The sequence below is a fragment of the Rhodococcus sp. OAS809 genome, assembly GCF_040546695.1.
Lineage (GTDB): Bacteria > Actinomycetota > Actinomycetes > Mycobacteriales > Mycobacteriaceae > Rhodococcus_F > Rhodococcus_F qingshengii.
The window spans coordinates 4684994-4741149 of sequence record NZ_JBEPOI010000002.1; the positions used below are offsets into that span (position 1 = coordinate 4684994).

Consider the following 56156-nt stretch of genomic DNA (forward strand, 5'->3'; position numbering starts at 1 on the left):
AGACCGCGAATGGATTTCAAGACCTCATCACGCTGTTCGATGCTGGCGAGAGCTCCCATAGTGACGCCATCAGCATCGGGGTGTCCCACGACAACTTTGTTCAGTCGCTCGGATGCGGCATCGACAACGGCGTCGACCAGCGAGAGCGGGACCAGGGCGCGCCGGATCGCCGTGCACTTCTGGCCCGCCTTGACCGTCATCTCGGTGACGAGTTGTTTGACGTACAAATCGAATTCGGGCGTTCCTGGTATGGCGTCCTCGCCGAGGATCGACGCGTTGAGTGAATCGGCTTCGGCATTGAAATGGACACCCTTGCCGACGACGTTCGGGTGAGCACGCAGCGTTGCTGCGGTGTCGGCGGATCCGGTGAATGCCACTGAGTCCTGCCCGCCGAGGTGATCGAGGAGGCCGCGTGCACTACCGGAGAGCAGTTGGACGGAACCCTCTGGGAGCAAGCCTGACTCGATGATGCGCCGGAAGACGAGTTCGGTGAGATATGCCGTGGAACTGGCAGGTTTGACGATGGACGGCACCCCCGCGATGAATGCCGGTGCCAGCTTCTCCAGGAACCCCCACACCGGGAAATTGAAGGCGTTGATCTGCACGGCGACGCCGCGACGTGATGTATAGATGTGTTGCCCGAGGAAGGTTCCGCCCTTGCCGAGAGGCTCGACGTTTCCGTCCAGAAAGACTGTGCTGTCGGGCAATTCGCGCCGAGCCTTGCTCGCGTAGCTCAGCAGGGTCCCGAATCCGCCGTCGATGTCCACCCCGGAATCTCGCGTCGTCGCGCCGGTGGCAGTAGAGAGTGTGTAGAACTCGGCTTTTCCTGCCATCAACGTGAGGGCGAGAGCCTTGAGCGCGCCGGCACGTTCGTGGAAGGTCATCGCGGACAGTGCAGGCCCGCCGACCTCGCGTGCGTACGTAACCATCTCGGCGAGGTCGATGCCGGTTGCGGAGATCCGGGCCACCTCCGATCTGTCCACTGCGCTCGGCAACGGGGTACCTGCGTCCGGTGCGGCGTACCACTGACCGGCCACATAGCTTTCCAACAGTCTGCTCACGACAACTCCATCTCACCGTACGTTCGGTCGGTAATTACGATCGCCCGGTAATGCCGCGTTGTCAAGGATTCGGCAGAACTGCCTGGAGTCAGGCCTTGCGAAGTCCGTCGAAAGTGACGGCGACGACCGCGTCGGCGATGTCGGAGACGGACTCACCCGCTCGGGGTTTGTACCACTCGATCAGTGAGTTGACGGTGCCGAACATCAGCTTGCTGGCGAGGGCTGGTTCGATGTCCGGGCGCAAGTCTCCCTCCGCTGCGGCGGACGCGACGAGACCTCCGACGAAGTTGTCGAATTCGCGCCGACGAGCTAGCGCGGCGCGCTCGACCGTCGTGTTGCCGCGGACGCGCAGGAGCAGGGTGACGTATGGAAGCTCTGCGACCAGCACCTCTACGCTGCGCCGGACCAGGTATTCGAGCCGGTCGATGTACGGACCGGTGGTGGCGCCCTCTTCGGTCGTGACCGCGAACAGGGCGTTGAGTGCACGCGAAAGGGCGAGTTCGAGAAGTTCTGACTTGCCGGACACATGGTGGTAGATCGAGGACTTCGTGATGCCGAGTTTCTTGGCGAGCACCTCCATGCTGGCGCCGTCGTAGCCCTTGTCGTTGAACACCTTCACGGCCACGGCCAGGAGCGAATCGAGGTCGTAGCCGGGACGTCCGGGGAGGCCGGTGCGTCGAGTGGGGCGTGCCGTAGTCATGTCCCCATCTTCTCAGTTCGGGCAAAGCTGTGCACCATCCTCGTTCTCACCCTTGCCAAACGACCGAATGTTCGGTTACTAATGGAGAAGAGTGAGAAGGAGCGAATGTGAACACCCTGCACGTGGACGAGCGCGAGGATCGCGTCGTGGTCACCCTCGACAGGCCCGCGCAACGCAATGCGATCAACGCGGAAATGATCGACGAACTGCATCAGGTTTGTGGACGCCTCGAACGGGATCCGAAGCTGCTCCTGCTTGCGGGGCGCGGCGACCACTTCGCAGGCGGCGCTGACATCGCGGAGCTCCGAGAGCGCGGACGAGAGGAAGCGTTCGCGGGTATCAACCGCACGCTGTTCGACCGAATCGGAAAGCTCCCGCTTCCCACCGTGGCCGCCGTGAGCGGCTACGCGCTCGGCGGTGGGGCAGAGTTGACCTACGCCTGCGACATTCGCATCGCGACAACGACGGCGGTCTTCGGGAATCCGGAGCCCAATCTCGGCATAATGGCAGCCGCCGGCGCCAGCTATCGATTGCCGAAGCTCGTCGGCGTCTCGATCGCGAAGCAGGTGCTCCTCGGTGCCAGAAACCTCGACGCCGAGCAGGCGCTACGAGCGGGCCTGGTTGTCGAGGTAACCGAACCGAACTGCCACGTCGACGCAGCGCATCGGCTGCTCGACCGCATTTCCCGACTGTCCCCGCTGGCACTGCGATTGACCAAGATCATCGTCGATGCGCCGGGATCGCATCCGTTTGCCGACGACATCGCCCAGGCCGTCCTGTTCGAGAGTTCGGACAAGCGCGATCGCATGACGGCCTTCCTGGAGAAGAAATCATGACTGAAGCAGTTGCACCGAAGACCGTCGGAGTCATCGGCGGTGGACGCATGGGTGCGGGTATCGCCCAGGTGTTCGCCAGTCTCGGCGGGGCGGTCACCATCGCGGAGAGTGGCGACACCGCGGCCGCGTTGCAGCGTGTTTCCGCCGGCCTCGACAGAGCTCACGAGCGAGGGAAACTCGACGACCAGGACCCCGCGACGGTGCTGGCGCGCGTGAGCACCGTGGACGCAGTGACCTCGTTGCCGCCGTCGCTCGACCTGATCGTCGAGGCGGTCCCGGAAATTGCGGCCCTCAAGGTCGAGGTGCTCGCCGCTGCGGAAACCGTTGCCGGAGAAAGCACCGTGATCGCCAGCAATACCAGTTCCATGTCGATCGCCGAACTCGGCGCAGCGCTGACGGATCCGGGCCGGTTCATCGGTATGCACTTCTTCAATCCAGTCCCGGCGTCGCTGTTGGTCGAGATCGTCCGGGCGCCTCAGACCCGCCCCGAGGTTGTCGACTCGGTACGAGCATGGGTGTCGATGCTCGGCAAAGCCGAGGTGCTCGTCAACGACTCACCTGGTTTTGCAACCAGCCGGCTTGGTGTCGGTCTCGGGCTCGAAGCCATCCGCATGCTCGAAGAGGGTGTGGCGGACGCGGAATCGATCGACCGAGCAATGGAATTGGGGTATCGGCATCCGATGGGCCCGCTGCGTTCGACAGATCTGGTCGGGTTGGATGTGCGCCTGGCGATCGCCGAACACCTCGCGAGCACGCTCGGTGATCGATTTGCACCTCCAGCACTGCTGCGAGAGAAGGTGGCTCGCGGCGAGTTGGGGCGCAAGACGGGACAGGGTTTTCACACATGGAGCTGAACCGAACTGCCTGCGAAAGGAACATCGATGACTGACGTGATTCGCTTGGAGATCGAGCGAGGTTTGGCGACAATCACTCTCGACCGACCCAAGGCCGCCAATGCCGTCAACGGCGAAATGAAGTCTCAGCTGCTCGAAGCGTTGCTGCAGGTCCACGCGGACGCAGAGGTTCGAGCGGTGTTGATTCTCGCCGAAGGCAAGAACTTCTGCGTCGGTCAGGATCTGGGCGAGCACGCCGCAGCGTTGGATGCTGATCCGGCGCACGCGATGGATACCGTCGAGGCGCACTACAACCCCATCGTCACGGCACTGTCGACGCTCTCTGTCCCGGTGGTGGTGGGTATCGGCGGAGCCTGCGTCGGGGCCGGGTTGGGAATCGCGTTGGCCGGAGACATCCGTGTCGTGGGGGCTCGCGCGAGCTTTGCGACGGCATTCACCGGCATCGGTCTGGCCAGTGACTCCGGGCTCAGTCATGCGCTCGTGCACGCGCTCGGACCTAGCCGCGCCAGTGGCCTGATGTTGCTCGGCGACAAGTTCGACGCGCAGAGCGCGCTGGAGTGGGGCTTGGTTCATCGCGTGGTGGCCGACGAGGACGTCGCAGCTGAGGCTCGGGTACTCGCGCGTCGGCTTGCCGACGGACCCACCGCGGCCTTCGCCCACGTGAAATCGCTGATCCGTGCCGTTGCTCCTGGGCTTTCCCAGACGCTGGCGGCCGAGGCGAACGCACAGGTGGAGCTGGGTTCCACGGCAGATCATCGAGGCGCAGTCACGGCTTTCCTGTCGAAGCAGAAGCCGGTTTTCGAGGGCCGCTGATTTCTGGTGCGGCGAAAGATTCTCTTGTGTGCTGGGACACCTCGGTGCATACTAGTTACCAACCGATCATTCGGTAATAAAAGGTAGGTACGATGACCAACGTGGAAGCTCCACAAGACCTGCAGAACCTGTTCGACGAGACGATCGCGGCAGACCAGCGCATCGAGCCTCGCGACTGGATGCCGGACGGCTACCGCAAGACTCTGATCCGTCAGGTTGCCCAGCATGCGCACTCCGAAATCATCGGAATGCAGCCCGAGGGAAACTGGCTCACCCGTGCGCCTTCGTTGCGACGCAAGGCGATCTTGATGGCGAAGGTCCAGGACGAAGCCGGGCACGGTCTGTATCTCTACTCCGCGGCCGAGACGCTCGGTGCCGATCGTGGCGATCTGACCACCAAACTGATCGAGGGAAAGCAGAAGTACTCCTCGATCTTCAACTATCCGACGCTGACATACGCCGACGTGGGTGTGATCGGCTGGCTGGTCGACGGAGCTGCTATCTGCAATCAGGTTCCGCTGTGCCGCAGCTCCTTCGGGCCGTATGCGCGCGCGATGATCCGTGTGTGCAAGGAGGAATCGTTCCATCAGCGGCAAGGCTTCGAGCTGTTGGCGACGATGATGCGCGGCACGGAAGCTCAACGGGCAATGGTGCAGGAAGCCGTCGACCGATGGTGGTGGCCCGCTCTGATGATGTTCGGACCGCCGGACGACGAATCGCCGAACACCGAGCAGTCGATGAAGTGGCGCATCAAGCGGCACACGAACGACGAACTGCGGCAACGATTCGTGGACATGTCGATACCGCAGGCCGAGATGCTCGGTGTGACCTTCCCTGATCCCGACCTGCGCTGGAACCCCGAGCGTGGCGCACACGATTTCGGCGAGCCGGACTGGAGCGAATTCATGGACGTGGTCCGCGGCAACGGAGCGGCGAGCGTCGAGCGGATCACCAATCGGAGAGCCGCACACGACAACGGGGCCTGGGTTCGCGACGCCGCGTACGCCTTTGCACAGCGCGAGAGACTCGCGCACGATCGCACGACTGGGGAAACATCATGAGCGAGAACGATCAGGTACAGCGCGATCAGGTGCGGGGCGAATGGCCTTTGTACGAGGTATTTCTGAGGGGAAAGCGCGGACTGAACCACGTGCACGTCGGATCCCTGCGCGCGGCAGACGATCAGATGGCCCTACGCCACGCGCGCGACGTCTACACCAGACGTAACGAAGGCGTGAGCATCTGGGTCGTGCCGTCAGCGAACATCGTGGCTTCGAGTCCGGCAGAAAAGGATCCGTTCTTCGCGCCGAGCGGCGACAAGGTCTACCGGCACCCGACTTTCTACGACATCCCGGACTCCGTTCCGCACATGTGAGAATCACTTCGACTTCGAGGACCAACAGATGAACGATCACGACAGTGCCTACGACGGCCTGGTCGACGGCGACGGCCACGGTCAGTGGGCGTTCGGAACCAGCTTCGACGACCCCCTCGCCGGCGTCGACACCACGGTGCCGGATGACGTCGATCTCGGTGCGCTGGCGCACTACTGCCTCATGCTCGGCGACGACGCGCTCGTCAGTTCGCAGCGCCTCGCCGAATGGTCGACGCGGGCACCGGAACTCGAAGAAGAGGTGGCTCTCGCGAATGTCGGTCTGGATCTGATCGGACAGGCCAGGCTGCTGCTGGCTCGCGCGGCAGCAGCCGATTCCACTGTCGTTCCGTTCATCTCGGACACGTCGCCGGTGCCGGCTGAAGATGCGCTTGCCTTCTTTCGTGATCAGTTCGGTTTCCGCAACGTGAGACTGGTGGAGCTCGCCAACGGCGACTTCGCGCACACGGTCGTTCGGCTACTCGTGTTCTCGACCTGGCGGCTGGCGCTGTTCGATCGGCTCCGCACATCGCGGGACCCGGTCCTCGCGGCCGTGGCGAACAAGGGCGTCAAAGAACTGACCTACCACCGCGACTACGCGGCAAGATGGGTCGTCACGTTGGGCGCCGGCACGGCAGAATCCAAGCGTCGGACTGCCGCGGCCCTGCTCGAGATCTTCCCGTTCGTGGACGAACTCTTTGTTCCCACCCAGGACGAACTCGTTTTGGCAGAAGTTGGCGTCGGAGTGGATCCGCGTACTGTTCGGCCGGAGTTCGACGCTGTTCTTGCCCAGGTCCTCCATGCAGCCGAAATGGAAGAGCCCCCTTCGCGTTTCTCCGGTTTCGTCGGCGGCCGCGGCGGGCGTGCCGGACTGCACACCGGGGCACTGGGGCTACTTCTCGCCGAAATGCAGAGCGTCGCTCGGGAGCATCCGGAAGGGGTGTGGTGACCGTGACTGCCGCTACCGTCTCTTCCGCTACTGTCTCTTCGGCGCAGGAGATCGTCGCCTCGGTGATGGATCCGGAGATGCCACTGTTGACCTTGGCTGATCTCGGCGTCATCCGATCGGTCGACGTCGAAGCGAACTTGGTCTGTGTGACAATCACTCCCACCTATTCCGGGTGTCCGGCGATGGCGACGATGCGAGACGACATCGAGCACAAGCTGACCGACGCGGGGTACGGCAGCGTCCAGATCAAGACTCAACTGTCGCCGCCTTGGAGTTCGGATTGGATCAGCGAAGAGGGGCTCGCGAAACTTCGGACGGCCGGGTACTCGGTGCCGGGGGCCGCGCCGCGTCGCACCTCCGGCCCGATCGCCTTGACCTTGACGGCCAAGCCGCGCGACATCCTGTGCCCCCAGTGCGGTTCGGCAAACACCAGACTGAGTTCGGAATTCGGTGCGACCCTGTGCAAAGCGCTCTATCGCTGCCTCGACTGCCTCGAGCCGTTCGATCACGTGAAGGAGATCTGAACAGATGAGTACCGCAACGACGAACCGGAACAAACCATTTCACCCGTTGACGGTCGCCGGTGTCGAATCACTGTGCGACGACGCAGTTGCCGTCACCTTCGACGTGCCTGCCGATATCGCCGATCAATTCGACTTCGGCGCCGGGCAGTCACTGACACTGCGGCGGATGATCGACGGCGTCGAACACCGTCGCTCCTACTCGATCTGTGCACCGGTAGGGGCGTCTCCACGGGTGGGGGTTCGCGAAGTGGCAGACGGACTCTTCTCCTCCTGGTTGGTGCGAGACGTCAAGGCCGGGGATCGAATCGACGTCCAGGGCCCATCTGGCAATTTTGTCGCCGATCCGGCATTGGGTGGACGGCACGTTCTGATCGCGGCGGGCTCCGGCATCACGCCCATGTTGTCCATCGCTGCAACACTGCTGGTGAACCCCGAGGCCGATGTCACCCTGCTGTACGGGAACAGGCGCACCCGTTCGGTCATGTTCGCCGAAGAAATCGCCGACCTGAAGGACCGGTACGGTGCACGCCTGGACGTTATTCATGTTCTCTCTCGCGAGCCGCGCGAGGTCGAGTTGTTCTCGGGCCGTCTCGACGCCGACCGGTTGCGCGAGATCTTCACCTCTCTCGTTCCGTGCGACCAGGTCGACAGCTTCTGGTTGTGTGGTCCGTTCGGGATGGTCGACGACGCCCAGGAAGTACTGGCCGGCTTGGGAATTGCCAAGGATCGCATCCATCACGAGCTGTTCTACGTCGACGACGTCGCTCCGCCGGTCGCAGTGCATCGTGAGCCCGGAATTGTAGGACCAGGCAGCGAGGTCACCATCACGCTCGACGGTCGATCGACCACCGCGACACTTCCGCGAGACCAGTCGATTCTCGATGCAGCGGAACAGTACCGATCGGATCTGCCCTTCGCGTGCAAGGGCGGGGTCTGTGGAACGTGTCGCGCCAAGGTCACCTGCGGTGACGTCGAGATGCGCAGGAACTACGCACTCGAAGACTACGAAGTCGACGCGGGTTTCGTACTGACCTGCCAGACCTTCCCTGTCGGTGAACAGATAACAGTCGATTTCGACGCCTGACCGCCCGCACAGCGCCCTCACTGAGCCCACCGGAGACAATCATGACCGAACTCGTCACTGCTACATCGCAAGACATCGAATTTGCCAGTCGGGAACGCATTTCGACGCTCCAACTCGAGCGGATGCGATGGTCCCTGATGCACGCGTACACCAATGTTCCGCACTACCGCAAAGCTTTCGACGACGCCGGCGTCCACCCGAGCGACTTGAAGGATCTGAGCGATCTCGCGAAGTTCCCCTTCACCACCAAAGCGGATCTACGTGAGAACTATCCGTTCAAGATGTTTGCGGTGCCCCAGGACCGGGTCTCGCGAATTCACGCGTCCTCGGGGACCACCGGTCGCCCGACGGTGGTGGGGTACACGAGCAACGACCTGAACAACTGGGCCGATCTCATCGCGCGCAGTCTCTCGGCCGGCGGCGTGCGGTCTTCGGACAAGGTTCACGTGGCTTACGGGTACGGTCTGTTCACCGGTGGGTTGGGAGCACACTACGGTGCGGAGCGCTTGGGCTGCACGGTCATTCCCATGTCCGGTGGCATGACCGAGCGGCAGATTCAACTGATCGAGGACTTCGAGCCCGACGCCATCATGGTGACTCCGTCGTACATGTTGACCATCGTGGATGCGATGATCAAGAAAGGCATCGATCCCTCGAAGACCTCACTGAGGGTGGGAGTTTTCGGAGCGGAGCCGTGGACCGAACAGATGCGTACCGAGCTGGAACAGCAACTCGACATGCATGCGGTCGACATCTACGGGCTCTCCGAGATCATGGGCCCGGGTGTGGCAATGGAATGTGTGGAAACCAAAGACGGGCTCCATATCTGGGAAGACCACTTCTACCCGGAGATCATCGATCCGGTCACGGGCGAAGTGCTGCCGGACGGTGAAGAAGGTGAGCTGGTTTTCACCTCTCTCACCAAGGAAGCGCTGCCCATCATTCGCTACCGAACCAGGGACCTGACCCGACTGTTGCCGGGTACGGCGCGCTCGATGCGTCGGATGCAGAAGGTCACCGGCCGGACCGACGACATGATCATCCTGCGTGGGGTCAATCTGTTCCCCACACAGATCGAAGAGCTGATCCTGACCGTCCCCGCCCTGGCACCCCAATTCCAGTGTGTGCTGGAGCGTCCGGGCCGGATGGATACTCTGACAGTGCGCGTCGAGGCTCGTCCTGACGCGGCAATTTCCGATCATGCGGCAGCGTCTTCGGCGTTGCAGAAGCTGGTGAAGAACAAGATCGGTGTCACGGTCGAGGTGAGCGTTCTCGAACCCGGCGGACTCGAACGCTCGATCGGCAAAGCGCGTCGTCTGATCGACCAACGTCCGAAGGACTGAAACTACTCCAGGGCCATGCGGGTGGCGAAGATTCCGAGAATGCCACCAGCTAGCCATTTCTGAGCCCGCATCCACACCGGACGCGCCATGAGGAAGGTCGACACGGCTGCCGCACAGCACACGATCAACGCGTTGACGGTGACTGCGACCAGGATCTGCACGCCGCCGAGTACGAGTGCCTGTTGCCAGACCGGACCCGCAGTGGGATCGACGAACTGGGGGATCAGGGCCGCGTACATCAGCGCAATCTTGGGATTGAGCAGATTGGTGGTCAACCCCATCCCGAACAGACGGCCGCTACCGTGGCGGTCGACCTCGCCCACCTCGAAAGCGGACTTCCCACCTGGTCGGAGTGTCGACCAGGCGAGATAGGCCAGGTACAGGGCACCACCGATTTTCACCGCGGTGAACACCGTTGGTACGGCGAAGAGAACCGCCGTCAGCCCTGCACACGTGGCGGTGAGGTAGACCAGGAAACCGGTTGCGACTCCGCCGAGCGAGATCAAACCCGCCCGGCGGCCCTGGCTGATGCTGCGGGACACCAGATAGATCATGTTGGGGCCCGGTGTCAGAACCATCGCCAGGGCGATCAGCGCGACTCCCGTCATCGACGCTGACGTGATCATGTCGGTCTCCCACTACTCGATGCGTATGTTTCGTCGAGTACACAAGGGTTTGCAGTCGCGCGCCAAGGTCCAGTTCGCAGGCAGTGGTCCGCTCAGGTGTTGGCCCAGCTGTCGGGCCCGAAGACCTCGTAGTGGATATTCTGTGCCGGGACGTCCCTTTCGAGCAACGATGCGCGCATCGCCAACATGAACGGCATCGGCCCGCAAAGGAAGGCTTGGGTATCGGGCTCCACTGCAATACCTTGCAAATCCGCCCGTCCTTCGTGAACCGATCCGAACGCAACGTGCGTGCCGAGATCCTCGTACCAACGGTGCAGGGTTGCGGCGGGAATCTGGTCGACGAGTGTGCTGAGTTCTGCGCGGTGCGCGTGATCCGCAATGGATCGATCCGCATGGATGACAGATACCGAACGGTCAGCGCCGGTGTCCACGAGATGATTGAGCATCCCGATCATCGGTGTGCAACCGATTCCGGCCGACGCGAGCAGGAGCGGCGAGTTGTCGTCCGGCATGGTGAGATCACCGAAAGGTGTGGTGACGGAGAGTTCTTGACCTTCGAATACGTTGTTGTAGAGGAAGTTCGACACTTCGCCATCGGCAGTTCCGGAGATTCGCTTGACGCTGATCCGCCAGTCTGCGCTGCTCGGTATCGAACACAGGCTGTATTGGCGGATCTGGCGGGCGCCGTCGGGCAGCGTAACCCCGACCGAAAGATACTGTCCGGGAGCGAAGGTGGGGAGTGCACTGCCGTCGAGCGACGTGAGCGTCAGTGAGACGGTGTCGGCGGACTGAAGAACTCGTTCACTGATCCTGACTGTGCGCCAGACGTCACCGGCGTCCACGCCGGCGAGTTGGTAGAGGCCACGCTCCATCGTGATGAGGGTTTCCGCCATCAGCCAGTAGACCTCGTCCCAGGCTGCTGCGACGTCGGGAGTGACTGCATCGCCGAGTATTTCGACGATCGCGGCAAAGAGGTGTTCGTGCACGATTGCGTACTGGTCGGGCGTGATTCCCAGCGACGCATGCTTGTGGGCGATACGTGAAAGTATGAGATCGACCTTGGCGCTGTCCGGCTCGAGCTGAAGCGTCGCGAATGCCGCGATGGCGCCGGCGAGAGCCTTCTGCTGTTCGCCCTGCTTCTGATTGCCGCGATTGAACAAATCGCGTTCGAGTTCAGGATGCGCGTCGAACATCCTGCGGTAGAACAGGGTTGTGATATCGCCGATGGCAGCGCCGACCACGGGAAGGGTGGCGCGAATGACCTCGGTTGACTGTGGGGAAAGCATGAGCTGCTCCGTTCGGTCGAAATTCGATTGATCAGCCTGCTTCGTCGCTCCGGGTGGTGAGGCGTAGCAGGACAGTTTTGGACGGCTGCCGGATGACGTCTTCGATCGTGACCGCGTCGAGTGAAACGAAAAACGCTTCCTGAGCGTCGCGCAACGCACTTCGAAGGAGGCAACCTCCGCGCAATGGGCACGGTTTGTCGCCTTCGCAGTCGACGACTTCACCCGGGCCTTCGAGGCGTCTGGCCAGCCAGCCGATGGTGGCGGTGCGGCCGAGTTCGGTGATGGAAAGCCCACCGCCGCGGCCGCGCCTGGTTGTCACGATGCCGAGCTCACCGAGCCGTGTAACCACCTTGGTGGCATGGGAGTACGACACGTTGAGCTGCTGCGCAACATCCCGAGTGCTGGGGGAGGCATCCGCGTCGAGTACGGCCAACCGCATGACGACGCGCAATCCCAGATCGGTGAACTGCGTCAGTTGCATGATCTGAACCTACATAATTCGCATCTGAGATGACTATTTATGTGAGGGGGATCTCGAGGTGCCCCAACCAGGGCGAACGGTACGTTCGGCACCTCCAGTGCGCTGAACGTGCCGTTCGCTCAGAGACGGGCGGCCGAACCCCCGGCAACGACGCCGAGAAAGTGTGGTGCTCGCCAACCTCGCGCCGCAAAGTCGCGGCTCACCGATGCGATGACCTCCGCTCCGCTTCCTTCCGGAACCAGCGCGATGGCTGAGCCTCCGAATCCGCCGCCGGTCATCCGCGCACCGATCGCGCCGCCGCGTCGTGCTGCGGCAACGGCGACGTCGAGTTCATCGCACGAGACCTCGAAGTCGTCGCGCAACGAGGCGTGCGAGTTGTCGAACAGCTCGCCGACGTCACTGAATCTGCTGCTGCGCAGAAGTTCTGCGGTCTTCCGCGTCCTCTCGATCTCGGTCACGACGTGCCGTGCCCGCGCCCGGAGGATCGGGTCTCGCACTGTCTCGGCCTGGTCTGCTGTAGCCTCTCGCAAGCTGCCGACGCCGAGAGCTGCTGCTGCAGCGACGCATTGAGAGCGCCGCATTCCGTACTGTCCGTCTGCGAGCGAGTGTTTGACCCGGGTGTCGATGGCGATCAGTTCGTACCCTGCACCGTGGAGTTCGAAAGGTATGGGTTCGGTGGATCCGTCCTGGCAGTCCAGCAGGAGCGCAGTCGAGGGCTGAGCAAAGAGGGCAATGGTTTGATCCATCCCTCCGGTCGGTGCGCCGACGCCGTCGTTCTCCGCCTGGATGCACACCTGTACCAGCTCATCGCGGGGGAAGGGTGAATCATGAAGTTCATTGACGGCCAACGCAACCGAACAGGTGAGGGCGGCGGAACTCGACAGTCCGGCCCCGACCGGTACCGACGAGTCGACGGCAAGATCGATTCCTCCGATCGGGAGGCCTCTGCGCGCAAGAGACCACAGAACGGCTGTGGGGTAGGCGGCCCACCCTGTGGCGATGTCGTCGACGGGCCCGGTGTACGTCTCGGCGGATTGCCGACTGTGCACGCGGACGACCCCGTCGCTGCGCAGTGCGACGGCAACCAGTGTTCGCTGCTCGAGAGCGACCGGTAGGCACAATCCACCGTTGTAGTCCGTGTGTTCACCGATCAGGTTGACTCGACCGGGTGCCGCCCACACTCCGGTTGCCGGATAGCCGTAGGTGGCGTGAAACTGTTGGAGCACAGAATTGTTCGAGACCGTATCCACTATTTCAACTCCCGTAGGCGGGCCGCGACTGCCTCGGGAACGGTGTCGTTCACCCAGGCGCCCATGGCGGACTCGGACCCGGCGAGGTATTTGAGTTTGCCCGGTGCGCGCAAGATCGAGAACAGCTGAAGATGCAGTCGGCCCAGAGGTCGGTTGATGCGGACGGGAGCTTGGTGCCAAGCCGCGATGTACGGTACTCGGTCGACGCCCGGATAGAAGCGATCGATACGGCGTAGGAGATCTTGGTAGACGACCGCAAGCTCTTCGCGCTCTTGGTCGTTCAGCGAGGGGAGGTCCGGGACGTCTCGGTGCGGTGCCAGGTGAATCTCGATGGGCCATCGTGCGGCGGTCGGGACGTAGGCGCTCCAGTGATCGCCGTCGTAGATCAACCGGGCCTTGTCCTCGCGCTCGAACGCCAGAACATCGGCGAGTAGTGAGCGACCGGTGCGCTCGAAGTGTTTGTGCGCCTGCGTCAGCATCGATCGGGTGCGTGGCGTGACATACGGGTATGCGTAGATCTGTCCGTGTGGATGGGTGAGTGTCACCCCGATTTCTTCGCCGCGGTTCTCGAAGCAGAACACTTGTTCCACAAGCGGATCCGCCGACAACTCTTCGGTCCGAGAAATCCAGGCACCCACAATCGTGCGCATGCGTTCGAGTGGAAGCTCGGCGACGGACGCCGTGTGATCGCTCGAGAAGCACATCACTTCGCAGTGACCGGCCGCTGGGCGATCGCCCGCACCGTCTCCGGGACTGTCAATGGCTTCCTCGGGCGCCGCGGCAAAGCTCGGAAACCGATTCTCGAACACCGCGACGTCGTAGTCTCCGTCGGGTATCTCTGTGGGCGTGCGTGTTTCGTCGGTCGGGCACAATGGACATTCGGCGGCGGAGGGGAGATGTGTCCGTGTCATGCGATGCGAAGCCATGGTGATCCACTCCCCGGTGAGAACGTCGAATCTCATCCGAGACGAGTGGTCGAGAGCCGGCAATTCGCGGGAATCTCGCGCAGAGTGGGTGCGGGTACTGCCGGCATCGTCGAAGTAGAAGATCTGACGCCCGTCGGCGAGGGTGCGACGGGTCGGATCCTGCTTGGGTGTCATGCGTCGACTTCCCATTCCAGAACACCCTTGCTGACAACGGGTTTCCACACTCCGATCGTTGATCCTGTTTCCAGCGCTACGGCATGGGCGGCCAGCATTACCGAGATGGACGCCCAGATCGGACCGCCGTTGTCAGTGGCGTCCGAGGCATACTCGGTCACACAATGGTGGAGTGCGCCGCTGCGGGTGTCCACGAAGTAGTGGTACTCGTCCAGTCCGGCGAAGGGAACGAACGAGGGGATGAACATGGTTGCGGCAGTGCCTGCGTCGCGTTGATCGTGTCGATCCATCTCGTCCTCGGCGTAGAGGTCTGGATTCTCGTAGATCGTCTCATCCCACGTTTCGAGCAGAGTGAGACGAACTTCTGTTGCGACGTCGATGGGGTAGAAGAATTTGTCCGGGAGCACGCTGCCGAGAAAGAGGCCGGTCCGGTCGTCGTGGGTCAGGCTGCCGTTGTGGACCCGATACAGGTTGCGAAGTTCCTGGGGCCACGTGACGCCGGTCGAGGCTTCGAATTCCTCGATAACGGCGTCACCGAGTCCTGGTTGAAACGCTGCAGCCGTCACCGGTGCGTGTGTACGGCACCACGCTTCGATTCGGCTCCATTCGTTTGCAACGCTCATGGGCTTTACGATACGTCCGAGTCAGGACCCGTGAATCAGGTACTGCAGTGTGTCCACGAGCTTTCGGTCCGAAGCCTCGGACTTTCGGCCGGTGATTCCCGATCGGAGAATTGCGGAACCCTCGAGCAGGCTCACGATGGTCTGCGCTGTCGCGCCAAGTTCAGTCGCATCCAGCTCCGGTTGTGCACACGCGACTGCGCGCTCTACGTGTGCGATGTACTGGGCGTAGAAGTCTCGAAGCACGACCGCGACTTCTTGGTCCGCCGCTGCAATGGCCCATACTTCGACGTACAGACGCACCGTGGCCTGGTCGTCCTGTTCTCCGAGCAGGACTCCGATGAAGTGTTCGGATTCCTCGCGGGAAAGGCTCTGATCCGTATCGGGGACGACGGCAAGGCGATCCAGTGAGCGGGTCAATGCACGTGACATCACTGCGCGTATCAGATCTGCACGGGTGGGGTAGTAGTGCTGCAAATGTCCTACCCGCACTCCGGCCGCGGCTGCGAAATCGCGCATTGCCGAGTTGGCATTGCCCTGAGTAGTGAGGACCTGTTCTGCTGCGTCGAGAAGTGCTGCCGCACGGGCGGCGCCCTTGGAGAGGGTCATGGTCGCAATACTGCCACCCCGAAGCTCTCCAACTCGGAGACGGTGCGGCGAGGGTTCGGAAGCGATTCGGGGAAAGTGACTCCAGGCCGGGCATCGTCGGCCAAGGCTCGTCTGACGGCCAGCGCGCCGCCCACCGCGGTGAGGTGAGCCTGGCCCTGCCGGTCGACGATTGTCGCGCTTGTCGTGCCGCTCGGGCCGGTGACATCGATGCGTACTTGCGCGCTCCCGCCCTTGCCCGGCGAGTACAGGAGTCCGCGTCGTAGCGGTGTGAAGCGGTCGCCGCGACCCCAACGGAACAGACCCACCTTCTTGGCGGCGAGCAGCGCAGTTGTGGATGCATTCGAACTGAAACCTATTCGAGTGCTGGCAGTTTCGGCGCCCAAGGTCATGGGGAACGTGAATTGTTCCGGAGTGTCGATTCTTCCGACCTTGGTGCGCGATCCGGGGAAGTCGACCCAGCGTGTATCCGTCAACGGGCTGACGGTGATCGGGTTTCCTTGCTGCATCACCTCGAAATCCTGCCCGAGCCGATCGATGAAGTCGACGGAGTCCAGCCCGGCAATGTCGTTGACGTCGTAGCGAATCGAGACGTCGATCGTGCTCGCGCCACCCAGTTCCTCGGCCAGCGCTGCGGCGACGATATTGGTGACTCCGCCCATCCATCCGGACGACAGGTACACCGGTGCGCTCGGCGACTTCTGACCCGCCAGAGTGGCGGCGCGAGCGACGCGGGTTGTCCAGCGGGTGATGTCCACGTACGGAATGCCGGCCTCGACGGCGGCGGACAGGACACGATCGTGGGGATCGTTGACCGTCGAAACGACCGCGCGTACGGACGCGTCGAAGGGTGTCGGGTCGAGGAGGTCCCAGCGGCGGACGGAAGCGCCGTGACGGCCGGCCAGTTCGTCGCCTCGCTCGGGGGTGCGTCCGGTGAGGAGTAGTGGGAAGTCGGGGGCGAGCAACGCTGTCAGGGCGCTGCCCACGGTTCCGTATCCGCCGGCCACGAGGATCGGGCCGTCGGCTGAATACTGCAATGAATCGGTCATACACCTAACTCTAGGTCAAATGACCTAAAACGTCGAATGGGGTTCTTTCCGCTGCTCAGTCCCGGTGTCGCACGATGTTGACGACGTTGCCATCGGGTGCCCGGACGAGGAATCGGCGAACACCCCACTCTTCGGTCGTTATGGGGTGCACGATTTCGTAGCCGAGCCTGCGGGCCTCTTCGTAGGCGCCGTCGACGTCGTCCGTGTGGACTGAGATGACCGAGTCCTCGGCTGCAGTGGCGTCGTGCGTGACGAGCTGTACGTTCGCGCCGGTGTCGGGAGAGGTGTAGCGAGCGACCCACCCCATGTTGAACTCTTCGGTGCTCAGGCCGAGAAAGTCGGAGTAGAAGCTCTTGGCGGTTCCGACATCGGCGACTTTGAGATTGGCGGTGATGCGTCGAGCGCGCATGTGGTTCTCCTACCCTCGGTAACAGATGCGCTCGATGATCGTCCGAAAGCGGAGCCATGTCGACTGTGCCGTCCGAAGATGCGGGCCGCCTGGTTGATTCGATCTGTCACTGCGGATCGAACGAGCTCACAGTTCCCCACCGTGAGAAGGGAAGGACGATCAATTGAACCTTGCCGATGACATTGTCGATCGGCACCGTTCCACTGTGTTCGTCATCGAGATGGAAACGTGAATCCTTCGAATGGGCGCGGTTGTCGCCCATCACCCACAGGTTCCCGTCGGGAACCGTGACCGGCCCGAAATACCTTCCTTGGCAAGAGGTACCGTTGCCCGGAATGCGCTTGTCGATGTACGGCTCGGTCAGCGGCTTGCCGTTCACTCGAAGCCCCTCTTCCTCGGACAGGCACTGTACGGTTTGGCCACCGACCGCGACTACCCGCTTCACGAGGTCGTTTTCGTCCGGCGGGACCAAGCCGACGATGGACCCGAGTCCCTGAAACGCGCGAACAATCGAATTGTCGGATCGAATGGATTTGTACTCGTCGTTCCAGGACTCGGGTCCCTTGAACACGACCACATCCCCAGGTTGCGGATCCCCGAATCGATAGCTGATTCTGTCGACGAGGATCTTGTCTCCCGTGCAGCCGGTGCATCCGTGAAGTGTCGGTTCCATGGACTCCGACGGGATCAGAAAGATGCGTCCGACGAAGTTCTGAATGACAACACTCAGGACAAGTGCGACGACAACGAGGATCAGAATCTCACGCCACAGTGGACGTTTTCTCGGGTGATCGGCCACTGCCGATTCAGTGGAGTCGGTCGAGTCCTCGTGGGCGTCGGATTCCGTCACACTCCCGACAATAGATGGCGCAACCAGTCGTCGGCCCGATACGAATCTTCTCGGTTCGTGGGTCTGTCTGTCGGCTGACATGCTTCGGAATTGGATCACATCACGCGCGAAGATCCGGTCGAGATCGGCAATCCGCGCAGTCCTGACCCAAACATCGTGCCGACGAATACCTTTCGCAGAAGCAGGTTGAACAACTCTCCGAGATTCAAGCGTGCAGCACGCCGGCGCCTCTGTTGATCGATTGGCACAATCTTTTGCGAGAGATGGGCATTCTCCCACTGAAGCGTCGGTGCGAGACAGCGCCTCGTAAGGACGACTGTACTTCCGGGCAATTTCTCTCGAACTTGGATTGACCGCACGAAAACCTGATGTTTGGGGGACAATCATCTGGGGCGATCACCTGGGGCGACAAGTCGAGGAGATGCAAATGTCCGAGGCCAAATCCGAAAGCACTGAGTCTTTTTCTGAGACGACACCGCCGGCGGAGCCGTCGAAACAATCGGTGCTCAGGCGGTACTACCCGGCTGCGGTGCCCGTCATCCTCGGCCTGATCATCTATTTCATGCCTGTTCCGGACGGTGTGGATCCCAAGGGCATGCACATGCTCGGAATCTTTGTCGGCACCATCGTGGCGTTGATCTTGCAGCCTCTGCCGACGGGTTCTGTGGCGCTGGTAGGCCTGTCGATCGCCATGATCACCCAGACCGAGACGCCGACGGAAGCGTTGTCCGGCTTCAGCAATACCACGATCTGGCTGATCGTCGCGTCGTTCTTCATTGCCGAAGGCTTCCTGGTCACCGGACTCGGGAAACGGGTTGCACTCATGTTCGTGACCAAGCTCGGCAAGTCGAGCCTCGGTTTGTCCTACGGAATGGCGTTGACGGACTTGATACTTGCTCCGGCGACACCGTCGAACACCGCCCGCGCTGGTGGCGTCGTCTATCCGATCATCGTCTCACTGAGCAAGTTGGAGGACTCCAATCCCGAGCCCGAGGACTCTCGCAAGAAGCTCGGAGCATATCTGCTGCTCACGTCGCTGCAAGTCAACGTCGTGACCTCCGCGATGTTCATCACCGCCATGGCGGGTAACCCCGTCGCCGTCGATGCGGCTGCCAAGATCGGCATCGACATCTCGTGGGGCAAATGGGCGCTGGCAGCATCGGTTCCGGGAATTGCGAGTCTCATCGCGATCCCGTGGGTGATGTCGAAGATCTTCCCGCCCACGATGTTGAAGACTCCGAAAGCACCCGAGCAAGCCAGGGAGGAACTGCGCAAGGCAGGTCCGATCAGCCGCAACGAGAGGATCATGGCCGCCACCTTCGTTCTGCTGCTGGTGCTCTGGTGCCTGGGCTCGCAGCTCAACGTCAATGCCACTACAACAGCATTCGTCGGAATCGGCATCCTGTTGGTGACCAAGGTGCTGACGTGGAACAACCTGGTCCACGACACCGGGGCGTGGCAGACGCTCGTGTTCTTTGCCGTTCTGGTCGGTATGGCAAGCCATCTCGAAGAACTCGGCGTGATCTCGTGGATCGGAACCCAGGTCTCCTCGAGCGTCGACGGTTTGCCGTGGATCTGGGCTTTTGCGATCCTGACCTTGGTGTACTTCTACGCGCACTATCTGTTTGCGTCGAACACCGCGCAGATCGTCGCGATGTACGCGGTGTTTCTCGGCGCGGCGGTGGCAACCGGTGCACCGCCGCTGTTCTCGGCCCTGGTGTTCGGCTTCATCGGCAGCCTGTACGGCGGTATCTCGCACTACGCGTCCGGTCCGGCCGGAGTGATCTACGGTTCCGGATACATCAAGACCTCGGAATGGTTCCGAATCGGTTTCGTGATGAGCGTCGTGATCATCCTGATCTGGACGATCATCGGCGGCGCGTGGATGAAGCTGATAGGCGCCTGGTGACGATCAGTTGTCCTTGCGCCGCAATCCGAATCGCATCGATTCCTTGTTGACAGCGGCAATCGCGGTCAGCGGTATCTCCGCGGGACACACCTGCGCACATTCACCGTAGGTCGAGCACGGCCCGAAATCGGCCTCCATCTGGTGCGACATCGCTCGGGCCCGCTTGCCACGTTCGTTGCGGCCCTGCGTGACGAGAGACAGGTGGGTCAGTTTGGACCCGGTGAAGAGGTGCGCGGCACCGTTCGGGCAGGCTGCTACGCAAGCGCCGCAGCCGATGCACGCGGCGAAGTCCAGTGCAGCTTCGGCACTTTGATGCGAGAGCGGCTGACTGTCTGCGTCCGGCGCGGTTCCTGCATTGACCGAAACGTATCCACCGGCTTCGAGCACCCGGTCGAGCGCAGAGCGATCGACGACGAGGTCGCGGACCACTGGAAAGGCTGCGGAGCGGAACGGCTCCAGTTTGATTCGGTCACCGTCGGAGAAGCTACGCAGGTGCTGACGGCACGTGGGAGTGTTCGCAACCGGTCCATGGGGAACATTGTCGACCGTGATGCCGCAGGACCCGCAGATCCCTTCTCGGCAGTCGGAATCGAAGGCGATGGGTTCGTTGCCGCTCTCCACGAGTTGGTCGTTGAGTCGGTCGAGGAGCTCCAGCAGCGACATCTCCACCGTCGCGTCGTCTATTTGGTAGGTGTCGAATGCGCCGGACGACTCAGGTCCGGATTGGCGCCACACGTCCACGGTGATTTTCATACGTAGTTCCTCGTCTGCAGTGGAACAGCGGTGAAGGACAACGGCTCGTCGTGTCGAACGTGTCTGCCGTCCTGGGCGGTTTCCCACGCGGAGACGAAGCACCAGTCCTGATCGTTTCGCTGCGCTTCGCCGTCGGGAGTCTGATGTTCGGCACGAAAGTGCGCTCCACAGGACTCGTCACGATCGAGAGCATCGACGCACATCAGTTCGGCGAGCTCGAGGAAATCGGCTACCCTGCCGGCCCTTTCCAACTCCTGGTTGAACTGGTTTCCGCTGCCGGCAACTCGCAGGTTCGACCAGAAATCGGTTCGCAGTGCGCGGATTTCGGCGATCGCCTTGGTCAAGCCCTCGGCCGTTCGGGTGACACCGCAACCCGCATAGAGGATCTCGCCCAGTTGTCGATGGAACCTGTCGGGGCCGTGTGTTCCGCCGACCGAGAGCAGCAGGTCCACCCGACCCCTCACGTCAGTGAGCGTCGACGTCACAGCGGGATCGGACAGTTCGAGTGGAGTGGATCCGAGCAGCGGCGCAAGATAATTCGGAATCGCGTACGGGAGGGTGAACCAGCCGTCGACGCATGCCGAGAGCAACGAATTGGCGCCGAGGCGGTTGGCCCCGTGGTATCCCCAGCCTGCCTCGCCACCGACGAACAAGCCGGGGATGGAGGTCATCTGGTCGTAGTCGTTCCACAGTCCTCCCATGGTGAAGTGGGCTCCGGGGGCGATGCGCATCGGCACCGTATAGGGGTCTTCGCTGGTGGCGTCGCGATACATCGAGAACAGATTTCCGTATCGCTCCTCGATGGTCTTGCGGCCGAGCCGTGCCAACGCATCGCGGAAATCCAGGTACACACTGTTTTTCAGAGGGCCGACGCCGTGACCGGAGTCGATTTGCTCGCGGGCGGCCCGTGAAGAGACGTCGCGGGGAGAGAGGTTCCCGAACGCCGGATATTTGCGCTCGAGGTAGTAGTCGCGTTCGTTTTCGGGAATGTCGCCGGGCTCACGATCGTCTCCGGGCTTGGCCGGTACCCAGATCCGGCCGTCGTTGCGCAGGGATTCGCTCATCAGAATGGTTTTCGACTGCCACTCGGAGTTGACGGGAAGTGCCGTCGGATGGAATTGGATGAACGAGGGTGAAGCCATCAACGCACCGCGTCGGTGCGCTCGCCAGGCGGCCGTGGCGTTGGAATTCTTCGCAAGTGTGGACTTGTGGAATACGGTTCCGTAGCCGCCGGATGCCAGTACGACGGCATGACCTGTGGTGGCGCCGATCTCACCGGTCACGAGATCGCGTGTGACTATCCCTTGTGCTCGCCCGTCCGAAACGATGAGATCGAGCATCTCGGTTCGGGTGTGTAGGTTGACCGTTCCGGCTGCGATCTGGCGTTGCAGTGCCTGCGACGACGCTATCTGCAACTGCTGGCCTGTCTGCCCGCGCGTGTAGTACGTGCGCGACACCTGAACGCCGCCGAAGGATCGGGTGGCCAGAGTGCCGCCGTACTCGCGAGCAAACGGTGCCCCGATGGCATTCATGTGATCGATGACGCGTACGGATTCTTCGGCGAGACGGAAACAGTCGGCCTCACGGCCCCGGAAATCACCGCCCTTGACGGTGTCCTTCACGAAGCGGGCGAGACTGTCGTTGTCCACTTTTCGAGCGCGAGCAGCGTTGATGCCTCCTTGCGCGGCGACACTGTGTGCACGGCGGGGTGCATCGTGGAAGGTGAAGGACTCGACGTGGTAGCCCAGTTCACCGAGGGAGGCGGCGCAGGCCGCGCCGGCGAGGCCGGTACCGACGACGATGACCGTGAACTTGCGCCGGTTGAGTGGGCTGACGAGCTTGTAGTCGAGTTTGCGAGTGGGCCAGGCCGTCGCCGGATCGCCGGCCGGGACCTTACCGTCCACCGGTGTCCCGATGCTGCGCAGATCGTCGAGTTCGAAGCTGTTCACTTATGACGCTCCTGTCTTCGAGATGGCGCCGGTCATGACCGCGATGGGGATCGACATGTTTCCGACCATCACGACGAGCGCAAAGATTCCGGAGAGTGCAACGCCAATCTGGCGCAGTCGTTGGCCGGTCACGCCGAGATCGTTGACCGCGCTCCAGAGCCCGTGCGCGAGGTGCATTGCCAGCAGAGCCATCGCGACGATGTAGAACGCTGCCACCAGCGGACGCTCGAAGCTGGCAATCAGATTGTCGTATGCGTAACTCTGTGTGCGCGTGGCCGCTTCGTACTCGCTGCTGCCGATGGGTCGGGTTCCGGTCGTGAGGTCGAGTATGTGGAAAATGACGAATAGCAGCAGCACAGCTCCGGTGACGGGCATCGTGCGCGCTGTAAAGGACTTGATTCCCAGACCTTTACGTCGAAATTTTCCTCGAGCTCGGCGTCCGCGGACGGTGAGCAGCCAGGCACACCAGACGTGTGCGACCAATGACGCGAGCAAGACGATGCGAAGAATCCACAGAAGTCCCTCGTAGGGCAGGAAGGGTTCGAACACCGTTCGTAGCCAGTGTGCGTAGTCGTCGAAGTGATCGGCACCGGTGTAGACCTTCAGGTTTCCGATCATGTGGACGAGAACGAAAGCGGCGAAGATCAGTCCTGTCACGGCCATCAGAATCTTGCACGTGATGTTGGACGGCCGCGGTCGAGCTTGGAGTGAATCGCCGGTAGCTCGCGATACACGGGTCGGAGCACTCACAGACAAACCTCCCACGCCAGACTTGCCGGACAGGTGCCGTCAGCCTAAGCCCGATCGAGGTTTTCGGCCAACGGATGGGTGCCCGACTTGTCTGTTAATGCAGGTGAATGGGAGTGTAGGGGTGCTCATTACCCGAAAGTAAGGAACTCGTGAACGATGTTTGACTCGACGTGGCGACGGTGGTCATGGCGCGCCGGAACGGCATCGGCCCTGGCAGTGGCCTTGTTTGCGGTGGGGTCGCCGGCTGGTGCGCAGGAGACCGTCGACCTGGCCGACGTGTTCAACCCGTTGGTCGTGAAGGCACTCCAAGGCGCTGACATTTCCACCGAATTGACTCCACTCGGGCTCTCGTCCGATGATCCGTGGTTCGACGAACCTGAAATCGAGCCGGGTACCGCCCCCGGCACACTTCTCAAAGCGCGTCCGGTCAGCGTGCAGGTCTACCAGGTCCGTCCCGACGTGGTCTCGGCTCACCAACTCATGTACACCACCACTGATCACTTCGGTCGGCAGGTGATCAGCACCGGAATTCTGATGATTCCCGAGGACGGAACTGCGCCAGGTGATCGCAAGATCATCGGATACGCCGAGGCGAACGACAGTCTCGGCGCGAACTGCGCACCAAGTCACCAGTGGACCGGCGGCAATCAGAGCGACCCGGCGATGTTCTCGGCGCTCGGCCCGGTGGCTCAGATGTTCGGCCACGGCTGGGCAGTGATGATGAGCGACGTCGGCAACGACGGCGACACTGCTCCCCATCCGTTCTCGATCGGACAGTTCTCAGGGAAGGCAACGCTCGACGGCGTTCGGGCAGCACTCGCGCTTCCGGAAGGCGGCCTCGAATCAGACACCCCTGTCGGCATCTACGGTGTCGCCGGAGGCGGTGTCGCAGCGGGCTTTGCCGCGGAACAAGCCCATGATTATGCGCCGGAACTGAACGTCCAGGCCAGTGCCATTCAGGCGATGATGATCGACCCCGCAACGTTCGAGGAAACAGCGGCCGGTGGGATCGGTTCCGGATTCGTCTTCTCGAGCATTCTCGGATTCGACGCGGGCTACCCCGACGTTCGGCTCGACGACCATCTGACTCCGATCGGTCACAACGTCGCCGCAGCCTTCCGCGCGTCCTGCCAGGCGCTCTACCTCGGACTCCCATTCGTTCCGTTCGACGTCCTACTCGCCAACCCTTCGCCCCGAACGATCCCTGCGCTGGCCGCGGCGTACGCGGACAACACGTTGGGAAAGCAGGCGCCGGCTTCCAAGCTTCTGATTTCTTCCTGTGAGGACGACTTTCTCGTTCCCTTCAGTGAGGCAGAGCAATTGGCGCAGACATATCGAGCAGACGGCGGCAACGTGGACCTGCTCCCGTCGCAGTGCGGGCCGCTCGATTACGTGACCAACCTGTACAAGACGGTGACCGATCAGCTGGGTATGCAGGACATCGCCTGGCTGGCAAAGACGTTCGACGAAGCCGAGGGGCGATGAGCTTGCGGAAGTCTCTGACGCGCAGGGATTTTGCGCGCACGGTTCTCGTTGCTTCGGCAGGTATCGGCGGTGCCGTCGTACTGGGAGGCAGGGCGTCCGCGGGTACTGGTGAGCTCGACAGGTACCTCGACCTGGAAGCAGTGAACGCAAACGCCGAAGCCACGGGCGGTCTGCATCCTTCTCTGCCATCGGATTCCGCGACCCTGCGGTCTTTGGTGGATACCGCCCGAGCCTCGGGAGTGGATCCGCATCGCTATCAGACACTGCTCAAGCAGTACTGGCTCGCGGTCGGGACGGAGTCGGCAGGTATCGATCTCGCTACGTGGACTCCGTTCGACGGTGTGCACGCGAATCTCGGAAACCTCACCAACACTTTCCAGTTCTACGAGCGACTCCAGCTCGAGCATCGAGAACTGCAGTGGGCAGGTATGGGAGGAATGGTCGGGCCCGCTTTCGCCGGTGGACTCCTCGACTTGGACTACGGGCGAGTTGTGCTGGAAGTCCAAGCGATCAGCGAGGCGATGGCACTGGTGTGGCGAGAGATCGACCGCATCGGGGCGCCGGTTGCATCGTCGATGGGAGCACCCGAGGACATTGCGGCACTTCTCGAGGTAGGCCACGAGATTCGCCCCGAGGACGTGATGTGGTTCCAGGGGAAAGTGATTGCGATGAGCAAACACATCTTCTCGGACCTGATTCCCATGCACATGGCGTGGGTTCACGACGGTGTCGACGGCATCGCCGAACTCGATCGCGCAGGGCTGCTCGACGAGAACGCCCGTATCGCGTGGAACAACATTGCCTCGGGGACACCGGAATCGGTCTTCGACGGCAATGTGCGTCTGCTGCGAAGGGAGCAGTACCAGTCGGTGGGTGATCAGTGGGACGAGGCGAAGGCCTACCGCGGCAGTGTTGGTCGCTCGTTGACCTACCTGACCACCTTCGCCGCATCACCGTCGATGCCTGGCGTCGTGCCGCCACGCGAGTCGAACCCGCTCTCGTTCGAGGTGGGCAATGCTGTTGTGCAAACGCCGCTTCCGGACTTCAACTGGGCGTACCGGGACGGTCGTTGGACCTACATCAACGGTCAGCTGCTCCCGGTCTACAACAACCTGATGAACAATCAACCGGAACTGTGGCGAGCGACGCTGGCCGCGCCCGTCTCCGTTCGGATAACCGAGCAGCGAATGATCGCTCGCTTGCCGGACATGTTGCGGTCCATGTTGTCGACTCTGGCGATTACGGTCAACTGAACTCGGCGGTGGCGGGGCCTCAGGGTCCCGCCACCGCCCGTGAACTTGTCGGTCAGGCCTGGCTCAGCTCCGCTTGCATGCGCGCGGAGTCCTTGCCGACAGTGCGGGTAGCCAGGTAGATGAATACCGCGGTGAGTGCCAACATGATCGGCACGAGATACATGGCCGAGTTCAACCCGTCGCCGGCGTACTGAGCCAACTTCCCGGTACCGGCATCTGCAAGTGCACGCTTGGCGAACCAGTCCGAGATCGCTCCAACGGCAACCGGTCCGGAGAATCCGCCGAGAAGGTACATGGCAGCGAAGAACAGCGCCGTCGCAGTGCCGCGGAGCCTGGGAACCACGACGTCGTGAATGGCGGGGTAGACGCTGATGTAGAAGCCGTAGGCCAGAAGCCACCCGGCCGAGAACAAGAGCGTGAACATCACGACGTTCCCGCCGTGTTGCAACAGTGCCAGCGCCGTCAAAGGTGCCGCCAATGCCGAGGTTCCGACACCGATCATCAACCGTGCGCGCGGTGAGCGTGCGCTGGCCTTGTCAGCGTAGCGAGCGCCGAGAAGCAATCCGATCAGGCCCGTGATTCCGACGATGCTGCCGGTGACCGATGCCGCAGCAGTCAGTTTCAGGTGGTACTGGCGCATCAGAAGCGGGACGACAAACGAATTCACTGCGTAGGCGGCGAAGTTGAACGTCAGTCCGGCAAGGATGAGCCAACGAAGCGTGGGAATTGCGAGCAGACGACGGATCGGACGGGTGATCGGTGCCTGTGAAACAGCGGCTGCGCGGGCCTCCGGACTTTCGGAACCACCACGAACCGGATCTGCCATGCGGTAGAGCACGACTGCCAGCAGGACACCGGGAATCGCCGCGAGGAAGAACGGTGCACGCCAGCTGTCGAATGCCTCGGTGATCTTGCCGACGGTGAAGTAGGCGAGCATGAGGCCAATCGGCAAACCGAGCATGAAGACACCAAGTGCGCGTGAGCGTCGTTCTGCCGGGTAGATATCGCCGATCATCGAGTTGGCTGCAGGTGTGAAGGTCGCTTCGCCCACACCGACGCCTAGACGCGCGAGGATGAACAGCACATAGCTGCCGGCGGCACCGGTTGCTGCCGTCAGTCCGCTCCACACCAGGAGTCCGATCCCGATGATCTTGGGACGGTTCTTCGTGTCGGCCAACCGGCCCAGAGGCAGTCCTGCGACTGCGTAGACGAGGGTGAATGCAGAGGTGATCAATCCCAATTGCAAGTCGCTGAGCGAAAACTCGTTCTTGATCGGCTCGGCAACGACCGAGGGGATCGCCCGGTCGAAGAAGTTGAGCATGTTTGCGAGAAATAGTGCGACGAGTGTGCCGCCGAGAAGTTTGTCGCGTGTTCCGACAGGGGCGCCGTCGACGGACGGCAGCGGCGGAGCGTCTCGTTGAATTGACATGATTGTTCCACCCTTTTCGCGAGTGCTGAATGAATTGTGTTGGGGGAGAAGCTCAGGACAGAGCGTCGGCGACGGTTTTGCCGATCGCCTGCATCCCGGCCGCAGTGGGATGCAGTGGAACCGCCGGCTGGCTAGGGACGATTCCCGTGTAGTAAGCAGTGGCAGAGTCCGTGCAGATGTCATGTCCGGCAGTGGTTTCGGTGATGTCGATGTACTCGACGCCGTGACGGGCCGCAGTTGCTGCCATGACCGTGTTGCCGTAGTCGATCACACTCTGGAGATAGTCGGCGTCGCGCGGCCAGAACGGCTGAGTGCCGGGGCAGCCGCCACCACGGATGTATGTTCCGTATCCGACCACGACGATGCGCGCCGACGGTGCTCGATCCTGCGCGACTTCGATCATGGAACTCCAACCTGTGGACGCATTTTCGATCATTTGTCGCTGTTGATCGACGCCACCGGAGGTGAACTTGTCACGGCAGGACGTTCCGGCGGGTTCGGGGAGTGGATTGACGCAGCTCAGAACTGTCGGGAACAACGAGATGTCGTTGGCACCGATGGTGATGGTGACGAGGTCGGTATCAGGCCCCAATGCTGTTGCCTGCGGTGATACTTGACCGGAGAACGTCGATTGTGCGGTGTCCGTGACGTTGGCGGATCGCGCCGACGAGCAGGTCATATCCGTGAGTTCAGCGCCGAGTTCTCGCGCCACCACGGACGGGTAGTTGTCGAGTGATCGTAGACAGCCCGGTGACGACGAGTCCTGCGCGGTGACCAGTGGGCCGGCCGCCGCGGAATCGCCGAGTGCGACGTACTGGATAGTGCTGACCGGTGTCTCGGCACTCGACACACCGGTCCCGAGAGCCGCGATCGAACCGGCAGCCACGACGCCTGCCAGAATGGCTGCGCTGCGCGTTTTCCACGTCACTCGAGGCTCCTCTTGGTCGAAGGTGGGACTTCCAGTTACGCCGCTGATTGTGAATTCGTGAGTGGCGTGGGTTACATAGTGATAGGAAAAAGGCAGGTCGGCCTTGTGGTGGCAATTCAATTCTGTGGAGGGTTTTGTGTCAGGAAACAAAGATCTGCCGTTCGAGCCGATCCTGGTTGGTGGCAGATCTCTGGCCGACCGACTGGCGCAACGCACCCATCCACTGGTCATTGAGACAGTCGATCTGGTCCACCGCGACGTCACCTTCTACCGGTTGCTCCCTGACGAGGCATTACGTAACGACGTCACCACCATCGTGAGGCGCAATCTGGAACTGTTCATTTCGATGCTGCGGACCGGCGCCGATCTGGCGCCCGAGTTGCTCGCCGACATCAGCGAATCGGCTCGCCAACGGGCTCAGGAATTGGTTCCGCTCGGTGAGGTGCTGCGGGCATATCACCTGGCTGCCGGGCTGTGGTGGGAGACCATCAGCGAATGGGCGGTCCCGGAAGACGGTGTCGCACTTGCCCGCACCGGACGACTCTTGAATGCATACACCGCGGCCTCCGCGTCGGCGGTTCTTGCCGGCTACGGTTCCGACCACGCCACCCAGACGGACGAGGATTCTGCGCGAAGGTCATTGTTCGTAGCACTTTCGACGGGTGTCGATGTTGATCGGGTCTCCGACGATGTGGGCATCAGGTTGGCGCGCCTGTACTGGGTGGTGGCGCTGCACGTCGAACGGAATGACGACGAGTCCTCGACCGAGGTGGACACTGCCGTCGCCGAGCGGAGAAAGGTGCGCCACCTGCAACGAGAGCTCGATCAGGTGGGGCGTGACAAAGCGCTCGGGGTGCTCGGGAGCAGTGGCGGAGCCGTACTGATTCCTATTGTGGAATCGGAACCCGCTGAGGGGAACTGGGCGTCGAGTCCGCAATATCTTTCATTGTGTCGACGATTGGGTGATCTCGAGAAGGTCATCGGTGCATCGACGGTTGCCGCCGTACATGTCGCGGCACCGCCCGCAATTCCCGCAGCGGTGTCGCAGGCGCGCGAGGTGCTGAACGTTGCCCGAAAGTACGGCCGTACAAGTGGGGTCGTGCGTCTCGAGGATCTTGCAGTCGAGTATCAACTGACCCGCCCGAGCGCTGCGCTGCCGATCCTCGCAGATGTGTTGTCGCCGTTGGAGTCCGATCCTGCCGTGCTCGAGACGCTCGAATCTTTCATCGACTCCGGATTCGATCGAGCTACCACCGCTCGGCAGTTGCACGTACACCCGAACACGGTCGTGTACCGCCTGCGTAAAGCGAGTTCCCTGACGGGACTTGACCTGTCGTCACCGAAAGATCTTGTACAGGTCACCATGGCGCTGGGAGCGCGTCGCGCGCTCGGAATGGAGGCGGACTCTTCCCAAACGTGATGCGTCTGTGGTTCTCTGTGAACGTGTCTGATTCTCGGATTGGCAATCCGGCCGGGAGACATGGCCAGACTGGGTCAGCTGATGGTGCAACGAGGCGCGTGGCGTGATCAGACGTTGATCGGCTCCGCCTACCTCGACGAGTTGTCCGCGCCCTCTCCGTCCAATGGGGGGTACGGCTTCTTGACCTGGGTGAACGCGGGCGAGGACTTCTACTCCGTGAATGCGCCGGTGAGCAAGTATGTTTCGCATCCGGTGTGGCAGAACGCGCCTCGGGATCTCTATCTCCAGGAGTTCTTGCGGCTTGTTGTCGCTTCGATCGTGGACGTTCCACCGCCGCCGTACGTCGAGCCTCCCGTGCATGGGTCGGGTGGTCCGCTCATCGACGATCCGTCACAGCTCGTCGGCTTCGCGAACCCCGAATTGATCTTCGACACGATGGTCGGGACGGGGCGAGCAGGAACACCCGGATGCAACATCGTGATCTGCAACAACGAATTGTTGCCGTTCAGTGTCGCCGGCCTGCTCGGGGATGCTGCAGCTCAGATCGGTAACGCGGCAGGCGCGTCGATTCGAGATGCTGGTAGATGACGGTTTCGAACCCGAATTGTTGCCCAATATTTATGTTTAATCTGTGTGACGGTCAGTGAACAGTAAATTTGAGTCAAATGATGCAATCGCGACGAAATGTTCGTTACCGTGGGCTGGACAATCGACAATCTGGGGGTTCGGCTACATGGCAAATGTTCGTAGGTCTCTGACGAAGGGATTGATTGCTGCTTCGGTAATCGCCGCAGCCGGAGTGGGATTGTCGCCGGCGACAGCGAGTGCCGACATCACTCCGACGACGGTCGTCAACGGCATCCTGTCGACGGTGGGCGGCTGCCAAACACCGGTGCGGTCTCTCATTCTTGCGTGCACGAGTGCTGAGACGCTGACACGCCAGTCGCCCGTGCTGCTCGACCTCAACCCCGTGGGCACGAACATCGTCGTCTTGGGTGCCGGCCTCTTCGACGACGGCACGATGCGTCCGATGTTGGTCGACCGGCTTCAGGCGGCGCTCCAGCTGGCCCGTCAGTACCCGCAGTCTCCGATCATCACAAGCGGTGGGGCTCCGAAGGCCGGAGTTACGGAAGCCAGGGCGATGCGCGAATGGCTCGTTGCCAACGGCGTCAACCCGGGCCGGATCACCGAAGAGGGAACTTCGTGGTCGACAGTCGAGAATGCGATCAACTCTGCGCGGATTCTCGCCGATCGAGGCGCGACCGGCGTGGTTGTGGTCTCGAGCGCCAATCACGTGGAGCGCGCGATGGTGGACTTCCGCGTTGCAGTTCTCGGCCGGATCCCGGTCGCAGGCGTAATCGCTGCGACCTGACGTCAGTGATTGTGGGAGTTGGACTTTCGCCAGTTCAACGGCGAGGCGTCGAATCGTCGACGGAAGGCGCGGCTGAACGCGGCATCGGATTCGTAGCCGACAGTTATCGCAATGGTTCCGACCGGCTCGGTGGTTTGCACGAGTAGTTCGGCGGCACGGTCGAGTCGGCGCTCGGTGATGTAAGCGCCGGGCGTCTGGCCGACCAGTCGCGAGAAGCGCTCCGCAAAAGACGATCTCGACAGGGTGGACAGCGTCGCCAGTTCGTCGATGGTCCAGTTGCGTGACGGGTCGTTGTGGACGGCCTCGAGGGCCTGCCCGATTCGTGGATCCATTGCTGCGGTCAACCATCCGCCGTTCGATCCGTCCGCTCGAGCCCACGCTCTGAGGATCTGGACGAAGAGAAGGTCGAGAATCCGGGAAACCATCACGGAGGAACCAGGTTTCGGATCGTCCACCTCGGCGCCCAACAGTCGGCTGCTCACATCGAGCCACTCGACCGGGGTCCCTTGTGTCGCGCGCAGTTCGACGAAGTCCGGCAGAACGGACAGCAGTCGCTGCGCTGCGACGTCGTCGAGTGTGAAAGTACCGAAAAGCCAACATGTTTCGTTTTTCGGGTGCATCGGCATCGCATTCTCGATCGTATGAGCATGCCCATGGGGTAACAGTACGAGTTCCCCGGGGCCGAGTTCGATCGGGGCTTTGCCCTGCGTTCTGATCACGATGTCACCGTGCTCGGCAATGTGAAGTGCTCGCACCCCAGTGGGTACCTCCACGGTGAAGTTCTCGCCGTGGACGCAGCGATGAATCTGATCACCGCGAAGGTGGACGACTTCGAGAACGTGCGAGAGGGTGTCCCGGGTTCGACTCTCGTCGGTGGTGGGTACGTACCGCTGTGATGATGTTGTCCTCATGGATCGATCACTCCGATGGTCTCGAGCATTCGGCGTTTCTGCACAAAAACTTGGCAATCTGGTCATGGTTATTGATCCAGGATCCCCTTAACGTGGGTAACAGGCAAGGCCTGGGTTTCGAAGGCTTGCCGATCGTCGGAGTATTCGTCGCACTGCGTATCTGGAGGAGTTGGTCATGGCAGAGAAGGTAAACATCGTTCTGGTGCATGGAGCCTGGGGAGACGGTTCTCATTGGCGTCACGTCATACCCACCCTGCACAACGCCGGGCATCGAGTGGTTGCGGTCCAGAATCCACTTACTTCGCTCGCCGACGACGTGGACCGGACCAGGAAGTTGGCCGAATCGATGGACGGCCCGACCCTGCTGGTCGGACACTCGTACGGCGGCGCGGTGATCACAGGCGCGGGTCATGCGGAAAACGTTGTGGGACTGGTATATATCGCTGCCTTTGCGCCGGACGAGGGTGACAGCCTGGGAAGTATCTTCGCCCGCACGGATCAGCCGGCGGGCGCGGCGAACATCGCGCCGGACGCCGAGGGCTTCTTGTGGATCGCCCCGGACAAGTTTCAGGAGAGTTTCAGTCAGGATCTCGACGACACGGAAGCATTGGTCATGGCGCTGACGCAGAAACCCATTGCGGGTCAGTGCTTCTCGGAGCCGTCAGGGCCGCCGGCATGGCGTGGGAAGCCCAGTTGGTATCAGGTTTCAGGGCAGGACCGAATGATTCCGCCGGAAACCGAGCGATGGATGGCAGAGCGTATCGGTGCCCGCGAGATCGAGGAACTCGACGCAGGCCATGCATCCTTGGCGTCCCACCCGCACGAGGTCACCCAGTTGATTCTGCGTGCTGCTGCAGAATTGTCGTGACGGCGTAAATCGTCCGGCTGTTCGAGTGGGCTGCCCATCACGACTAATTTGTCGTCAGTCCTCGGAACTGCCCAGTCGGTGAAGCAGCGCTGTCAGCGTGGTGATGTCGTCCGTATCCCATTTCGCGAGTCGGGCGCGCCAGCGATCTATCTGGTGATTGCGGATGGTCGTGAGCTTCGTTCGCGCCTCAGGGGTCAGAGCTACCAACTTGGCGCGAGCGTCGTCGGGATCGGGGATTCGTTCCACCAGGCCGAGTCGAGCTGCGGCGTCGATTTGCCTGGTCAAGGTGGACTTCTCGATATCGAGGGTGCAGATCAGGTCGGACATCCGCACCGCATCCGAACGGTTCAGGATGACCAGAACCGGGTAGAGCGCCGGATCGAGTTTGGGATGAATTGCGCGCGCATAGGTGCGCGCCTGGGCGCGTCCTCGTTGCCACATGTCGGCAAGTTCCATCTCCAGGCCCGTGATCGGATCTGAAACCACTGTCGTTTCCCCTTTGGTGCGATTCGTTCGGTGTTCATCAAACCAGAAGGGGGCCGAAGTGATTTGGGTGAAGTCACGCTGAGCGAAAGGTACGTTCGGCGTACTGAAGGCGCCGGGCGTACCTTTCGCTCGCAAAAGTGCGTGGGTCAAGCCACCGCATACGCCCGCACGCACGTGTTCAGGTCGCGGGTGAGATCGGCCGCGGTACTGGTCGGAGAACCGAATTTCACGACGGACCCGTCGCTCCCGTGGAACAACAGCGTCGGAAACGAAGTGGCGCCGAGCCTGCGTGCTCGGACGAAATCAGCGCGGGCGGCATCCTTCGAGGCGGCGGTGAACAGGAAAGACACCGCGGCAGATGGGTCGAGTTGGAGGGATTCCGCGATGGATCGGTACGTCTCGGGATCGGAAAGGCTGCGACCGTCTCGGTAGAACGCGATCTGCATGGCCTCCGCGATGTCGAGGGCGCGTGTCGGATCTTGCGCGCGCAGTGCGGCGAGTCCGATCGCTGCATCCGTCGAATCCATGACGAACCGCCCATCAGTCACCAGTTGTGAATATCCGTCACCGAAGACAGCGCCGGTCTGGGCGGCGATGGTGGCGTTGGCTGATTTCAGGTACGGAGCCGAAGACATGGGCGCGACGCGCTCACCGGTGAACAGTCCGCCGCTGACCACGGACAAGTCGATGGAATCGGCATTTTGACGGACGAACTCCGTCAACGCAGGGCCGAAGCCGAAACACCACCCGCAATAGGCGTCGAAGACGTAGGTGAGTTGCGTCTTGCCTGCTGTTTCCGAGCGTGATGTCTGCACTGGAAGATTCCTATCCGAGCGTGAACTGATTGATACCCTGACGGTATGTCGCATTCGGGTATTCGGTCACGGTGAAGATGAGTCCCGAACTAGTGAAAAACAGACAAGTACCCGTCCGGGACGTCGGGTACGCATCGTCGGTGGCAGATGCGACCGAGATCGAAGTACTCAGCCTGGACACCATTCGCATCAACGGGGGAAGCGCAGAGTTCGTCGGCCCCCAACGTCCGCAATTTCACTTGCTCGCTCTGGTGACCGAGGGCTCGGCGCTACACACCATCGACTTCGTGAACTACGCGGTGAGCCCGGGGACCGTGTTCTGGGTCAGACCGGGGCAGGTGCAACAGTGGGGGCGAATCCAGGATTTCGAGGCGACGGTTGTTCTGTTCACGCCCTCGTCGCTCGATGCCGTCAGTCAGCAGTTGTTGGACGGGAACGCTCGCAGTCGGCAGGCAGCGTGGCAGTTGTCCGGCGAGAACCTCGAGACCATCAGCACGGGTATGAAACACCTGAACCTGAACTACGGCTGCCCGGATACTTCCGCGCCGGTCGTTCGCGCGGCCATTCTGCGGCACACGCTGACAGCAATTCTGTTGAAACTGACCCATCTCGGTGGACAGGAACAGAGTTCCGTGCTGGCGCACAATGACGTGTTCGAAAGGTTTCATGCCGTTGTCGAACGTGACTTCGCCACGGTCCGTTCGGTTTCGGAGTACGCCAACAAGATCGGGTACTCCGAGAAGACTGTGCTGCGGGCCACCCGAGCCGCTGCCGGGATGACGGCAAAGCAGTACATCGATCAGCGTGTGGTTCTCGAAGCGAAACGTCTGCTGTCTTTCGGCACGGACACGGTCACCCAGGTGGCGTCGAAGTTGGGGTTCGACGATTCTGCGAACTTCACGAAGTTCTTCGCCACCCGGGTGGGTGTTTCTCCGCTGACCTTTCGTCAGGACGTCAGAGCGCGCTGAATGCCGCCCATCGCGCGTCGGCGCTGTCGAGGGTTCCGATACTGTTCTGCCCCTTGCCATGTGCGATGCCGTCCAGATCCTGGATGATCCAGTAGATGGCAAAAGGATGGCTGCCGAACCAGAGATCACCGCTGACGTCCAGAGCGTGCGCCGGATCGGGTGTCAGGTTGTCGAACAGTGGAGTGTTTCGCACGATGGATGCGTCGTACTGCTGCCCGGAAAGTACGGCGACGGTCTGCGCCGCATGCTCGGGTAGGAGTTCCGGCGAGACGGGGGAAATCGTGCCGGTGTCTTGATTGTTGGTCGCGTTGACTTCCGATGCCGGCCTGGTGAATCCGGCCTCGGTGACCAGTGTGGAGATGGGAGTGGTCGGTGGCACGGTGAACAGGTTTCCGCTGTAGCCGAGAAGGATCGCAAGGCTCTGGCCGGCAGCCGCGGACTTGACGCCTTCGAGGCCGGATTCCAGCTTTCCGATCATGGCGGTAGCTTCGCTGCCTCGATCGAGCTGTGCCCCAGCTTGTTCGAGCACATCACGCCACGGCGCCGAGTACGGGAGGACCAAGGTTGGCGCCACGGAATTGATCTGCGCGAACAGGCTCGGTAGTGGACCGGCATTACTCATCAAGATCTCGTCGGGTTCGACGGACGCGATCTCCTCGACGGCGGGGTTGGCGAAGAAAGTCGGCTTGTCGAGAACTTCGACGCCCTGCTCGCGCAGAATCGACTTGGCGACGTCCGATCGCAGGGTGCTGTAGACGACGGTGGGCTTCACGCCGAGTGCGAGTGCACTCAACCCCGCGTACTCGTCGAGCGCGAGAATGCGCTGCGGTGAGGCCGGAACTTCGACGGTGCCGAGTTCGTGGGTGACGGAGCGAGTTGCAGAGGCGGTGTCGGACTCGGCGGAGCTGCTGCACGCGCTTGCGCCGGCGACGGTCAAGAGAAGCGCCGAGACGATGCCGAATGCGGTTCGGGTGGTGAACATCTGAGGTCAACGATCCATTCGTGGGAAGAAGAAGGACAGGAGGGTACCGGCCAGCAGTAGGCCGGAGCAGACGAAGAGGGCTTGGGAGTATCCGGAAACCAGTGCTTCGGTCGGCGCGCTGTCCGAACGTGCCGTCGAGGAAGCGGCGACGCTCACGAGAACGGCTAGTCCGAGTGAACCGCCGATCTGACGCGATGTACTCAGTAGCCCGGATGCCATGCCGACTTCTTCGGGGGGAGCGTCGGCGGTGGCGACGTTACTGAGCGGCATGAACGACAGACCGATGCCGATGCTCGCCAGAAGCGAAGGCACCAGGATGACGGCCCAGAAGGGACTGTCGAGGTTCATGGTCGAAAACATGAAAGTTCCGATTGCGGCGACTGCTGTCCCGACTACGAGCAGCGGTCGAACTCCGTAGCGCGGAAGGAGTTTGGTGGACGCGAGGATGCCGATCACCAGGCCGAAGCAGAAGGGCAGGAAAGCCAGACCGGTGGTGGTCGGTGAATAGCCCAGCCCGCGTTGCAGGAAGAGTGAGACGAAGAAGAACGCGCTGAACTGTGCCGCGCACACCAGGCACATGATGGCGTTGGCCAGTCCGATTCGGGGTCGAAGCAGGGTGGACAGTCGTACCAGTGGTGTGGCGCAGCGGCTTTCGACCACAACGAAAGCAGTGAGCAGCGCGATCGTGAGCGCGAATCCACCCAGCACGTAACCCGAAGTCCAGGAATGTGATTCCGTGGCGATCACTGTGCCGACAAGGGCGGTGATTCCGGCCGTCGCCAAGATGGCTCCGGGGAGATCGAGGGAGCCGCCTCTGGCGGCTTGGCCGGCCGGCAGGCCACGGGCACCGGCAACTGCGGCGATCAGGGCCACTGGTGCGCCGGCGAACATCACCCATCGCCAACTGAGCCCTTCGGTCAAAATGCCGCTCAGGACGACACCGAGTGCGCCGCCCAGTGCTGACGACATTGCGCCGATGCCGAATGCCTTGGCCCTGGCGCGTCCGGTGGGAAAGGCCTGACTGAGTGCGGCGAGCCCGGCCGGCGCGATCAGTGCAGCGCCGACGCCTTGAAGCGCCCGAGTTCCGACAAGCATTTCGGCGGACACGGAGAAGGTGCCGACGATGCTGACGAGGGCGAACAGCAGAAGCCCGGAAACCAGAACTCGACGAGTGCCCATCACGTCGCACAGACGACCGCCGAGAAGCAGCAGTCCGCCGAAGGCGAGGGCGTACGCGTTGACGACCCAGGACAACCCGGCGTCGGAAAAGTTCAGCGATTCCTGGATGTCGGGCAGCGCGACGTTGATGACCGACATGTCGAAGGCCACCAGGAACTGCGCTGCCGCGGCGGCTGTGAGGACCAGAGCCGGTGCGGCTACCGCTCGAGTTGTTGTTGTCATTGCAGGTACCTAATTTGTATACGCGTTCTCATAAGTAGTTAGGTTTACCTTGCTGGCGACTGAGATGCAAGGGGTTCCCCGGGCGAGAGCGTCGTAGCAGGGGCGCGCACAATCGACGGATGGCCGAAAAGATGGAACCGAGATCACCGCGGCTCGGACGTCCCCCGACGATCACGTCGGAGCAGATAGTCGACGAGGCGAAACGGCAGCTACAGACCGGCGGCGCCGACGCGTTGAGCATGCGAGCGTTGGCGAAGTCGCTCGGCACCACGCCGATGGCGCTGTACCGGCACGTGGGCGACAAGGAACAGCTGATCAGCGCGGTGCTCGATGTGTACTCACAAGATCTCGGCGCGCTGGTCCTGCCGCAGGATCAGGTCGAACGGCTTCGCACGATCTTCACCGCGATCTTCGAAAAGCTGGCGTCGGAGCGCTGGATCATCGAGTTGCTTCAGCGCGGTGGCCGTGGTGGGAGCGGCGCTGTGGTCTTGGTCGATCGGGCGATGGCCGCGTGTGTCGAACTCGGTATGTCACCTCGTCGCGCACTGTTGATCTATCGAGCGCTGTGGAACTACACACTCGGCGCATTGCTCAACATCTACGACACCACTACGCGACCGGAAGGCAGCGTGTCACCTCTCGCGGTCAAGATCCGAGAAATCGGGCCCGAGAAACTGCCGGTGCTCAGTGAGGTGCTCGAGGACTGGCCTGGAGGGACGACGACTGAGAGCTACTTGGAAGGACTGGAAGTCTTGATCAGCGGATATATGAACTCCGACTGAGTGTGTTCACAGCAGTCCGTGCCGCGGTGGGATTGTCCCGGACAGTGTCCACCGGCCGATGTGCTGGACCTTCCACCTCGTCGGATCGTGCAGGGTGTGCGTGCGCGCGTCACGCCAGAATCGGGAGAGGTTCGCCGATTCGCCCGCGCTTCTGGTGCCACCGATCTCGAACAAAGTGCTCGTGGCCGCCAATGACGCCCTGGCGCCGACCACTTTGGCAGTTGCAGCGTCGATGGATGCTCGGGCCGTGGAGTCCTCGGTGGGATCACGACGCGCCACGTCGATCGATCGCGCTGCTTCCGCCAAGAGGGATCTGGCAGCGCGAACCTCGATTGCCGCTTCGCCGGCGAGTTGAACGAGCAGTGGATCCTCCACCGCTGTATCGACTTTCGCTTCGAAGAAGGGACGCGCCTTTGCCGCGAGTTTCACGGATTCACGCAGTGCAGCCGACGCGATGCCGGTGTCGATCGCGGCGTGCAGGATCTGGGCCTGTGCTCCGTAGGTGGTCGGGTGAGTGAAGAGCGACGTGAAGGGCACGACATTGAACCGCGGCACCGAAACGGATTCCAGGGTCACGGTTCCGCTTGCAGTTGTCTTCTGTCCCATGCCGTCCCAGTCGTCGACGATCGACAGTCCGGGAGTATTCCGGGGTAGGTAGACCGCGGATTTCACCTGTGCGCCAGTCTCGGTGAATTGATCCGCATTGGCGGCACGCACCACGATCCAATCTGCGAAGAGCGCTCCGGTGCAATAGAATTTTCGACCTTCGAGCACAAAGTCTTCCCCGTCGGGGGTGAGAGTGGTGCCGTCGATGTCGATGGTCTGGTTGCCGCGCTCGCTCTGGGCGTTGGCGAACTGCTTGCCCGACAATGCTTCGGCGTAGAAGAACTGCTTCTGCTCGTTAGACCCCTGGTACCGGAGCGCTTCCAGGAAAGTGAAGTGGCTGTGCGGAATCTGCGCGATGCTGGGATCGCCCTCGGCGAGTAGGCGGAAGACCTCGGCCAACGTCTCGGTGCTTGCGTCGATGCCACCGAACTCCTTCGGCACCGAGAGTCCGAGCAAGCCGGACCGCGCCAGGGTGCGAACCTCGTCGTGGGGAAGGAGGCGCTGCGCATCGCGGACTCCGGCACCTGCCGCGAACTCGTCGGACAGCTGTGACGCCACCGAGAGCGCCTCGTCCTCGCTGGTGATGCGGTGCGCGATCTCCTGAATGTCCACAGCAGTCATGCTGCCACCGTTTCACAGTCGCAGCACCCACCCAACACTTACAACCTGTGTGATCGCTACCCTGGAAACCACTGGGAACTGCATGTTTGCTGGGTTTCATGTCTACTGAACGTATCGCCGACGAGATCAAGTTCGCCTACTGGGTGCCCAATGTCAGTGGTGGTCTGGTCACCTCCGACATCGAGCAGCGGACCAGCTGGGACTACGAGTACAACAAGAAGCTGGCGCAGACCGCCGAGAACAACGGCTTCGAGTACGCCCTGAGCCAGGTACGTTACGAGGCGAGTTACGGGGCCGAATTCCAGCACGAATCCACGAGCTTCAGCCTTGCGCTTCTCCTGGCCACCGAGAAGCTCAAGGTGATCGCCGCGGTGCATCCGGGACTCTGGCAGCCGGCCGTGTTGGCGAAACTGGGCGCTACCGCCGATCACTTGTCGAACGGTCGTTTTGCCGTCAACGTCGTCAGTGGTTGGTTCAAGGACGAGTTCACACATCTAGGCGAGCCGTGGCTCGAGCACGACGAGCGTTATCGGCGTAGCGCCGAGTTCCTTCAGGTTCTTCGGAAGATCTGGACGGAGGACGACGTCGATTTCCGCGGCGACTTCTACCGCATCCACGACTTCACGTTGAAGCCGAAGCCTCTCAACACTCCGGAGCGCCCCAATCCCGAACTGTTCCAAGGTGGTAACTCGGCGGCAGCCCGTGAGAACGCGGGCCGGTATTCGGATTGGTACTTCAGTAACGGCAAGGACTACGACGGCGTCACCGAACAGTTGGTCGACGTTCGCCGTGTTGCTCGTGAGAACGATCGGGAGGTCAAGTTCGGGCTCAACGGATTCATCATCGCCCGCGACACCGAGGCGGAAGCAAAGGACACACTGCGCGAGATCATCGCCAAGGCCAACCGCCCTGCGGTCGAGGGATTCAAGAATGCAGTCCAACAGGCCGGCGCATCGACCGCGTCCAAGGACGGGATGTGGGCGGATTCGACGTTCGAGGACTTGGTTCAGTACAACGACGGTTTCCGCTCACAACTGATCGGCACGCCGGAACAAATCGCGCATCGGATCGTCGAATATCGCCGTCGCGGTGTCGATCTGATTCTCGGCGGATTCCTGCATTTCCAGGAGGAGATCGAATACTTCGGGGCCAAGGTGCTTCCGCTGGTTCGTGAACTCGAAGCAGCCGACAGCGACGAGCAGGTGCTCGTCACCGCCGGCTGATCGCCTGATCTCTCAGGACTTCGCGTGGCGTTTCGCCAGCATCCAACGTGAGATCTTCATGTCCCTGGCTTTTCGCTCGATGGTCAGCAGGTCCAGTGGAGCGCTGAACTTCTGAACGGCCAGTGATTTCACACTGCTGAACTCACGCAGCCCATCGGCTCCGTGGATACGGCCGAATCCGGAATCGCCGACCCCGCCGAACGGCAGGGCGGCGATTCCGGCGAAACCGAGAACCGAATTGACCGTGACGACACCGCAGTCGAGCTTCTCGGCAATTGCTCGGCCCTTCGACGAACTCTTGGTGAACACCGAGGCGCCCAAGCCGTACTTCGACGCATTGGCGCGTTCGATCCCCTCGTTCATGTCGGCGACCTTGTTCACCACGACGCTCGGGCCGAACGTCTCCTCGGTGATCGCCGTGGAATCCTCCGGAACATCCGTCAGGATGATCGGATCGATGAACGGACCGTTGAACGAATCAAGTCCGCCGAGTACAGCTTTCGCGCCGCGACTGAGAGCGTCTTCGATCTGGCCCCGGACTATCGCAGTCTGCTTTCCCAGCGTCATCGGTCCGTAGGTCGAGCTGTCGGTGGCGCCGGCGTGGGCGTCTCGTAGCGCGGCGGTGAGCTTGGACAGGAAGGCGTCGTACACGGGCGCTGCGACGTAGATTCGTTCGACGCCGGCACAGGTTTGTCCGCCGTTGCCCACTGCCCCGAATGCCGCGAAGCTCACGGCCGCATCGAGGTTGGCATCGGAGTCCACCAGCATGGCGTCCTTGCCACCGCATTCGGCGACCAGGGGAGTGAGGGTGTCCGCGCAGGCGGCCATTACGCGCTTTGCGGTAGCGGTCGAACCGGTGAATGCGATCTTGTCGACGCCGGACGAACACAGAAGTGCACCGGTTTTTCCGTCACCGGTAATGGTCTGCAGGACAGGGTGTCCGGGTGCGGCGATGTTCCACAGCCGGGCCAATTCGACGCCGACGCCTGGTGAGAGTTCGCTCGGTTTGAAGACTACGGCGTTGCCGGCGGCCAGTGCGTAGCCGATCGACCCCATCGGTGTGTACAGCGGATAGTTCCAGGGGCCGATCACGCCGACGACGCCCATCGGCCGGTAGCCAACGGATGCAGACTGGTTGGCGCTGATCAGTCCTGCACCGACGCGTCTGCGGCGCAACACTTTCTGTGCGTTGCGTGCCGCCCAGTCGAGATGTTCGACGGCCAGCATGACTTCGAGTAGTGCGTCGTCGCTGGGTTTTCCGGTCTCGGCGGAAATGATCGCCGCCATCGATTCGGCGTGAGTGGCGATCGCGGCGCGGAAATTGCCGAGCACCTTCCGGCGGCCTTGGAATCCGAGTTGATCCCACCACTTCGACGCCGTGCGTGCTGCGGCGACCGCTTTCTCGATCTCTCGCTGGTCTGCAATGGGGTGCTGCGCGACCACGGAATCATTGCGAGGGTCGAGGCTCGCGAACGTGTGATCGTCCGATCTCGGATCTGTCGACGTGGACGTGCTCTGGCGGCCGAGCTGTTCTGTCATGTTCTTCAGATCCTCCACATGTCGGTGCATCACATATATGTGATGTGATTTACTGTGCTGGTAGTCACAGTATGCGTCGGACCGAGCTCCGACAAGCCTCCAGCCTCATCTCACTCGGGAGTTTTCGATGTACATGGATTTCACGCAGGAGCAGTCTGATTTCGCCAAGTCGGTAGCGTCGTTCTGCAAGAAGGAAAGTGGTACCCGTGAGCAGCGAGACCTGCTGACCGATCATGGCGCCCATAACCACAACCAGGCGTTCTACGAGAAGATGGCGGAATTGGGATGGCTCGGGCTGACTGTCCCGGAGGAATACGGCGGATCCGCCGGAAGCACGGTCGACCTGTGCATCTTCCTGGAGGAAGCCGCCAAGGGCATGGCGCCGATCGGTGGACTCGGCCCGACCGTCATCACCGGGGCTGCATACGAGAAGTTCGGCAGTCCGGCCCAGAAGGAGGCAGTGCTCGGCGGGATCGTCCGTGGCGCGTCTCAGTCGATCTCGATGTCCGAACCCGAAGCGGGCTCCGACGTGGGAAATCTGAGTTGCCGCGCCGAGAAGGTCGACGGTGGGTGGCTGATCAACGGCCAGAAGACGTGGTGTTCCAACGCGCACTTCGCCGAGAACATCCTTCTGGTGGCTCGCACATCCCGAGGTGAAGGCAAGCATGAGGGCCTGACGATGTTCCATGTCCCGGCCGACATCTCCGGATTGAAGATCAGTGGAATCGACACCATGGGCGGCAAGGAGGTCAACGATCTCTACTTCACCGACACATTCCTGCCCGAGGACGCGGTGGTTGGCGAAGTTGGCAACGGCTGGCGTCAACTCATGGCCGGACTCAACATCGAACGCCTCATCCTCGCGGCCATGATGCTCGGGACCGCGCAGCGCGCTTTCGACGACACCCTCGAATTCGTCACCACGCGTAAGCAGTTCGGCCGTCCGGTCGGATCGTTTCAGGCGCTTCGCCACCGGATCGCGGATCTCGCCACGGAGATCGAATGCGGCCGTCTGCTGGTCTACAGCGTGGCCCGAATGGTCGACGCCAACCCGACCAAGATGTTCCCGCGGGAAGCGTCGATGGCCAAGCTCAAGCTGACCGAGACCGCCAAGAAGGTCGCGCTCGAGGGGATGCAGATGATGGGTGGGTACGGTTACGCGACTGAGTTCGACATGGAGCACCATGTGCGAAAGACTCTTGTGTCCTCCATTTATGGTGGTACCAACGAGATTCAGCGAGACATCATCGGCAAAACGTACGGACTGTGAGGATCGGTTGTGGCAACGTCTGCACGCACTCGGAGAGCGACATCTGAGCTGAGGAGACGGCCACAGTTGTCGGAGGACGTGGCCAACCACGTTCGCAACCTGATCATGTCCGGCTCGGTCCGTCCGGGCGAGTTCGTCAGGCTGGACGAAACGGCGGCCGACCTCGGGGTCAGCGTCACGCCGGTGCGAGAAGCCCTCGTCGCATTACGCGGCGAGGGGATGGTCGAGTTGGTTCCGCATCGCGGCTATCTCGTCTCGCCCCTCAGTCGCCAGGACATCGAAGACATCTTCTGGTTGCAGGGGCAGATCGCGGTCAAGCTGGCGTTGCGGGCGATGGACAGCATCACCGCTGATCAACTCGCGGAACTCACGGAACTCAATGCCGATTTGCGAGCGGCGGTCGACGCTTCGGATGCAGCTGCGATCGAGCAGTGCGAATTCGAGTTCCATCGCCTGATCAATCGCGCTGCGGGTGGTGCGAAGTTGGCATGGTTCCTGTTCGGCGCGATTCGGTACACCCCTGCTCGTCTCTACGCGACGGATCCAGGCTGGGGTGAGCTTGCGGTATCGAGCCACGATGCTTTGATCGCGGCGTTCGAGAAGCACGATCGAGAACAGGTGGACGCGCAGATGAGTCTGCAGTTCTCCGACGGCGCTGCTCGACTTCTCGCTCACCTCGACAACATCGGGATCTGGGACTGAATCAGGAGCTCAAGACGGCGGCAGGGCGGGTGCGAGCAGGATCGCCGCACATTCGGCGACCAGTTCTTCTTCCGTCACGTCGATGTACCCGTCGAGCCATGCACTGAGGGTCTGCGCCAGGCCGCCGACCAGGAACGTGGCGGTCAGGGTCAGATGACCGCTGTCGTTCAATCGGTAGAAGGTCTTCGCGTTGGCGGCCAGGAGACCGATGAATATCGTCGTCGACGCTTGGCGTTTCTCGGCCAGGACAGGGCTCGTCAGGGCGCTGGAGAACAGTAGACGTCCGCGACGGGGATCGTTCGCGATAGTGCGGACGATGTTCGCGATTCCAGCGAGCGCCTTGCCGCGTTCGGTCTCGGCGGCGTCCACTGCAGCCTGGGTTGAAACGGCGATGTCCGTGATGACGGTGTCGTAGACGGCTGACATCAGAGCATCACGATCGGTGAAGCTCTCGTAGAAGTACCGCGCCGCGACACCGGCCTTCTTGCACACTCCGCGGACCGTCAGCTCGGGCTCGGCGGAGCCCATGAGTTCCAGACCGGCCTCGATCAGCGCCTCCCGTCGTTGGGCTACGCGGAGCGCGCCGTCGACGCCACCGTACGAACGCGGTTGGTCATTCATGAAGACCATCTTTGCATCCAGAGATTGCTTGACATCTCGGCATTTCGGCGTTTCACTCATCTGAGAACATGCGTTCGCAGATATCGACTCGAAGGGGTTCTGCCATGACGGTGAGTAGGGATTCGACGGGCGGGCGCGGGGAAACCGAGGCAGTCGGCGGTATCGAAGCGGTCGACACCAAAGCGATCGACATCGATGCGGAAGTCGAAAAGGCGATGTCCGGTCTCGGGTTGTTGGCAGCCGGCGCGAATGTCATCATGCAGCTCGCGCGTCCGGCGGTGGGGTACGGCGTGTATGAGAGCAAGGTCGAGACGGGTCGGTTGGATCGGCATCCGGTGAAGCGAACCCGGACGACACTGACGTATCTCGCCGTCGCAAGCCTGGCGACGGACGAAGAAAAGAAGCTGTACCGACGCGCAGTCAACGGCTCGCACAAGCATGTTCGTTCCGATGAGAACAGTGCAGTCGAATACAACGCGTTCGATCCGGAACTGCAGTTGTGGGTGGCCGCCTGTCTGTACCGAGGCTTCGAGGACGTCTACAAAATCTTGTACGGGGATCTCGATCCGGTAACCCGGGATGCGTTCTATCAGCGCAGCGCCACGTTCGGTACAACCCTTCAGATGCGACGCGACATGTGGCCGGCGGACCGGGATGCGTTCGAGGTCTACTGGAACGAGAACCTCGACAAGGTGGCGATCGACGAGACGATTCGTGAGCATCTCTACGGGATCGCGTCGGCGACCTTCACTCCGAAGTTGTTGCATCCCGTGGTCGGTCCGCTCAACCGATTCGTCACCACCGGGTTCCTGCCCCAAGCCTTTCGTGACGAAATGCGGCTCCCGTGGTCAGTGCGTCAGCAGCGTAACTTCGACCGATCCATGCGCGTCGCCGCGCTGGTCAATCGGTTCAGTCCGAAGATTCTGCGGATGTTTCCCTACAACTTCTATCTCTGGGATCTGCGTCGGCGCATCGCCAAGGGAATCCCGTTGGTCTGAGCCGACTCTGGCACTTGAAGTGATTGACACCACAGGTGAATCGGACACATACTCGACATAGTTGAAGTTGACGTCAAGTTTCATCATTCCTGTGGAGGCTGTCAGTGGCGAACATCGAAGGCGTATGTGACCAGCGATTCTCTGGCTTGAAGGAGGCGCTGGCACACAATCTCGATTCCGGCGAGGACGTCGGGGCAGCGATCGCACTGACGATCGACGGCGAATCCGTCGTCGACATGTGGGGCGGTTGGGTCGACGTCGAGCACACTGCTCCTTGGTCTCGCGACACCGTTACCAATGTCTGGTCCTGCAGCAAGACCGTGACCGCACTGGCCGCGCTCATGCTCGTCGACCGCGGGTTGCTTGATCTCGACGCCCCGGTCGCGCAGTACTGGCCGGAATTCGCAGCAGCGGGCAAGGACCGAATTCAGGTCCGGCAACTGTTGTCGCACACCTCGGGTGTGTCGGGGTGGGATCAACCGTTCACCCTCGAGAACATTTGCGACGACGAATATGCCACCGCCCGGTTGGCGACGCAGGCTCCGTGGTGGGAACCGGGTACGGCATCCGGATACCACGCCCTCAACTACGGCCACCTGATCGGCGAGGTCGTCAGGCGCATCGACGGACGAACCCTCGGTAGCTTCATCGACGAGGAAATCGCCGGCCCACTCGATGCTGATTTCCGCCTGGGCTTGCCGAAGTCGGAATACGGGCGAGTCTCGAATGTGATTGCGCCACCGCCTTTGCCGATCGACATCGCGGCACTCGGGATGGACAACATCATGGTGAAGACATTCACCGCGCCGCCGGCTGACGCTACAGGTTCGTGGACCGACGGGTGGCGCGCCGCCGAGATCGGTGCGGCCAACGGTCATTCGAATGCGAGGGCACTCGCAAGGATCCAATCGGTGATCGCGTGCGGTGGCAAGGTCGGTGACGTTCGCTTGCTGTCGGAGGAAACGATCGACAAGATCTTCGAGGAGCAGTCGTACGGGGTCGACCTCGTCCTCGGCGTGCCGGTCCGCTTCGGTGTCGGATTCGGATTGCCGACGCCCGAGTCCGTCCCGTTCATTCCGGAGGGGCGAATCTGCTTCTGGGGAGGTTGGGGTGGCTCGCAGATCATCATCGACACCGAGAAGCGCATGACGTTCTCGTACGTGATGAACAAGATGGGGCCGGGTCTGCTCGGTTCCGAGAGATCGGCGCAGTACGTATCGGCGGCCTACGACGCTTTGAGTTGATCGACCGATCCGAATCCGGCAGAATGGTTTGTTTGTTTGTTTGTCGCCCCTGACTATGCTGCCGGATATGCCAGTGCGCTTCGGGGGAACAGCGAGTCCGTTACGTCGAAGTACGCCCAAAAGTTGCGGAGCAGCATCGGCTGATCGGCGATGAACGGTTTGGTCGACGTCGTCATGCGCTGGTGGCAGTTGCCGGACCAGTTCCACAGTTTCAGCAGGTACCTCGAGGACCGCGGGTTCTTGACTTCCTGCCGGGCGCTGGTCGGCGGAACAGCATTCTGGATGGGGCTGGTGTTGCTGTCGGCGCGATTCAGTGACGTCGGTCCGCAAGGTACGTTCTGGCGAGCGGTCAATCTGGCGGTCATCGCGCTGTGCCTCGGCGCGGCCCTGATCTGGTGGCTGTTTCCGCCTACGCCGCTGTGGTCGTACACCTTTGTCGTGGGTTCCGACGTCGCGATTGCGGCGGCGGCCGCAACCGACTCGGAACCGCTGGGACGACTCATCGCGTGCGTCGTTTTCGCGTCGATCGGCGGCTACATCGCGTTCTTCCACAATCCGAAACTCCAAGTCGGTCACTTGGTCTTCGCCTCGACCGTCACGGTGCTTTCGGGGTGGACTTTGTTGTTCGGGCCAGCAGCTGACGTCGGCTTGGGACTGGCGAAGATCTCGGTTGTGCTGGCTACGATCATCGTGATTCCTGTTGTGTCACAGATTGTTCTGGCGGTCCTGGGTTCGGATGCCACTACCTCCGACATCGACCCGTTGACCGGACTGCTCAACCGTCGCGGATTGGCGCGTCGGGTGAACGACTTGATGGGCGCTCCGGTCACCGAAGCGGATGCACTGCTCGTAGTGGTGATCGACCTCGATCGCTTCAAGACGATCAACGACGTTCACGGCCATGACGTAGGAGACAGCACGATCATGCGAACTGCACTGCGCATCCGTTTGTGGACAACCCAGTCCGCCTTGACTGCTCGTATGGGCGGTGACGAGTTCGTCGTGGTCGAACGGGTACCGGTCAGCGTGATCTCCAGGCTGGAAGGACAGATCCGCTCCGCGATGGACGGAGCGAACGATGACCCTCCGACGAGCGCGAGCATCGGAATGGCGGTCCGCACCGCGCCCCGGAATCCGGGTGAGTCCGTCGACGCTGCTTTTGCCGAACTCTTCCGCGTCGCGGACTCGGTGATGTACGAAGCGAAGCGCGAAGGTGGCAACCAGGTGCGGGCGAGCTTGGTCTGATGTGAGAGCTCAGTCGGCGAAGCTCAGACCACGTTCGGCGAGTGCTTCGCGCAGAATCCTCAAGGCCTTCGGTCCCATCCCGTGCAAAGCGCCGAGTTCCTTCTCGGACACGGACGTCAGCTGCGCGAGATGGGTGTAACCCGCTGCGATCAGCGCGCGCTGTGCGGGAGCTCCCGTCTTCGGGAAGTCGGTTTCCACTGTGCCCGGATCCGGTTCTGTCACTGGCCAACTCCTCCGTGTGGGTTTCTCACAGTTTAGCGAGCGTCGTGAACGATTTCGGGGCTGCCGATTTTGTCGGGCGTTCGCGGAAGTGCGCGAGCTGCCACGGCAATGCCGATGATCGAGACAGCGGCGAAGGTGAAGAGAAGCAATTGCGCAGAACGAAGCGTCGACGGTTCGCCGATGTTGACCAGCACTCCGGCCAGGGCTGCACCGAAGGCATTGGCGATCAGCTGAACGGTGTTGATGGCAGCCGAGGCACGCGCACCTTCTCCGGGATCGGTGACCGAGGTCATCGCCCCGACTGCAAGATGAGGCCAGGCGATGCCGATTCCGACGCCGGCGAACAGCAGTCCGATCACCCACGCGACCACCGCACCGGCGCCGGCGTGTTCGGTGAGAAATGCTGCCATGATGCCCAACCCGATCGCGACGAGGATCGGACCGCTGACAACGATTCGTCGCACGATACGAGGGGCTGTTGCCGAGGCGCTCGGGATTTCGCCGAGAGTCCAGCCGAGAGCGAGTGCGGCCCCGAGGAATCCGGCCGCGAGAGGCGCCAGGCCGGCAAGTCGTTGCCCGAAGAGTGGAATGAACGTCTCGACGGTCGACGCGACAGCGAGGACGACGATGGTCAGGTACACCCATTTGAGAGATGACGAGTTGAACGTCGACGGCGGTAGTACGCCGTGGCGCGAGCGACGGTCAGCGGCGACAAAAGCGATCAGTAGCAGCACAGCGGCGAGAACCATTGCGGCGGTCACGGCGAGGTTGGACAGAATTCCGGCAACGCTGACCAGCAAAGCTGCCGCAGTCAGCAATGCCAGCGAGAGGACCGGCACCGGGCTACTGGTGGTGCTGCCCGGTTCATGTGCCGGTAGCGCGCTGGGGACGAGAGCGGCGACTGCGATCGTCGCGATGACCAGGACGCCGAAAGCCCATCGCCAGGCTCCGAACTGAGCAAAGACACCGCCGATTGCAGGGCCGGCGAAGGTGCCGACTCCCCACATCGCCGAAACCAGCGCGGCCCCGCGAGTCCACAGATGTCTGGGGAGCGCGGCATTGATGACGGCGTAACCGAGACCGGCCAGCAGGCCACCGCCCGAACCCTGGATCGTGCGGCCGACCAACAGCAATTCCATCGTCGGGCTGACCGCACAGACAACGGTGCCGAGCGCGAAGATCGCGAGGCCGATCAGGTAGGCCCCGCGCGGTCCCCTGGCGGCGAGGACGTTGGTGACCAACATCGAAGAGATGACGGAAGCAATGAGGAAGACCGTCGCGGTCCAGGCGTAGTACTGCTGACCGCCGATGTCGTCGATGGCAGTCGGAAGCAGGCTGGTCGTCAGGTAGACGTTGGTCGCGTACAGCGCAACGCCGCCTGCGAGGACGGTAGCGGTGCCGAGGTATCGACCGCTCAGGAGCTGCCGCCAGGTTCCGGTGGGAGCATCGGTGGGGGAGTGCATGTTGTCGAAGGTAGAATCTCAAGTGCGCTTCAGGTCAATGTCGCGCAGCCATTGGGAGGCAGAATGATCCGTAAGAGTGACGAACTTCTCTCGATCGGCGAGGTATCGGAGCGCACCGGCGTCGCCGTGTCGGCTGTGCGCTACTACGAAACACTCGGTCTGGTTCCTGCGGAGCGGACGGCAGGAAATATGAGGAAGTTCCCGCGGCATTCGATCCGGCGGGTGTCGCTGATCCAGTTGGCAGTCAGATTCGGGATACCCCTGGCCGAAGTTGCCGAAGTATTCGGATCGTTGCCGCAGGGGCGAACTCCGACGAAGAAGGACTGGCGCAAGATTTCCACGGAGTGGAATCAGCGCCTCGAGGATCGCAAGCAGGCCATCAACCGGATGCAGGACGAACTGACGGGCTGTATCGGCTGCGGGTGTCTGTCACTGAAAACATGCAACCTGCTCAACCCTGGAGACGAACTGGGCCGGGAGGGACCCGGCGCCAGACGTCTCTGAAACTACTGTCGGTCACACTCTTTCGCGTGGCCGCGACTGAGCATTCCACCGACCACCACGACGCTCGATCTCGATGGGATGCGAGAAGCACTCGCTGATGTTCTGGGTGGTGATCACATCCTCGGCGAGGCCGCTGGCGGTCACGACGCCGTCCTTGATCAGAAGAGCATGTGTGGTGGTGCTGGGGATCTCCTCGATGTGGTGCGTCACGAGGATGCTGGCAAGTGACGGGTTCTGATTGCGGAGGTCGTCCAGTGCCGTCAAGAGTTGTTCGCGTGCAGCAAGATCGAGCCCGGTCGCCGGTTCGTCGAGCAGAAGCAGGCGCGGTTCGACCATGAGTGCGCGGGCGATCAGGGCTCGTCCCCGTTCGCCTTGGGACAAGTTGGGCCACAGCGCGTCTGAACGCGGACTCATTCCGAGTAGATCGATCAGTGCGTCGGCGTGAGCCTCTTGCTCCGGCGTCGGTGACCAGCGCGGCATCACCTCGGTGGTGTTGGTGAGGCCGGTGATCACGACGTTGCGGACGGTGATCGGAATTCCGATCGTGTGACGAGGGTTCACGTGCCCGATGTCCATCCGCAGTTCCCTCATGTCGACGCGGCCCAACTTGTGGCCGAGGACGTAAACGGAACCGCGAGTCGGGTGGGCGGTTGCTCCGAGCAGGCTCAGAAGCGTGCTCTTGCCCGCGCCGTTCGCGCCGAGGAGGACCCAGTGTTGTCCGGGTTCGATCGAAATGTTGATGTCTTTCAACAAGTATCGGCCGTCGCGGACGAGATCCACGTGTTCGGTCGACAGAACTGTGCCGGTGGGGTGTTGCACGAGAACTAACCTCTCTTAGGCGTCGAGCACACGCAGTCGTCGTAGGACGGTGTCGATGTTTGCTCGAGTTGCCGATACCGCGGCTTCTGGGTCGGCGTCTTGAAGGGCCTCGACCAACTGATCATGGGCATGTGAGGTGTCGGGGACGCCGGCCTCGTGGGCCATCATCTCGACGAGGGATTCACGAAGGAGTGGACGCACCGACGTGAAAAGCGAGAGCAGAACTGCGTTTCCGGACAGCCGAACGACTTCGGTGTGGAAGTCGAGGTCGACGTCGACGAACTTCTCGACATCACCCTCGAAATGACTGTGTCGCATGGTCAGTCGACGCCGCAGGCCGTCGAGGTCCTCGGGTTGTACCCGCTCCGCGGCCAGTCTGGCGGCCTCGATCTCGAGTGCGCGACGGACTTCGAAGACCTCGAGGATCCTCGAGCGTCGAAGAAGTTTGGTGAATTCGTCGACGTGCTCGAGTTCGGACGCGGCAGCCACGAAGGTTCCGACGCCGTGTCGGACTTCGAGTAGTCCGTCGCGAGCGAGGAGGCGGATTGCCTCGCGAATCGAGGAACGCCCGACGCCGAGTTCGACGGCTAGGGCCGCCTCGCTCGGTATGCGCTCGGACGGCGCCCACGTTCCATGCATGATTCGCCCGCGCAGCAACTGTTCGAGTTGCGGTACCAGCGGACCACTGCGAAGTGTGAATCCTGTGTGGTCGTCGGACACGGCTCGCCTCTCGGGTGGGTACCGAAAGAGTAACAACTCATCAGACGTCTGAGGACTCGGGTGGCCGGTGTGTCGCCGTAGTGTTCACGCGGTCGAAGCGTGTCAGTTGCGGGTGACGCCGAGGAGCAGTGCGATCAGGTCGAGGGCCGTCTCGATCTCGGCCTTTTCTCGGCCGAGCAGGGGGGCGTAGAGGTGTACGTCGCAGATGCGAACGAGGGCTTCGCCCAGCACTTGCGGCGAGAGCGTGATCGTCAGTTGGCCGGCGTCGACCTGGGACTGCAAGATTTCGGCGGTGATGGAGGCGGAGATCGATTCGATGGAGCCGGGCATCATCGCGAGTTTGATGAACACCATCGGTTCGCGTTTGGTCAGCGCGCGCAGTTCTGTCGACGATTCCACCGATCGCATAACGCGGCCGAAGACGTCGAGAATGTACTCCGGACCTTGCCCCGACGCCTGTGACATCGCCTTTCGGTATGTCCGTTCGGTGGCCTCGGCCAGCACTGTTCCGAGCAGTTCGTCGCGGTTGCCGACCCAGCGGTACAGCGTCGCGCGGCCTACGCCGAGACGTTCGGCGAGCAGTGACATGTCGAGTGGTTCCTCCGCGAGGTACATGCTCGCGGCGGTGTCGATCGCGCGTCGGCGTTCGAGGTCGGTAGGCATCGGGACATTCTCTCCGGTTGTCCGGTACTGCACAATTTCGGCCGTTGAAAAATGGTGAGCCTCGGGGGATCGAGCCTATTGACGAACCTGGCCACGTGAGACACACTAGCTCATTGTCTCATGTTAGTGATGGCGATCACAGTCAGGGGTTCGATCGATGAGTTCAGTACAAACCGTTCGTGGGCCGGTGGATACAGCCGATCTGGGAAAGGTGTTGATGCACGAGCATGTCTTCGTTCTGGGTGAGGAGTTGCGCCAGAACTACCCCGACTACCCCGAACCCTGGGACGAGGAAGTACGGGTAGCGGACGCGGTGGCAAAGCTGACCGAGGTGAAGTCCCGCGGAATCAGCACGATCGTCGATCCCACGGTGATCGGCCTCGGCCGGTACATTCCGCGCATCGTCCGGATCAACGAGCAGGTCGATCTCAACATCATCGTTGCTACCGGCATCTACACCTACAACGACATTCCCTTCCAATTCCATTACACCGGACCGGGATTGCTGTTCGACGGCCCCGAGCCGATGGTCGAACTGTTCGTCAAGGACATCAGGGAAGGAATCGCCGGAACCGGTGTCCGAGCCTCCTTCCTGAAGTGCGCCATCGAGGAGCCGGGCCTTACCCCCGGCGTCGAGCGGGTCATGCGCGCGGTCGGACAGTCGCAGGTGGAAACGGGAGTGCCGATCACCGTGCACACCAATCCGCACACTGAATCCGGGCTGGTCGCGCAGAAGGTTCTGGCCGAAGAGGGTGCGGATCTGACCAAGGTGGTCATCGGTCACTCCGGCGACACCACCGATCTCGACTACTTGTGTGCGCTGGCCGATGCCGGTTCGCTACTGGGGATGGACCGTTTCGGTCTCGAACCGTTCCTGTCGTTCGAGGATCGTGTCAACACCGTGGTGGAGATGGCCCGTCGCGGTTACGCGGAGAAGATGGTTCTGGCGCATGACGCGTCGTGTTTCATCGACTACTTCCCCAGCGCGGCAAGAGAAGTGGCACTTCCGAACTGGAACTACACCCACATCAGTGATGATGTCATTCCGGCGCTGCTCGAACGTGGTGTCACCGAAGACCAGGTCAAGGCGATGCTGGTGGACAACCCACGTCGGTACTTCGAGAGCTGAGATATGACCAACGTGTACGAGAGCAAGCCCTGGCTCGCCAATTACGACGCCGACACTCCGCCGAACGTAGACATCGAGCACGTCGACGCCCTCGCGATGTTCCGTGCTTCGCTGGAGCGCGATCGCACCGCCCCGATCATCAGGTACTTCGACAGGACCGTCAGCTTTGCCGAGCTCGACGAGATGTCGGATGCGCTTGCCGTAGCCCTCGCCAAGGATGGAATCGGGTTCGCAGACAGAGTTTCCTTTGTCCTACAGAATGTTCCGCAGTTCGTGATCGCGACAGTCGCGGTCTGGAAGCTCGGTGCCGTCGTCGTTCCGGTCAATCCGATGTACCGCGACCGTGAGCTGTCCACCGTACTGGCCGACAGCGGAGCGGTAGCAGTCATCTGTCTCGAGTCCTCGGCCGAGACCGTGGCGACTGCGTCCGAGGGCACCGAAGTGCGACGGGTGATCACCACGTCGGAACGGGATTTTCAGTCGCGCGACGATGAACGGATCTTCGGTTCGGCGTCCAGGATTCGTCATGATGGATTTCCGGACCTACTGGAACTGATCGAGGCTCATCGAGGACAGAAGCCCGAGAAGGTCGATCTGTCCCCGGAAGACCTTGCCTACCTTCCTTATACGTCGGGGACGACCGGCCCGCCGAAGGGGTCGATGAACACGCACTCAAATGTCGTGTTCGCAGCGCAGATCTATCGGGACTGGCTGGGGTTGCGCCCCGGCGGCGCGATGTTCGCGGTGGCGCCACTGTTCCATATCACCGGGTTGATCGGGCACGTCGCGGCTCCACTCCTGGCCGGCGCGCCCACGATTCTGACCTGCCGATTCCATCCCATCGTTGCAGCGGAGTCAATTTCGGAGCATCGGGCTACCGCGATCATCGGAGCGATCACGGTATTCATCGCGTGGACGGACAGCGCCGCAGTCTCGAAGGAATCTTTGAGCTCTCTCGAGTCGGTGTATTCAGGTGGCGCGCCGATCCCGCACGCGGCGTTGGAAGCGTTCCGGTCGAAGTTCGGTCACTACATTCACAACGGCTACGGGCTGACCGAGACGAACAGCCCGGCAATCGTGGTGCCGAATTCGCGTGAAGCGCCGGTAGATCCGGCGTCGGGGGCCGTTGCTGTCGGCGTACCGGTATCGAATACGTACGCCGAGGTGGTGGACGAGAACGACAAGCCGGTACAGGTCGGGGAGTACGGCGAGATCGTGGTCTCCGGTCCCCAGGTTGCACTCGGATACTGGAACAAGCCGGACGAGACCGCACATGCCATGCCGGACGGGCGTTTTCACACCGGCGACATCGGATTCATGGACGGCGACGGTTGGTTTTACATCGTCGACCGGATGAAGGATCAGATAAATGCCTCGGGCTTCAAAGTGTGGCCACGCGAAGTGGAAGATGTTCTCTACGAACACCCTGCCGTACGAGAGGCTGCTGTCGTCGGTGTCATGGATCCGTATCGCGGCGAAACCGTGAAGGCCTTCGTGTCCTTCAAGGACGGTGCCGAGGCGACCACCGAGGATCTGGTCGAGTTCTGCAAGGAAAGGCTTGCAGCATACAAGTATCCACGCATCGTCGAGGTCATGAATGACCTGCCGAAAACAGTGAGCGGCAAGATTCTTCGTCGTGAACTGCGGGTACCGAACTAGATCTACCTGACAAACGAATTGCCGGCCGCCGACAAGGTGAGCCGGCCATTCGTCGTGGTGGCTGACGAGCATCGGTAGGGGATTTAGTCCCCTATGCGGCAATGCATTTCAGTGATTGACATCACTCTTTTTGTATCGCAGACTGATCGCAACGCCACAGAGTTGAAGTTGGTGTCAGTTTCTACTTCTGGCCCGGTTCCGCTTCTCAACTCCCGGCGCGACGAGCGTCCGACCCATCGAGGAGTAACCCATGACGAGATCGGCAGTGGATTCGAACACGCAGGCAGGGGGCCTGTCCGATCAGGAACGGAAGAAGAAGAAAGCGCACCGCAAACTTCTCGGCGCGGGACTGCTCGGCAGTTCCATCGAGTGGTACGACTTCTTCTTGTACGGAACGGCTGCGGCACTGGTCTTTCCGCATGTGTTCTTCCCCGATTCATCCGCACTGATGGGCACATTGCTCTCGTTCAGTACGTTCTGGGCCGGCTTCGTTGCCCGCCCCATCGGCGGTTTGGTCGCCGGACACTTCGGCGACAAGTATGGGCGTAAGCCCGCTGTCGTCACCTGCCTGTTGCTGATGGCCGTCGCGACGTTCCTGATCGGCGCGATCCCGAGTGCGTCGGCAATCGGCGTC

General features: G+C 61.8%; 59 protein-coding genes (2 of these 59 running past the window's edge). 29 read left to right on the forward strand and 30 right to left on the reverse strand.

From position 1 onward, the window contains the following. On the reverse strand, positions 1-1061 hold the 5' portion of the coding sequence (paaZ, locus tag ABIE52_RS24725; RefSeq protein WP_192712762.1) for a phenylacetic acid degradation bifunctional protein PaaZ. The gene continues 982 nt to the left of window position 1, outside the view; only the first 1061 of its 2043 coding nucleotides appear in the window; its start codon is at positions 1059-1061; the stop codon falls past the left edge of the window. Positions 1062-1149: 88 nt separating this feature from the next. Further along, positions 1150-1761, reverse strand: a complete 612-nt coding sequence (locus ABIE52_RS24730; protein ID WP_007730612.1) for a TetR/AcrR family transcriptional regulator — start codon at positions 1759-1761, stop codon at positions 1150-1152. Positions 1762-1868: 107 nt separating this feature from the next. On the opposite strand from ABIE52_RS24730, the gene ABIE52_RS24735 reads away from it, so the two are divergent. From ABIE52_RS24735 to paaK, 9 genes are all read left to right on the forward strand, one after another. Beyond that, complete coding sequence (locus tag ABIE52_RS24735) at positions 1869-2597, forward strand: enoyl-CoA hydratase/isomerase family protein (RefSeq protein WP_007730615.1); 729 nt, start codon at positions 1869-1871, stop codon at positions 2595-2597. Next, the gene (locus ABIE52_RS24740; RefSeq protein ID WP_007730617.1) at positions 2594-3451 is read left to right on the forward strand and encodes a 3-hydroxyacyl-CoA dehydrogenase family protein; all 858 of its coding nucleotides are present in this window, start codon (positions 2594-2596) and stop codon (positions 3449-3451) included. Before ABIE52_RS24735 ends, ABIE52_RS24740 begins: the two co-directional genes overlap by 4 nt. A 27-nt stretch (positions 3452-3478) precedes the next feature. Further along, on the forward strand, positions 3479-4264 hold the full coding sequence (locus ABIE52_RS24745; protein WP_029256503.1) for an enoyl-CoA hydratase-related protein: 786 nt from the start codon (positions 3479-3481) through the stop codon (positions 4262-4264). A 92-nt stretch (positions 4265-4356) separates the two neighbouring features. Next, entirely contained in the window at positions 4357-5325 is a 969-nt protein-coding gene (paaA, locus tag ABIE52_RS24750) for a 1,2-phenylacetyl-CoA epoxidase subunit PaaA (RefSeq protein ID WP_047269397.1), read from the forward strand. Beyond that, positions 5322-5639, forward strand: coding sequence for a 1,2-phenylacetyl-CoA epoxidase subunit PaaB (gene paaB / locus ABIE52_RS24755; protein WP_007730622.1), 318 nt, complete (start codon positions 5322-5324; stop codon positions 5637-5639). The genes paaA and paaB overlap by 4 nt, the downstream gene beginning before the upstream one ends. 28 nt (positions 5640-5667) lie before the next feature. Next, entirely contained in the window at positions 5668-6585 is a 918-nt protein-coding gene (gene paaC / locus ABIE52_RS24760; protein WP_047269398.1) for a 1,2-phenylacetyl-CoA epoxidase subunit PaaC, read from the forward strand. A 65-nt stretch (positions 6586-6650) separates the two neighbouring features. After that, entirely contained in the window at positions 6651-7109 is a 459-nt protein-coding gene (gene paaD / locus ABIE52_RS24765) for a 1,2-phenylacetyl-CoA epoxidase subunit PaaD (protein ID WP_047269445.1), read from the forward strand. Positions 7110-7113: 4 nt separating this feature from the next. Then, positions 7114-8193, forward strand: a complete 1080-nt coding sequence (gene paaE / locus ABIE52_RS24770) for a 1,2-phenylacetyl-CoA epoxidase subunit PaaE (RefSeq protein ID WP_042921547.1) — start codon at positions 7114-7116, stop codon at positions 8191-8193. A 41-nt stretch (positions 8194-8234) separates the two neighbouring features. Further along, positions 8235-9536, forward strand: coding sequence for a phenylacetate--CoA ligase PaaK (paaK, locus tag ABIE52_RS24775; RefSeq protein ID WP_047269399.1), 1302 nt, complete (start codon positions 8235-8237; stop codon positions 9534-9536). Between the two features lie 2 nt (positions 9537-9538). Here paaK and ABIE52_RS24780 read toward each other — a convergent pair whose 3' ends face one another. From ABIE52_RS24780 to lepB, 10 genes are all read right to left on the reverse strand, one after another. Beyond that, the gene (locus ABIE52_RS24780; RefSeq protein WP_007730629.1) at positions 9539-10162 is read right to left on the reverse strand and encodes a LysE family translocator; all 624 of its coding nucleotides are present in this window, start codon (positions 10160-10162) and stop codon (positions 9539-9541) included. Between the two features lie 92 nt (positions 10163-10254). Further along, the gene (locus ABIE52_RS24785) at positions 10255-11448 is read right to left on the reverse strand and encodes a globin domain-containing protein (protein ID WP_054187519.1); all 1194 of its coding nucleotides are present in this window, start codon (positions 11446-11448) and stop codon (positions 10255-10257) included. A 31-nt stretch (positions 11449-11479) separates the two neighbouring features. Beyond that, positions 11480-11929 carry an RrF2 family transcriptional regulator gene (locus ABIE52_RS24790; protein WP_042446409.1) on the reverse strand — a complete coding sequence of 150 codons (450 nt, stop codon included), beginning with the start codon at positions 11927-11929 and terminating at the stop codon, positions 11480-11482. Between the two features lie 119 nt (positions 11930-12048). Continuing rightward, positions 12049-13179: a galactokinase gene (gene galK, locus ABIE52_RS24795; protein WP_192712763.1), complete on the reverse strand. Its 1131-nt coding sequence runs from the start codon at positions 13177-13179 to the stop codon at positions 12049-12051. Further along, on the reverse strand, positions 13179-14279 hold the full coding sequence (gene galT, locus ABIE52_RS24800) for a galactose-1-phosphate uridylyltransferase (RefSeq protein ID WP_054827207.1): 1101 nt from the start codon (positions 14277-14279) through the stop codon (positions 13179-13181). Before galT ends, galK begins: the two co-directional genes overlap by 1 nt. Then, positions 14276-14902 carry an SMI1/KNR4 family protein gene (locus tag ABIE52_RS24805; RefSeq protein WP_192712764.1) on the reverse strand — a complete coding sequence of 209 codons (627 nt, stop codon included), beginning with the start codon at positions 14900-14902 and terminating at the stop codon, positions 14276-14278. The genes galT and ABIE52_RS24805 overlap by 4 nt, the downstream gene beginning before the upstream one ends. A 21-nt stretch (positions 14903-14923) precedes the next feature. Beyond that, the gene (locus ABIE52_RS24810) at positions 14924-15508 is read right to left on the reverse strand and encodes a TetR family transcriptional regulator (protein WP_007730752.1); all 585 of its coding nucleotides are present in this window, start codon (positions 15506-15508) and stop codon (positions 14924-14926) included. Then, positions 15505-16554 (reverse strand): saccharopine dehydrogenase family protein, encoded by a 1050-nt coding sequence (locus ABIE52_RS24815; protein WP_042921555.1) that lies wholly within the window; start codon positions 16552-16554, stop codon positions 15505-15507. The genes ABIE52_RS24810 and ABIE52_RS24815 overlap by 4 nt, the downstream gene beginning before the upstream one ends. A 55-nt stretch (positions 16555-16609) precedes the next feature. Next, positions 16610-16963, reverse strand: a complete 354-nt coding sequence (locus ABIE52_RS24820; RefSeq protein WP_003942961.1) for a glyoxalase superfamily protein — start codon at positions 16961-16963, stop codon at positions 16610-16612. Between the two features lie 106 nt (positions 16964-17069). Further along, positions 17070-17813 (reverse strand): signal peptidase I, encoded by a 744-nt coding sequence (gene lepB / locus ABIE52_RS24825; protein WP_003942848.1) that lies wholly within the window; start codon positions 17811-17813, stop codon positions 17070-17072. A 427-nt stretch (positions 17814-18240) separates the two neighbouring features. On the opposite strand from lepB, the gene ABIE52_RS24830 reads away from it, so the two are divergent. After that, a complete protein-coding gene (locus ABIE52_RS24830; protein ID WP_192712765.1) occupies positions 18241-19722 on the forward strand; it encodes an anion permease in 1482 nt (493 codons plus the stop codon). A 3-nt stretch (positions 19723-19725) separates the two neighbouring features. On the opposite strand, the gene ABIE52_RS24835 is transcribed toward ABIE52_RS24830, so the two are convergent. Genes ABIE52_RS24835 through ABIE52_RS24845 form a run of 3 tightly spaced genes read right to left on the reverse strand, consistent with a single transcriptional unit; the run spans position 19726 to position 23174 of the window. After that, positions 19726-20475, reverse strand: a complete 750-nt coding sequence (locus ABIE52_RS24835; protein WP_003943253.1) for a succinate dehydrogenase/fumarate reductase iron-sulfur subunit — start codon at positions 20473-20475, stop codon at positions 19726-19728. Further along, on the reverse strand, positions 20472-22424 hold the full coding sequence (locus tag ABIE52_RS24840) for a fumarate reductase/succinate dehydrogenase flavoprotein subunit (RefSeq protein ID WP_007730764.1): 1953 nt from the start codon (positions 22422-22424) through the stop codon (positions 20472-20474). The genes ABIE52_RS24835 and ABIE52_RS24840 overlap by 4 nt, the downstream gene beginning before the upstream one ends. Next, positions 22425-23174 (reverse strand): succinate dehydrogenase cytochrome b subunit, encoded by a 750-nt coding sequence (locus tag ABIE52_RS24845; RefSeq protein ID WP_047269404.1) that lies wholly within the window; start codon positions 23172-23174, stop codon positions 22425-22427. It abuts the gene before it with no gap. A 156-nt stretch (positions 23175-23330) separates the two neighbouring features. Between ABIE52_RS24845 and ABIE52_RS24850 the strand changes: the two genes are divergently transcribed. Beyond that, on the forward strand, positions 23331-24659 hold the full coding sequence (locus tag ABIE52_RS24850) for a lipase family protein (RefSeq protein ID WP_058038333.1): 1329 nt from the start codon (positions 23331-23333) through the stop codon (positions 24657-24659). After that, positions 24656-25912 (forward strand): Tat pathway signal protein, encoded by a 1257-nt coding sequence (locus ABIE52_RS24855; RefSeq protein ID WP_192712766.1) that lies wholly within the window; start codon positions 24656-24658, stop codon positions 25910-25912. Before ABIE52_RS24850 ends, ABIE52_RS24855 begins: the two co-directional genes overlap by 4 nt. Positions 25913-25964: 52 nt before the next feature. Here the strand turns inward: ABIE52_RS24855 and ABIE52_RS24860 are convergent, their stop codons facing one another. Continuing rightward, entirely contained in the window at positions 25965-27341 is a 1377-nt protein-coding gene (locus tag ABIE52_RS24860) for a spinster family MFS transporter (protein WP_192712767.1), read from the reverse strand. Positions 27342-27393: 52 nt separating this feature from the next. Beyond that, entirely contained in the window at positions 27394-28269 is an 876-nt protein-coding gene (locus tag ABIE52_RS24865) for an SGNH/GDSL hydrolase family protein (RefSeq protein WP_192712768.1), read from the reverse strand. A gap of 136 nt (positions 28270-28405) precedes the next feature. On the opposite strand from ABIE52_RS24865, the gene ABIE52_RS24870 reads away from it, so the two are divergent. Genes ABIE52_RS24870 through ABIE52_RS24880 form a run of 3 tightly spaced genes read left to right on the forward strand, consistent with a single transcriptional unit; the run spans position 28406 to position 31061 of the window. Then, positions 28406-29689 (forward strand): PucR family transcriptional regulator, encoded by a 1284-nt coding sequence (locus ABIE52_RS24870; RefSeq protein ID WP_054826048.1) that lies wholly within the window; start codon positions 28406-28408, stop codon positions 29687-29689. A gap of 60 nt (positions 29690-29749) precedes the next feature. Continuing rightward, positions 29750-30277: a hypothetical protein gene (locus tag ABIE52_RS24875; RefSeq protein ID WP_047269406.1), complete on the forward strand. Its 528-nt coding sequence runs from the start codon at positions 29750-29752 to the stop codon at positions 30275-30277. Between the two features lie 55 nt (positions 30278-30332). Then, on the forward strand, positions 30333-31061 hold the full coding sequence (locus tag ABIE52_RS24880; protein ID WP_030536059.1) for a YdcF family protein: 729 nt from the start codon (positions 30333-30335) through the stop codon (positions 31059-31061). Positions 31062-31063: 2 nt separating this feature from the next. Here ABIE52_RS24880 and ABIE52_RS24885 read toward each other — a convergent pair whose 3' ends face one another. Then, complete coding sequence (locus ABIE52_RS24885; RefSeq protein WP_228402304.1) at positions 31064-31867, reverse strand: AraC family transcriptional regulator; 804 nt, start codon at positions 31865-31867, stop codon at positions 31064-31066. Here ABIE52_RS24885 and ABIE52_RS24890 point away from each other — a divergent pair. Together ABIE52_RS24890 and ABIE52_RS24895 are read left to right on the forward strand one after the other, a co-directional pair. Further along, entirely contained in the window at positions 31790-31957 is a 168-nt protein-coding gene (locus ABIE52_RS24890; protein WP_228402310.1) for a hypothetical protein, read from the forward strand. The genes ABIE52_RS24885 and ABIE52_RS24890 overlap by 78 nt on opposite strands. Before the next feature lie 190 nt (positions 31958-32147). Then, on the forward strand, positions 32148-32840 hold the full coding sequence (locus ABIE52_RS24895; protein ID WP_192712769.1) for an alpha/beta hydrolase: 693 nt from the start codon (positions 32148-32150) through the stop codon (positions 32838-32840). 54 nt (positions 32841-32894) lie between these two features. Here the strand turns inward: ABIE52_RS24895 and ABIE52_RS24900 are convergent, their stop codons facing one another. Next, positions 32895-33326 carry a MarR family winged helix-turn-helix transcriptional regulator gene (locus tag ABIE52_RS24900; protein ID WP_003942924.1) on the reverse strand — a complete coding sequence of 144 codons (432 nt, stop codon included), beginning with the start codon at positions 33324-33326 and terminating at the stop codon, positions 32895-32897. A 146-nt stretch (positions 33327-33472) separates the two neighbouring features. Further along, the gene (locus tag ABIE52_RS24905) at positions 33473-34141 is read right to left on the reverse strand and encodes a DsbA family protein (RefSeq protein WP_192712770.1); all 669 of its coding nucleotides are present in this window, start codon (positions 34139-34141) and stop codon (positions 33473-33475) included. A gap of 140 nt (positions 34142-34281) precedes the next feature. On the opposite strand from ABIE52_RS24905, the gene ABIE52_RS24910 reads away from it, so the two are divergent. After that, complete coding sequence (locus tag ABIE52_RS24910) at positions 34282-35109, forward strand: helix-turn-helix domain-containing protein (RefSeq protein WP_030536057.1); 828 nt, start codon at positions 34282-34284, stop codon at positions 35107-35109. Here the strand turns inward: ABIE52_RS24910 and ABIE52_RS24915 are convergent. Continuing rightward, entirely contained in the window at positions 35096-36091 is a 996-nt protein-coding gene (locus ABIE52_RS24915; RefSeq protein ID WP_003943156.1) for an ABC transporter substrate-binding protein, read from the reverse strand. The two genes, ABIE52_RS24910 and ABIE52_RS24915, sit on opposite strands and share 14 nt — an antisense overlap. 6 nt (positions 36092-36097) lie before the next feature. Beyond that, on the reverse strand, positions 36098-37492 hold the full coding sequence (locus ABIE52_RS24920; RefSeq protein ID WP_192712771.1) for an MFS transporter: 1395 nt from the start codon (positions 37490-37492) through the stop codon (positions 36098-36100). Positions 37493-37611: 119 nt separating this feature from the next. Between ABIE52_RS24920 and ABIE52_RS24925 the strand changes: the two genes are divergently transcribed. After that, positions 37612-38274 carry a TetR/AcrR family transcriptional regulator gene (locus ABIE52_RS24925; protein WP_007730788.1) on the forward strand — a complete coding sequence of 221 codons (663 nt, stop codon included), beginning with the start codon at positions 37612-37614 and terminating at the stop codon, positions 38272-38274. 6 nt (positions 38275-38280) lie between these two features. On the opposite strand, the gene ABIE52_RS24930 is transcribed toward ABIE52_RS24925, so the two are convergent. After that, the gene (locus ABIE52_RS24930) at positions 38281-39501 is read right to left on the reverse strand and encodes an SfnB family sulfur acquisition oxidoreductase (protein WP_192712772.1); all 1221 of its coding nucleotides are present in this window, start codon (positions 39499-39501) and stop codon (positions 38281-38283) included. Positions 39502-39599: 98 nt separating this feature from the next. On the opposite strand from ABIE52_RS24930, the gene sfnG reads away from it, so the two are divergent. Further along, positions 39600-40724 (forward strand): dimethylsulfone monooxygenase SfnG, encoded by a 1125-nt coding sequence (gene sfnG / locus ABIE52_RS24935; RefSeq protein WP_007730790.1) that lies wholly within the window; start codon positions 39600-39602, stop codon positions 40722-40724. A 12-nt stretch (positions 40725-40736) separates the two neighbouring features. Here the strand turns inward: sfnG and ABIE52_RS24940 are convergent, their stop codons facing one another. Beyond that, positions 40737-42263 (reverse strand): aldehyde dehydrogenase family protein, encoded by a 1527-nt coding sequence (locus ABIE52_RS24940; RefSeq protein ID WP_192712773.1) that lies wholly within the window; start codon positions 42261-42263, stop codon positions 40737-40739. Positions 42264-42390: 127 nt separating this feature from the next. Here ABIE52_RS24940 and ABIE52_RS24945 point away from each other — a divergent pair, with 127 nt between their 5' ends. Next, positions 42391-43533, forward strand: a complete 1143-nt coding sequence (locus ABIE52_RS24945; protein WP_007730792.1) for an acyl-CoA dehydrogenase family protein — start codon at positions 42391-42393, stop codon at positions 43531-43533. A gap of 9 nt (positions 43534-43542) precedes the next feature. Beyond that, positions 43543-44235, forward strand: coding sequence for a GntR family transcriptional regulator (locus ABIE52_RS24950; protein WP_003942905.1), 693 nt, complete (start codon positions 43543-43545; stop codon positions 44233-44235). Positions 44236-44244: 9 nt separating this feature from the next. Here the strand turns inward: ABIE52_RS24950 and ABIE52_RS24955 are convergent, their stop codons facing one another. Further along, on the reverse strand, positions 44245-44865 hold the full coding sequence (locus ABIE52_RS24955; protein ID WP_007730794.1) for a TetR/AcrR family transcriptional regulator: 621 nt from the start codon (positions 44863-44865) through the stop codon (positions 44245-44247). A gap of 95 nt (positions 44866-44960) precedes the next feature. On the opposite strand from ABIE52_RS24955, the gene ABIE52_RS24960 reads away from it, so the two are divergent. The 3 genes from ABIE52_RS24960 (at position 44961) to ABIE52_RS24970 (ending at position 48343) form a co-directional block, all read left to right on the forward strand. Continuing rightward, a complete protein-coding gene (locus ABIE52_RS24960; RefSeq protein WP_003943120.1) occupies positions 44961-45854 on the forward strand; it encodes an oxygenase MpaB family protein in 894 nt (297 codons plus the stop codon). A gap of 104 nt (positions 45855-45958) precedes the next feature. Then, positions 45959-47098, forward strand: coding sequence for a serine hydrolase domain-containing protein (locus ABIE52_RS24965; RefSeq protein WP_192712774.1), 1140 nt, complete (start codon positions 45959-45961; stop codon positions 47096-47098). Positions 47099-47248: 150 nt separating this feature from the next. Continuing rightward, complete coding sequence (locus tag ABIE52_RS24970; protein ID WP_116057760.1) at positions 47249-48343, forward strand: GGDEF domain-containing protein; 1095 nt, start codon at positions 47249-47251, stop codon at positions 48341-48343. A 9-nt stretch (positions 48344-48352) separates the two neighbouring features. On the opposite strand, the gene ABIE52_RS24975 is transcribed toward ABIE52_RS24970, so the two are convergent. Next, positions 48353-48565 (reverse strand): helix-hairpin-helix domain-containing protein, encoded by a 213-nt coding sequence (locus ABIE52_RS24975; RefSeq protein ID WP_007730800.1) that lies wholly within the window; start codon positions 48563-48565, stop codon positions 48353-48355. A gap of 32 nt (positions 48566-48597) precedes the next feature. Further along, positions 48598-50028, reverse strand: coding sequence for an MFS transporter (locus tag ABIE52_RS24980; protein WP_099697140.1), 1431 nt, complete (start codon positions 50026-50028; stop codon positions 48598-48600). 63 nt (positions 50029-50091) lie between these two features. Between ABIE52_RS24980 and soxR the strand changes: the two genes are divergently transcribed. Further along, positions 50092-50532 (forward strand): redox-sensitive transcriptional activator SoxR, encoded by a 441-nt coding sequence (gene soxR, locus ABIE52_RS24985; protein WP_003943238.1) that lies wholly within the window; start codon positions 50092-50094, stop codon positions 50530-50532. A 12-nt stretch (positions 50533-50544) separates the two neighbouring features. Here the strand turns inward: soxR and ABIE52_RS24990 are convergent, their stop codons facing one another. The 3 genes from ABIE52_RS24990 to ABIE52_RS25000 form a co-directional block, all read right to left on the reverse strand. Continuing rightward, positions 50545-51351 carry an ABC transporter ATP-binding protein gene (locus ABIE52_RS24990; RefSeq protein ID WP_003943111.1) on the reverse strand — a complete coding sequence of 269 codons (807 nt, stop codon included), beginning with the start codon at positions 51349-51351 and terminating at the stop codon, positions 50545-50547. A 15-nt stretch (positions 51352-51366) separates the two neighbouring features. Further along, positions 51367-52071: a FadR/GntR family transcriptional regulator gene (locus ABIE52_RS24995; protein ID WP_192712775.1), complete on the reverse strand. Its 705-nt coding sequence runs from the start codon at positions 52069-52071 to the stop codon at positions 51367-51369. A 102-nt stretch (positions 52072-52173) separates the two neighbouring features. Next, entirely contained in the window at positions 52174-52734 is a 561-nt protein-coding gene (locus ABIE52_RS25000) for a TetR/AcrR family transcriptional regulator (protein ID WP_003943195.1), read from the reverse strand. Between the two features lie 157 nt (positions 52735-52891). Between ABIE52_RS25000 and ABIE52_RS25005 the strand changes: the two genes are divergently transcribed. From ABIE52_RS25005 to ABIE52_RS25015, 3 genes are all read left to right on the forward strand, one after another. Further along, positions 52892-53863 carry a phosphotriesterase family protein gene (locus tag ABIE52_RS25005; RefSeq protein ID WP_003943005.1) on the forward strand — a complete coding sequence of 324 codons (972 nt, stop codon included), beginning with the start codon at positions 52892-52894 and terminating at the stop codon, positions 53861-53863. 3 nt (positions 53864-53866) lie between these two features. Continuing rightward, complete coding sequence (locus ABIE52_RS25010; protein WP_065455013.1) at positions 53867-55522, forward strand: AMP-binding protein; 1656 nt, start codon at positions 53867-53869, stop codon at positions 55520-55522. A gap of 250 nt (positions 55523-55772) precedes the next feature. Beyond that, positions 55773-56156: the beginning of an MFS transporter gene (locus ABIE52_RS25015; protein ID WP_058038323.1), read on the forward strand. It continues 1008 nt past the right edge of the window; 384 of the gene's 1392 nt are visible here — the first part of the coding sequence; its start codon is at positions 55773-55775; its stop codon lies beyond the right edge, outside the window.

Excerpts from the sequence above, each read along its gene's own strand:
- ABIE52_RS24730 (WP_007730612.1), bottom strand. The coding sequence starts at position 1,761 with ATGACTACGGCACGCCCCACTCGACGCACCGGCCTCCCCGGACGTCCC.
- ABIE52_RS24740 (WP_007730617.1), top strand. The coding sequence starts at position 2,594 with ATGACTGAAGCAGTTGCACCGAAGACCGTCGGAGTCATCGGCGGTGGA.
- ABIE52_RS24745 (WP_029256503.1), top strand. The coding sequence starts at position 3,479 with ATGACTGACGTGATTCGCTTGGAGATCGAGCGAGGTTTGGCGACAATC.
- paaA (WP_047269397.1), top strand. The coding sequence starts at position 4,357 with ATGACCAACGTGGAAGCTCCACAAGACCTGCAGAACCTGTTCGACGAG.
- paaB (WP_007730622.1), top strand. The coding sequence starts at position 5,322 with ATGAGCGAGAACGATCAGGTACAGCGCGATCAGGTGCGGGGCGAATGG.
- paaC (WP_047269398.1), top strand. The coding sequence starts at position 5,668 with ATGAACGATCACGACAGTGCCTACGACGGCCTGGTCGACGGCGACGGC.
- paaD (WP_047269445.1), top strand. The coding sequence starts at position 6,651 with ATGGATCCGGAGATGCCACTGTTGACCTTGGCTGATCTCGGCGTCATC.
- paaE (WP_042921547.1), top strand. The coding sequence starts at position 7,114 with ATGAGTACCGCAACGACGAACCGGAACAAACCATTTCACCCGTTGACG.
- paaK (WP_047269399.1), top strand. The coding sequence starts at position 8,235 with ATGACCGAACTCGTCACTGCTACATCGCAAGACATCGAATTTGCCAGT.
- ABIE52_RS24780 (WP_007730629.1), bottom strand. The coding sequence starts at position 10,162 with ATGATCACGTCAGCGTCGATGACGGGAGTCGCGCTGATCGCCCTGGCG.
- ABIE52_RS24785 (WP_054187519.1), bottom strand. The coding sequence starts at position 11,448 with ATGCTTTCCCCACAGTCAACCGAGGTCATTCGCGCCACCCTTCCCGTG.
- ABIE52_RS24790 (WP_042446409.1), bottom strand. The coding sequence starts at position 11,929 with ATGCAACTGACGCAGTTCACCGATCTGGGATTGCGCGTCGTCATGCGG.
- galT (WP_054827207.1), bottom strand. The coding sequence starts at position 14,279 with ATGACACCCAAGCAGGATCCGACCCGTCGCACCCTCGCCGACGGGCGT.
- ABIE52_RS24805 (WP_192712764.1), bottom strand. The coding sequence starts at position 14,902 with ATGAGCGTTGCAAACGAATGGAGCCGAATCGAAGCGTGGTGCCGTACA.
- ABIE52_RS24810 (WP_007730752.1), bottom strand. The coding sequence starts at position 15,508 with ATGACCCTCTCCAAGGGCGCCGCCCGTGCGGCAGCACTTCTCGACGCA.
- ABIE52_RS24815 (WP_042921555.1), bottom strand. The coding sequence starts at position 16,554 with ATGACCGATTCATTGCAGTATTCAGCCGACGGCCCGATCCTCGTGGCC.
- ABIE52_RS24820 (WP_003942961.1), bottom strand. The coding sequence starts at position 16,963 with ATGCGCGCTCGACGCATCACCGCCAATCTCAAAGTCGCCGATGTCGGA.
- ABIE52_RS24830 (WP_192712765.1), top strand. The coding sequence starts at position 18,241 with ATGTCCGAGGCCAAATCCGAAAGCACTGAGTCTTTTTCTGAGACGACA.
- ABIE52_RS24835 (WP_003943253.1), bottom strand. The coding sequence starts at position 20,475 with ATGAAAATCACCGTGGACGTGTGGCGCCAATCCGGACCTGAGTCGTCC.
- ABIE52_RS24850 (WP_058038333.1), top strand. The coding sequence starts at position 23,331 with ATGTTTGACTCGACGTGGCGACGGTGGTCATGGCGCGCCGGAACGGCA.
- ABIE52_RS24855 (WP_192712766.1), top strand. The coding sequence starts at position 24,656 with ATGAGCTTGCGGAAGTCTCTGACGCGCAGGGATTTTGCGCGCACGGTT.
- ABIE52_RS24860 (WP_192712767.1), bottom strand. The coding sequence starts at position 27,341 with ATGTCAATTCAACGAGACGCTCCGCCGCTGCCGTCCGTCGACGGCGCC.
- ABIE52_RS24875 (WP_047269406.1), top strand. The coding sequence starts at position 29,750 with ATGGCCAGACTGGGTCAGCTGATGGTGCAACGAGGCGCGTGGCGTGAT.
- ABIE52_RS24895 (WP_192712769.1), top strand. The coding sequence starts at position 32,148 with ATGGCAGAGAAGGTAAACATCGTTCTGGTGCATGGAGCCTGGGGAGAC.
- ABIE52_RS24915 (WP_003943156.1), bottom strand. The coding sequence starts at position 36,091 with ATGTTCACCACCCGAACCGCATTCGGCATCGTCTCGGCGCTTCTCTTG.
- ABIE52_RS24920 (WP_192712771.1), bottom strand. The coding sequence starts at position 37,492 with ATGACAACAACAACTCGAGCGGTAGCCGCACCGGCTCTGGTCCTCACA.
- ABIE52_RS24925 (WP_007730788.1), top strand. The coding sequence starts at position 37,612 with ATGGCCGAAAAGATGGAACCGAGATCACCGCGGCTCGGACGTCCCCCG.
- ABIE52_RS24930 (WP_192712772.1), bottom strand. The coding sequence starts at position 39,501 with ATGACTGCTGTGGACATTCAGGAGATCGCGCACCGCATCACCAGCGAG.
- sfnG (WP_007730790.1), top strand. The coding sequence starts at position 39,600 with ATGTCTACTGAACGTATCGCCGACGAGATCAAGTTCGCCTACTGGGTG.
- ABIE52_RS24940 (WP_192712773.1), bottom strand. The coding sequence starts at position 42,263 with ATGACAGAACAGCTCGGCCGCCAGAGCACGTCCACGTCGACAGATCCG.
- ABIE52_RS24945 (WP_007730792.1), top strand. The coding sequence starts at position 42,391 with ATGTACATGGATTTCACGCAGGAGCAGTCTGATTTCGCCAAGTCGGTA.
- ABIE52_RS24955 (WP_007730794.1), bottom strand. The coding sequence starts at position 44,865 with ATGGTCTTCATGAATGACCAACCGCGTTCGTACGGTGGCGTCGACGGC.
- ABIE52_RS24960 (WP_003943120.1), top strand. The coding sequence starts at position 44,961 with ATGACGGTGAGTAGGGATTCGACGGGCGGGCGCGGGGAAACCGAGGCA.
- ABIE52_RS24970 (WP_116057760.1), top strand. The coding sequence starts at position 47,249 with ATGAACGGTTTGGTCGACGTCGTCATGCGCTGGTGGCAGTTGCCGGAC.
- ABIE52_RS24980 (WP_099697140.1), bottom strand. The coding sequence starts at position 50,028 with ATGCACTCCCCCACCGATGCTCCCACCGGAACCTGGCGGCAGCTCCTG.
- soxR (WP_003943238.1), top strand. The coding sequence starts at position 50,092 with ATGATCCGTAAGAGTGACGAACTTCTCTCGATCGGCGAGGTATCGGAG.
- ABIE52_RS25000 (WP_003943195.1), bottom strand. The coding sequence starts at position 52,734 with ATGCCTACCGACCTCGAACGCCGACGCGCGATCGACACCGCCGCGAGC.
- ABIE52_RS25005 (WP_003943005.1), top strand. The coding sequence starts at position 52,892 with ATGAGTTCAGTACAAACCGTTCGTGGGCCGGTGGATACAGCCGATCTG.
- ABIE52_RS25010 (WP_065455013.1), top strand. The coding sequence starts at position 53,867 with ATGACCAACGTGTACGAGAGCAAGCCCTGGCTCGCCAATTACGACGCC.